50 protein-coding genes, 1 tRNA gene and 1 pseudogene (2 of these 52 cut by a window edge) are annotated in these 57,671 nt (G+C 55.9%); 35 read left to right on the forward strand and 17 right to left on the reverse strand.

Annotated elements, in window-relative coordinates:
• A protein-coding gene (gene allD, locus PGH32_RS01135) for an ureidoglycolate dehydrogenase (RefSeq protein ID WP_314418504.1) crosses the window boundary here: on the reverse strand, positions 1–134 show its 5' end (the start). It extends 916 nt beyond the left edge of the window; only the first 134 of its 1,050 coding nucleotides appear in the window; the start codon lies at positions 132–134; its stop codon lies beyond the left edge, outside the window.
• Positions 135–499: 365 nt separating this feature from the next.
• Here allD and PGH32_RS01140 point away from each other — a divergent pair, with 365 nt between their 5' ends.
• The 5 genes from PGH32_RS01140 (at position 500) to PGH32_RS01160 (ending at position 6,531) form a co-directional block, all read left to right on the forward strand.
• Positions 500–2,167 carry an acyl-CoA synthetase FdrA gene (locus PGH32_RS01140; RefSeq protein ID WP_337892958.1) on the forward strand — a complete coding sequence of 556 codons (1,668 nt, stop codon included), beginning with the start codon at positions 500–502 and terminating at the stop codon, positions 2,165–2,167.
• 9 nt (positions 2,168–2,176) lie between these two features.
• Positions 2,177–3,442, forward strand: a complete 1,266-nt coding sequence (locus tag PGH32_RS01145) for a DUF1116 domain-containing protein (protein WP_314418501.1) — start codon at positions 2,177–2,179, stop codon at positions 3,440–3,442.
• 18 nt (positions 3,443–3,460) lie between these two features.
• Positions 3,461–4,279, forward strand: a complete 819-nt coding sequence (locus tag PGH32_RS01150) for a DUF2877 domain-containing protein (RefSeq protein ID WP_337892959.1) — start codon at positions 3,461–3,463, stop codon at positions 4,277–4,279.
• Positions 4,280–4,356: 77 nt separating this feature from the next.
• Positions 4,357–5,259 carry a carbamate kinase gene (locus PGH32_RS01155; protein ID WP_314418496.1) on the forward strand — a complete coding sequence of 301 codons (903 nt, stop codon included), beginning with the start codon at positions 4,357–4,359 and terminating at the stop codon, positions 5,257–5,259.
• Between the two features lie 57 nt (positions 5,260–5,316).
• Entirely contained in the window at positions 5,317–6,531 is a 1,215-nt protein-coding gene (locus tag PGH32_RS01160) for an MFS transporter (protein WP_337892960.1), read from the forward strand.
• A gap of 58 nt (positions 6,532–6,589) precedes the next feature.
• Here the strand turns inward: PGH32_RS01160 and PGH32_RS01165 are convergent, their stop codons facing one another.
• From PGH32_RS01165 to tesA, 3 genes are all read right to left on the reverse strand, one after another.
• A complete protein-coding gene (locus tag PGH32_RS01165) occupies positions 6,590–7,447 on the reverse strand; it encodes a co-chaperone YbbN (protein ID WP_337892961.1) in 858 nt (285 codons plus the stop codon).
• A 69-nt stretch (positions 7,448–7,516) separates the two neighbouring features.
• A complete protein-coding gene (locus PGH32_RS01170; RefSeq protein WP_314418477.1) occupies positions 7,517–8,290 on the reverse strand; it encodes an SDR family oxidoreductase in 774 nt (257 codons plus the stop codon).
• A gap of 31 nt (positions 8,291–8,321) precedes the next feature.
• Positions 8,322–8,945, reverse strand: coding sequence for a multifunctional acyl-CoA thioesterase I/protease I/lysophospholipase L1 (gene tesA, locus PGH32_RS01175; RefSeq protein WP_314418475.1), 624 nt, complete (start codon positions 8,943–8,945; stop codon positions 8,322–8,324).
• Here tesA and ybbA point away from each other — a divergent pair.
• The 3 genes from ybbA to PGH32_RS01190 all read left to right on the forward strand — a co-directional run bounded on the left by ybbA (position 8,916) and on the right by PGH32_RS01190 (position 13,215).
• Positions 8,916–9,602 (forward strand): putative ABC transporter ATP-binding protein YbbA, encoded by a 687-nt coding sequence (ybbA, locus tag PGH32_RS01180; protein WP_337892962.1) that lies wholly within the window; start codon positions 8,916–8,918, stop codon positions 9,600–9,602. The genes tesA and ybbA overlap by 30 nt on opposite strands.
• Positions 9,599–12,016 carry a putative ABC transporter permease subunit YbbP gene (gene ybbP / locus PGH32_RS01185; RefSeq protein WP_337892963.1) on the forward strand — a complete coding sequence of 806 codons (2,418 nt, stop codon included), beginning with the start codon at positions 9,599–9,601 and terminating at the stop codon, positions 12,014–12,016. Before ybbA ends, ybbP begins: the two co-directional genes overlap by 4 nt.
• 467 nt (positions 12,017–12,483) lie before the next feature.
• Positions 12,484–13,215: an acyl-homoserine-lactone synthase gene (locus PGH32_RS01190; protein ID WP_337892964.1), complete on the forward strand. Its 732-nt coding sequence runs from the start codon at positions 12,484–12,486 to the stop codon at positions 13,213–13,215.
• On the opposite strand, the gene PGH32_RS01195 is transcribed toward PGH32_RS01190, so the two are convergent.
• From PGH32_RS01195 to ppiB, 5 genes are all read right to left on the reverse strand, one after another.
• Positions 13,177–13,920: a LuxR family transcriptional regulator gene (locus PGH32_RS01195; protein WP_337892965.1), complete on the reverse strand. Its 744-nt coding sequence runs from the start codon at positions 13,918–13,920 to the stop codon at positions 13,177–13,179. The two genes, PGH32_RS01190 and PGH32_RS01195, sit on opposite strands and share 39 nt — an antisense overlap.
• Positions 13,921–14,341: 421 nt before the next feature.
• Positions 14,342–15,409 (reverse strand): 5-(carboxyamino)imidazole ribonucleotide synthase, encoded by a 1,068-nt coding sequence (purK, locus tag PGH32_RS01200; RefSeq protein ID WP_337892966.1) that lies wholly within the window; start codon positions 15,407–15,409, stop codon positions 14,342–14,344.
• Positions 15,406–15,915: a 5-(carboxyamino)imidazole ribonucleotide mutase gene (gene purE, locus PGH32_RS01205; RefSeq protein ID WP_314418470.1), complete on the reverse strand. Its 510-nt coding sequence runs from the start codon at positions 15,913–15,915 to the stop codon at positions 15,406–15,408. The genes purK and purE overlap by 4 nt, the downstream gene beginning before the upstream one ends.
• A gap of 146 nt (positions 15,916–16,061) precedes the next feature.
• On the reverse strand, positions 16,062–16,778 hold the full coding sequence (gene lpxH / locus PGH32_RS01210; protein ID WP_337892967.1) for a UDP-2,3-diacylglucosamine diphosphatase: 717 nt from the start codon (positions 16,776–16,778) through the stop codon (positions 16,062–16,064).
• Between the two features lie 2 nt (positions 16,779–16,780).
• Entirely contained in the window at positions 16,781–17,275 is a 495-nt protein-coding gene (gene ppiB, locus PGH32_RS01215; RefSeq protein ID WP_123335842.1) for a peptidylprolyl isomerase B, read from the reverse strand.
• A gap of 238 nt (positions 17,276–17,513) precedes the next feature.
• Between ppiB and cysS the strand changes: the two genes are divergently transcribed.
• Positions 17,514–18,899 (forward strand): cysteine--tRNA ligase, encoded by a 1,386-nt coding sequence (gene cysS, locus PGH32_RS01220; RefSeq protein WP_337892968.1) that lies wholly within the window; start codon positions 17,514–17,516, stop codon positions 18,897–18,899.
• 53 nt (positions 18,900–18,952) lie between these two features.
• The gene (locus PGH32_RS01225; RefSeq protein ID WP_337892969.1) at positions 18,953–20,050 is read left to right on the forward strand and encodes an AAA family ATPase; all 1,098 of its coding nucleotides are present in this window, start codon (positions 18,953–18,955) and stop codon (positions 20,048–20,050) included.
• A gap of 15 nt (positions 20,051–20,065) precedes the next feature.
• On the opposite strand, the gene PGH32_RS01230 is transcribed toward PGH32_RS01225, so the two are convergent.
• A complete protein-coding gene (locus tag PGH32_RS01230; protein WP_337892970.1) occupies positions 20,066–21,466 on the reverse strand; it encodes an MFS transporter in 1,401 nt (466 codons plus the stop codon).
• Positions 21,467–21,579: 113 nt separating this feature from the next.
• On the opposite strand from PGH32_RS01230, the gene PGH32_RS01235 reads away from it, so the two are divergent.
• Positions 21,580–22,236, forward strand: coding sequence for a helix-turn-helix transcriptional regulator (locus tag PGH32_RS01235; RefSeq protein WP_443112730.1), 657 nt, complete (start codon positions 21,580–21,582; stop codon positions 22,234–22,236).
• Positions 22,237–22,274: 38 nt separating this feature from the next.
• Here the strand turns inward: PGH32_RS01235 and adhP are convergent, their stop codons facing one another.
• The 3 genes from adhP to folD form a co-directional block, all read right to left on the reverse strand.
• Positions 22,275–23,291 (reverse strand): alcohol dehydrogenase AdhP, encoded by a 1,017-nt coding sequence (gene adhP / locus PGH32_RS01240; RefSeq protein WP_337892971.1) that lies wholly within the window; start codon positions 23,289–23,291, stop codon positions 22,275–22,277.
• A gap of 249 nt (positions 23,292–23,540) precedes the next feature.
• Entirely contained in the window at positions 23,541–23,753 is a 213-nt protein-coding gene (ybcJ, locus tag PGH32_RS01245; protein ID WP_105590893.1) for a ribosome-associated protein YbcJ, read from the reverse strand.
• The gene (folD, locus tag PGH32_RS01250; protein WP_314418459.1) at positions 23,753–24,619 is read right to left on the reverse strand and encodes a bifunctional methylenetetrahydrofolate dehydrogenase/methenyltetrahydrofolate cyclohydrolase FolD; all 867 of its coding nucleotides are present in this window, start codon (positions 24,617–24,619) and stop codon (positions 23,753–23,755) included. Before folD ends, ybcJ begins: the two co-directional genes overlap by 1 nt.
• A gap of 181 nt (positions 24,620–24,800) precedes the next feature.
• Between folD and PGH32_RS01255 the strand changes: the two genes are divergently transcribed.
• The 5 genes from PGH32_RS01255 to PGH32_RS01275 all read left to right on the forward strand — a co-directional run bounded on the left by PGH32_RS01255 (position 24,801) and on the right by PGH32_RS01275 (position 30,535).
• Positions 24,801–24,877: transfer RNA gene (locus PGH32_RS01255), tRNA-Arg, on the forward strand.
• A 647-nt stretch (positions 24,878–25,524) separates the two neighbouring features.
• Positions 25,525–26,775 (forward strand): formyl-CoA transferase, encoded by a 1,251-nt coding sequence (gene frc, locus PGH32_RS01260; RefSeq protein ID WP_337892972.1) that lies wholly within the window; start codon positions 25,525–25,527, stop codon positions 26,773–26,775.
• A gap of 150 nt (positions 26,776–26,925) precedes the next feature.
• Positions 26,926–28,623, forward strand: a complete 1,698-nt coding sequence (gene oxc / locus PGH32_RS01265) for an oxalyl-CoA decarboxylase (RefSeq protein ID WP_337892973.1) — start codon at positions 26,926–26,928, stop codon at positions 28,621–28,623.
• Between the two features lie 56 nt (positions 28,624–28,679).
• Positions 28,680–29,852 (forward strand): CoA:oxalate CoA-transferase, encoded by a 1,173-nt coding sequence (yfdE, locus tag PGH32_RS01270; RefSeq protein WP_337892974.1) that lies wholly within the window; start codon positions 28,680–28,682, stop codon positions 29,850–29,852.
• A complete protein-coding gene (locus PGH32_RS01275) occupies positions 29,849–30,535 on the forward strand; it encodes a YoaK family protein (protein WP_337892975.1) in 687 nt (228 codons plus the stop codon). The genes yfdE and PGH32_RS01275 overlap by 4 nt, the downstream gene beginning before the upstream one ends.
• A gap of 164 nt (positions 30,536–30,699) precedes the next feature.
• Here PGH32_RS01275 and PGH32_RS01280 read toward each other — a convergent pair whose 3' ends face one another.
• Entirely contained in the window at positions 30,700–31,989 is a 1,290-nt protein-coding gene (locus PGH32_RS01280; RefSeq protein WP_337892976.1) for an MFS transporter, read from the reverse strand.
• Between the two features lie 619 nt (positions 31,990–32,608).
• On the opposite strand from PGH32_RS01280, the gene PGH32_RS01285 reads away from it, so the two are divergent.
• Positions 32,609–32,920, forward strand: coding sequence for a colicin V synthesis protein (locus PGH32_RS01285; RefSeq protein WP_337892977.1), 312 nt, complete (start codon positions 32,609–32,611; stop codon positions 32,918–32,920).
• Positions 32,921–33,049: 129 nt separating this feature from the next.
• On the opposite strand, the gene PGH32_RS01290 is transcribed toward PGH32_RS01285, so the two are convergent.
• Positions 33,050–33,400 carry a DUF1304 domain-containing protein gene (locus PGH32_RS01290; protein ID WP_337892978.1) on the reverse strand — a complete coding sequence of 117 codons (351 nt, stop codon included), beginning with the start codon at positions 33,398–33,400 and terminating at the stop codon, positions 33,050–33,052.
• 378 nt (positions 33,401–33,778) lie between these two features.
• On the opposite strand from PGH32_RS01290, the gene PGH32_RS01295 reads away from it, so the two are divergent.
• The 13 genes from PGH32_RS01295 (at position 33,779) to PGH32_RS01355 (ending at position 50,767) form a co-directional block, all read left to right on the forward strand.
• Positions 33,779–34,240 (forward strand): PTS sugar transporter subunit IIA, encoded by a 462-nt coding sequence (locus tag PGH32_RS01295; RefSeq protein WP_314418446.1) that lies wholly within the window; start codon positions 33,779–33,781, stop codon positions 34,238–34,240.
• Positions 34,237–34,560 carry a PTS fructose transporter subunit IIB gene (locus PGH32_RS01300; RefSeq protein ID WP_314418445.1) on the forward strand — a complete coding sequence of 108 codons (324 nt, stop codon included), beginning with the start codon at positions 34,237–34,239 and terminating at the stop codon, positions 34,558–34,560. Before PGH32_RS01295 ends, PGH32_RS01300 begins: the two co-directional genes overlap by 4 nt.
• Positions 34,561–34,573: 13 nt before the next feature.
• On the forward strand, positions 34,574–35,680 hold the full coding sequence (locus PGH32_RS01305; protein WP_314418444.1) for a PTS fructose transporter subunit IIC: 1,107 nt from the start codon (positions 34,574–34,576) through the stop codon (positions 35,678–35,680).
• Positions 35,681–35,707: 27 nt separating this feature from the next.
• The gene (gene mngB / locus PGH32_RS01310) at positions 35,708–38,341 is read left to right on the forward strand and encodes a mannosylglycerate hydrolase (protein ID WP_337892979.1); all 2,634 of its coding nucleotides are present in this window, start codon (positions 35,708–35,710) and stop codon (positions 38,339–38,341) included.
• 9 nt (positions 38,342–38,350) lie between these two features.
• Positions 38,351–40,261, forward strand: coding sequence for a BglG family transcription antiterminator (locus PGH32_RS01315; protein ID WP_337892980.1), 1,911 nt, complete (start codon positions 38,351–38,353; stop codon positions 40,259–40,261).
• 82 nt (positions 40,262–40,343) lie between these two features.
• Entirely contained in the window at positions 40,344–41,522 is a 1,179-nt protein-coding gene (locus PGH32_RS01320) for a carbohydrate porin (RefSeq protein WP_337892981.1), read from the forward strand.
• Positions 41,523–41,624: 102 nt separating this feature from the next.
• A complete protein-coding gene (locus tag PGH32_RS01325; RefSeq protein ID WP_337892982.1) occupies positions 41,625–42,569 on the forward strand; it encodes an ROK family protein in 945 nt (314 codons plus the stop codon).
• Between the two features lie 405 nt (positions 42,570–42,974).
• The gene (dgoR, locus tag PGH32_RS01330) at positions 42,975–43,664 is read left to right on the forward strand and encodes a D-galactonate utilization transcriptional regulator DgoR (RefSeq protein WP_314418436.1); all 690 of its coding nucleotides are present in this window, start codon (positions 42,975–42,977) and stop codon (positions 43,662–43,664) included.
• Positions 43,661–44,539 (forward strand): 2-dehydro-3-deoxygalactonokinase, encoded by an 879-nt coding sequence (locus tag PGH32_RS01335; RefSeq protein ID WP_314418434.1) that lies wholly within the window; start codon positions 43,661–43,663, stop codon positions 44,537–44,539. Before dgoR ends, PGH32_RS01335 begins: the two co-directional genes overlap by 4 nt.
• Positions 44,523–45,140 carry a 2-dehydro-3-deoxy-6-phosphogalactonate aldolase gene (locus PGH32_RS01340; RefSeq protein WP_337892983.1) on the forward strand — a complete coding sequence of 206 codons (618 nt, stop codon included), beginning with the start codon at positions 44,523–44,525 and terminating at the stop codon, positions 45,138–45,140. Before PGH32_RS01335 ends, PGH32_RS01340 begins: the two co-directional genes overlap by 17 nt.
• Positions 45,137–46,285 (forward strand): galactonate dehydratase, encoded by a 1,149-nt coding sequence (gene dgoD / locus PGH32_RS01345; protein WP_337892984.1) that lies wholly within the window; start codon positions 45,137–45,139, stop codon positions 46,283–46,285. Before PGH32_RS01340 ends, dgoD begins: the two co-directional genes overlap by 4 nt.
• 69 nt (positions 46,286–46,354) lie before the next feature.
• The gene (locus PGH32_RS01350; protein ID WP_443112731.1) at positions 46,355–49,456 is read left to right on the forward strand and encodes a beta-galactosidase; all 3,102 of its coding nucleotides are present in this window, start codon (positions 46,355–46,357) and stop codon (positions 49,454–49,456) included.
• Between the two features lie 24 nt (positions 49,457–49,480).
• On the forward strand, positions 49,481–50,767 hold the full coding sequence (locus tag PGH32_RS01355) for an MFS transporter (RefSeq protein ID WP_337892985.1): 1,287 nt from the start codon (positions 49,481–49,483) through the stop codon (positions 50,765–50,767).
• Positions 50,768–50,862: 95 nt separating this feature from the next.
• On the opposite strand, the gene clcA is transcribed toward PGH32_RS01355, so the two are convergent.
• On the reverse strand, positions 50,863–52,257 hold the full coding sequence (gene clcA, locus PGH32_RS01360) for a H(+)/Cl(-) exchange transporter ClcA (protein ID WP_337892986.1): 1,395 nt from the start codon (positions 52,255–52,257) through the stop codon (positions 50,863–50,865).
• A gap of 77 nt (positions 52,258–52,334) precedes the next feature.
• Positions 52,335–52,784 carry a bifunctional allose-6-phosphate isomerase/ribose-5-phosphate isomerase RpiB gene (gene rpiB / locus PGH32_RS01365; protein ID WP_337892987.1) on the reverse strand — a complete coding sequence of 150 codons (450 nt, stop codon included), beginning with the start codon at positions 52,782–52,784 and terminating at the stop codon, positions 52,335–52,337.
• Positions 52,785–53,132: 348 nt separating this feature from the next.
• On the opposite strand from rpiB, the gene PGH32_RS01370 reads away from it, so the two are divergent.
• The 5 genes and pseudogenes from PGH32_RS01370 to alsE all read left to right on the forward strand — a co-directional run.
• Positions 53,133–54,023 carry a MurR/RpiR family transcriptional regulator gene (locus PGH32_RS01370; RefSeq protein ID WP_337892988.1) on the forward strand — a complete coding sequence of 297 codons (891 nt, stop codon included), beginning with the start codon at positions 53,133–53,135 and terminating at the stop codon, positions 54,021–54,023.
• Between the two features lie 61 nt (positions 54,024–54,084).
• Complete coding sequence (gene alsB, locus PGH32_RS01375) at positions 54,085–55,020, forward strand: D-allose transporter substrate-binding protein (RefSeq protein WP_314418425.1); 936 nt, start codon at positions 54,085–54,087, stop codon at positions 55,018–55,020.
• A 26-nt stretch (positions 55,021–55,046) separates the two neighbouring features.
• On the forward strand, positions 55,047–56,579 hold the full coding sequence (gene alsA / locus PGH32_RS01380) for a D-allose ABC transporter ATP-binding protein AlsA (protein ID WP_337892989.1): 1,533 nt from the start codon (positions 55,047–55,049) through the stop codon (positions 56,577–56,579).
• Positions 56,558–57,538: pseudogene (gene alsC, locus PGH32_RS01385) on the forward strand (D-allose ABC transporter permease). Before alsA ends, alsC begins: the two are co-directional and overlap by 22 nt.
• A 10-nt stretch (positions 57,539–57,548) precedes the next feature.
• Positions 57,549–57,671 carry the 5' portion of a D-allulose 6-phosphate 3-epimerase gene (gene alsE, locus PGH32_RS01390; RefSeq protein ID WP_314418420.1) on the forward strand. Its footprint extends 573 nt past the window's final position, so the window shows 123 of its 696 coding nt (coding positions 1–123); its start codon is at positions 57,549–57,551; the stop codon falls past the right edge of the window.

The raw sequence follows: 57,671 nt of genomic DNA on the forward strand, positions 1-57,671 counted from the left end.
CCGTGAGAGTGGATGCCGCGTGCATCAGCGTGTACCAGAACATCCGCGACGATACCGGCATGTTCCTGGCTTAATCCGGCAGAATGTATTTTATTCCGAATAAGTTGATATAATTCCTGCTTAGAGACTTTCATAAATAGTCCTTTGGTTACTACGGTTTAATTAATCCACCTCTGATGCCTAATGTATAAAGCTGGAAGCGAAATAATGTGATCCAGCCGGGCATTATTCCATTGGTTCAAATTTTCTTTGAATGTTCATGCCATTGTTAGAATATTTCTAATAAACAAACCCTTCTTTTTTCAGTGATTTGATTAATCATGCATCCATTTAACGATTTTTTCTAACAATCGATAAAGTGTGATAACTCTCACCTTTATGAAGTCGTTTTATTTGTAATTTTCTGCTCAGTAATAATGGCTCAGAAATATACAGGATATGAAAATATTCAGTTGCCGTTAATGATTGTGATGTTCACAAGCTGTTTAAGGATATTACTATGGTCCATGCGTTTATTAAGAAAGGGAGTTTTCAGGATTCCGTCAGCCTGATGCTAATTTCCCGTAAGCTCAGCGAATCCCCACGGGTTGATGAAATATCGGTGATGATGGGGACGCCCGCCAACAAATCCCTGCTGGAAGCCACCGGTTTCTGGCATCCGCAGTTTAATGAAGCCACGCCGAACGACATTTGCGTCGCGATTAAAGCGGGATCCGACGACGAAACCATCACCGCGGAAATTGTGGAAGAGCTGGAAGCCGCCCTGAAGGCGATTGCTCAGGGCCAGCAGGGCGGTAAACGCCTGCTCAAGGCCCGCAGCTGGCGCACCGCGCGGCAAAAGCTGCCCGATGCTAACCTGGTGCTGATCTCAATTGCCGGGGAATATGCCGGACAGCTGGCCGATCAGGCGCTGGATGACGGCTGCAACGTGATGATGTTTTCCGACAACGTCAGCGTGGAGCAGGAACGCGCACTGAAAACCAAAGCCAGCGAGAAAGGGCTGATCGTGATGGGGCCGGACTGCGGCACCGCCAATATCGCCGGTGCGCCGCTGGCGTTTGCCAACGTCGCGCCGAAAGGCTGCATCGGGATTATTGGCGCATCGGGCACCGGTATCCAGGAACTGACATCACAAATCACCCTCGCGGGGCAGGGCGTGTCTCATGCTATCGGCCTCGGCGGCCGTGACTTAACTGCCGACGTGGGCGGCATTAGCGCCCTCAGCGCATTACGCATGCTGGCCGCCGATCCGCAAAGCAAGGTGCTGGCTTTCGTTTCCAAGCCCCCGGCGGACGCGGTGCGTGCGCGGGTGATTGCCGAAATGAAAACCCTTGGTAAGCCGGTCGTGGCGCTGTTCCTCGGGGCGAAAGCCGCACAGAAACAGGATGGCAATATTACCTTCGCCGCCACGCTGGACGAGGCCGCGCGCCTGGCCGCGATGCTGGGACACGTGCAGCAGATGGCCGAACAGCAGCCTGCGGTTTGCGGCGGCAAGATTTCCGGCCTGTACGCGGGCGGAACGCTGGCGGCAGAGTGCGCGATGCTGCTGGCCGAGCGTCTGGGCGTTGAAGCCGACAGCAGCCACCATCAGGGTTCGATGCTGAACGCCGATGGTCATCGCATCATTGATATGGGCGACGACTTCTACACCCAGGGCAAACCGCACCCGATGATCGATCCCTCAACCCGCAATCAGGAAATCGCCCGGCTGAGTCAGCAGACGCAGGTCGGCGTGCTGCTGCTGGACGTGGTGATCGGCTACGGCGCCCAGCAGGACCCGGCCGGATCGATGGCGGCGGAGGTTAAGCGCCTGCGCGAAAAACGCGGATCCGCCCATCCGCTGGCGGTGATCGCCACCGTGACCGGCACCGAGCAGGATCCGCAGCAGCGCTCCGCGCAGATTGCCACGCTGAATGAAGCGGGCATCGCGGTGATGAATTCGCTGCCGGAAGCGGTCGAGCTGGCCGGCTATCTGATCGCTCCGCAGCCTGCTCCATCATCCGAACCGGTTCCGGCGCTGCTGAAGGGGGTTTCCGTGATCAATGCGGGCCTGCGCAGCTTTGCCGAAGACCTGCAGACTAACGAAATTTCAGTGGTTCACTACCAGTGGGCTCCGGTTGCCGGCGGCAACCAACGTTTAGCTAACATACTGAAAAAATTAAAGTAAGGGATTGATATGTACGATTCTATTGAACAAGCCAACGCCGCGGTCATCGACCGTATTCGTGAAGCCCGTCCACACTGGATTGACGTTGATTTAGCGAAAAAACTCGTTCCTGAACTGAATCAGGGCAGGAAAGTGCTGCATGCCGGTCCTCCCGTGACCTGGCAGGAAATGAGCGGCCCGGTGCGCGGCGCCTGTATCGGAGCCTGCCTGTTTGAAGAGTGGGCCAGTGATGAACAGCAGGCGCTGGCGCTGCTGGAAAACGGCGAAATCGAATTTATCCCCTGCCACAACGTCAGTGCCGTGGGTCCAATGGGCGGCATCACCTCCGCCCACATGCCGATGGTGGTGGTGAAAAACCACACCCACGGCAACTTTGCTTACTGCAACCTGAACGAAGGCATCGGTAAAGTGATGCGCTTTGGTGCCTACGGGCCGGATGTGCAGGAGCGCCACCGCTGGATGCGCGACTCGCTGACTCCGGTACTGAAAGAAGTGCTGGCGACTTTTGCTGACGGTATCGATCTGACCGCCCTGATGGCCCAGGCGATCACTATGGGTGACGAGTTCCACCAGCGTAATATCGCCGCCTCCGCGCTGTTGATGCGCCAGCTGGCACCGAAAATCACCCTGCTGGATCGTGATAAAGCCGAGCTGGGCCGTGCCATGCACTTCCTCAGCATCACCGATCAGTTCTTCCTGAACCTGGCGATGGCCTACTGCAAGGCGGCGATGGATGCCGGTGCAGAGATCAAACAGGGCACCATCGTGACGGTGATGACCCGTAATGGCAAAAACTTCGGCGTGAAAATCAGCGGCATGGGCGATCGCTGGTTCACCGCCCCGGTGAATACCCCGGAAGGTCTGTTCTTCTCCGGCTACAGCCAGGCCGATGCGAACCCGGATATCGGCGACAGCGCCATTACCGAAACCTTTGGTATCGGCGGTGCGGCGATGGTTGCGGCTCCGGGCGTGACCCGCTTTGTCGGCGCGGCCGGCGGCATGACGGCGGCCACCGAAATCTCCGAAGAGATGGCGGAAATCTTCCTTGAGCGCAACATGATGCTGCAAATCCCGACCTGGGATTTCCAGGGTGCCTGTCTGGGCCTGGACGCGCGCCGCGTGGTCGAAACCGGCATCACGCCGCTGATCAACACCGGTATCGCCCACCGCGAAGCGGGCGTTGGCCAGATCGGCGCGGGTACGGTACGTGCGCCGCTGGGCTGCTTTGAAAAAGCGATTGAAGCGCTGGCTGAAGAGCTGGGCATCACCGGTTAATCCGGGCGGGGAGGAGAGATGGAAAGTAGTGCGCTGGCCGTCAGCCGCCATGCCACAGAGGACTTCGGTCCGCTGCGCTGCGTGGGGCATTTCCGCAGTGCGATCAATCTCCTCACCCCGGGCCAGCATCTGCTGACGCTGCACCGCGAAGGGCGTGGCTTAAGTCCGATGGGCTGGGAAATCGCCGATGATGACTTTGACGATTTCTCCGATGAGCTGGCTGAGTCCCCTGAGTGTGAACTGACGCCTGAGGGGATCCTGCTGGCGGATATCTGCCTTTGCCCGCCGGAAGATCGCACCGATCTGCATCTGTCTCTGACGGGGCAGATCGTCTTCGATCCGCTGGCGGCCGCGCTGTCGTCAACGGCGGCTGAAACCGGGCTGTTCGGTCGCCTCGATCGCATCGTCACTACGCCTTTATACGCGGAAGTCCTGCAAATACAGCAGCAGTTTCGCGCGTGGCTGCAGGGTGAACGCGTTGACTGGAGCACCGTGTTGGGCAAAGGCCCGGGCCTGACGCCGGGCAACGACGACACGGTGCTGGGGATGCTGCTGTGTGCCTGGTTTGACCGGCGTATTGACGTTCCCCGGCTGCCCGCCTTTTTTGCTGCCAGCCAGCCGCTGGACGAGCTCACCACGCTGGTCAGCCTCAACTATCTGCGGTTTGCCGCAGAGGGGATTTTCGCCACGCCGGTGCAGCAGTTTGCCCGCGCACTGTCCGGCACGAGCGATGTGAGCACCGCCGTTGGCGAACTGCTGGAGGTGGGCCACTCTTCCGGCGCGGATACCCTGCTCGGGATCTGGTCCGGGGCCAGAATCATCAGCGGTCTTTTTTAATTGTGCAGGAAAAATGCCGCCGGATCCGTTCCGGCAGGGCTTCCTGTTACCTGAATTCAGAGAAAACAGAGGTTGGAATGGAAACGTTAGTTATTGCTCTGGGGGGCAACGCCCTGCTGCAGCGTGGTGAAGTGCTGTCCGCTGAGAACCAGTACCGCAGTATTTCTCTCATCGCCGATGCGGTTGGCAAGCTGGCGAAAAAGTACCGCATCGCTATCGTACACGGTAACGGTCCACAGGTCGGGCTGCTGGCATTGCAGAACCTCGCCTATCGCGACGTTCCGCCTTATCCGCTGGACATTCTGGTGGCGGAAAGCCAGGGAATGATCGGCTATATGCTGGCGCAGCAGCTGTCGGCGTATCATCCTGCGCAGCCGGTCTCCACGCTGCTGACCCGCGTGCTGGTGGACAGCAACGACCCGGCTTATCAGCAGCCGAGCAAGTTTATCGGCCCGGTATATCAGCCGTCGCAGCAGCAGGAACTGGAGCAGAAATACGGCTGGAACATGAAGCTGGACGGTAGCTATCTGCGCCGCGTGGTTCCGTCGCCGGAACCGAAGAAAATCATTGATATTGAAGCGATTAACCTGCTGATGGCGAAAAATCATATCGTCATCTGCAACGGCGGTGGCGGCGTGCCGATGGTAGCAGAGGGTGACAGCCTGGTGGGCAGCGAAGCGGTGATCGACAAAGATCTGGCCTCGGCGCTGCTGGCGGAAGCGCTGGATGCCGATCATCTGGTGATCCTCACCGACGCGGATGCGGTCTACGAACACTGGGGAACCCCGAAGCAGCGCGCTATCCGCTCTGCCACCACGGATGAACTGGCACCGCTGGCGGTTAACGACGGCGCGATGGGGCCCAAAATCATGGCGGTCAGCCGCTTTGTGCAGCGCAGCGGTAAAGTCGCGCATATCGGCGCACTCAAGGACATTGACGCGGTGCTGGCTGGAACGGCCGGGACGTTAGTGACCCCATAAAGTTGTTATCAGGAATCAGGATGGGCCTTTGCGCCCGTCATACCAGGGAGTCTGGCCATGCAAACTAAAACTGAACGGGTACCTTACTGGATCAAAACCGTCATTATCTTCTTCCTCGGCTGGGTGGTGATTTACGCCGCGCGCTCGGTACTCAGCCCGGTGATGCCGCAGATTGAAACCGAATTCGGCCTGTCAAAAAGCCAGCTGGGCTTAATCAGCAGTCTGTTCTTCCTCGCTTACACGGTCCTGCAGGTACCCGCCGGAATGCTCGGCGACAGGCTGGGCAGAAAGCGTATTCTGGTCAGCGGCTTTATGCTGTTTACGCTGTTTATGGCTTCTATCAGTATCTCACCCAGCTTCCTGATTTTTATGCTGCTGTGGATGCTGACCGGGGCGTCTCAGGGGGTCTATTACGGCCCGCAGTATGCGCTCTCTTCAGAAGCGATTCCCAAAAAATGGATTACGCTGGGCAGCGCGGTGATCGGCAGCGGCATGTCGTTCGGCATCGCGCTCGGTTACTACCTTTCCAGCTTTATGATCGAACGCTTCCACACCACGTGGAAGATGCCGTTCGTAGTGATGGCGGTACCGGTACTGATTGTCGCGCTGCTGATGCTGGTGTTCATCCGTGAAAAAGCGCCGGGCGCAGCAGAAAAAATGCCGGCCGGTAGCGGCAATAAAAGCGAGTTTAAATTCAGCGATCTGTTTAAAAACCGTAACCTGCTGATGGCTTACATCACTATCTTCTGCTCGATTTACGGCTTCTTTGTCATCATCACCTGGCTGCCTTACTACCTGCAAAAAGAGCGCGGGATGGATATCGTTCACGCCGCCAGTATTGCCTCTATCGTGCCGTGGATCTCGGTGCTGGGCACGCTGATTTGCAGCTACGTATCCGACAAGCTGGGCCGCCGCAAGCCGGTCGTACTGTGCATGCTGCCGTTCTCGCTGTTGGCGATTTTTGGCATCGTTTACTCTTCCAGTGAGGCGGCGCTGATCGGCGTGCTGGTGTTGTACGACTTTATTGGCAAAATCAGCCTTAACCCGGTACTGATTGCGCTGGTGGCCGATAACGCCCCGCGCGCGGCGCTGAGCACCGCCTTTGGCCTGTACAACTTCTTTGGCATGGCGGCATCGATTTTTGCCCCGTACGTCACCGGATTTATCGCCGACAGTACCGGATCGCTGAATGCGGGCTTCTACTTTGCTGCGATGATCACCGTGGTGGGGTTTGTGGCTATGCTGTTTGTGAAGGAAGGCAAGCGGGTTTAATCAGTTGTACAGAGGCTCATCGCTGGATGAGCCTCTGAGTGCCGGAGGCGCTGAACGATCAATAAAGCAGAGAGTAAAGCTGGCGGCGGTACTTGCTGGCCAGCGCATCGCCGGTGCCGAGCGCCGCAAGGATTTCCTGCAGGATTTTACGCGCCTGGCCGTCCGCCGCGCCGAGATCTTTCTTCAGGTGAACGAACAGCAGCTCCAGCGCCTCTTCGTTGCGACCAACCTGATGCAGCTGGATCGCCAGCTGGGTTGCCAGCGATGCGTCTTCCGGATTCTCGGCGATCTGCTGCTGCAGCTGCTGAATTTCCGGGGTATCCGCCGCCTGCTTCAGCAGATCGATCTGCGCAATCAGCCCCTGATAGCGGCTGTCCTGATCCTGCAACGGCACCACTTTCAGTACCGCTTCCGCTTCGTCACTGCGGTTCAGACCAATCAGCACTTCAGCCAGCAGGAAACCGATTTCGCTGCGCTGATTGCTCAGCTGCCAGGCATCTTTCAGCAGCGGCAGGGCGTCGATAGCTTTCCCTTCGTCCATCAGCGCCATCGCCTGCTGCGCCTTCAACTCTTCTTCCTTCGGCAGCACTTTCTCCAGCAGCGCACGCACGGCCTCTTCCGGCTGCGGCCCCTGGAAGCCATCGACAGGCTGCCCGTCCTGGAACAGATAGACGGTGGGAATAGAACGCAGACCAAACTGCTGGGCTACGGCAGGCTCTGCATCACAGTCCAGCGTTGCCAGAATAAACTGACCGGCATACTCCTGCGCCAGTCGCTCCAGCAGCGGCGTGAGCTGCTGGCAGTGCTGGCTGCGCCCGGACCAGAAATAAAACAGAACGGGAACCTGCATCGACTGTTCCAGCGTCTGGTGCAGGTTAGTTTCATTAATTTCAATAATCGCAGCGTGTGGTGCCATGAATTCGTCTCTTTTCACGTGAGTTTCTTACTGTATTGGGGCAGACACGCGGGCTTCAAGCCCTGCGGGTTAATTCTGCCGTAAAAACCAGTCCAGTACCCGGCCCGGCAGCAGCCGTCGCAGCAGCGTCATGACCCAGGTCACCAGCGTGACCGGATAGCGCAAGCGCGGATGTCTGCTTTCCAGCGCGTGGTGCAGCTTCGGCAAAATTGCCTCCGGCGGCAGGGTAAAACGGGCGGCAATACCGGGGTTTTTCACCGGCTTATCCTGCTGCGCCTGGCTGACGTTATCGGTAAACCGCGTACTGATTGGCCCCGGTTCAATCAGGCTGATCCGCACGCCGCTGCTGTGCAGCTCCATACGCAGCGCATCCGACCAGGCCTCCAGCGCGTATTTACTGGCGGCGTAGGCACCGCGCCCCGGCGTGGAGATCAGCCCCAGTACCGAACTGGTATTGATAATTCGTCCGGCGCCGCTGGCGATCAGCGCGGGCAGCAGCAGCATCGTCAGCTGGTGGGTGCCGAACAGATTAGTGGAAAACTGCCGTTCCAGCTGGGCGCGGGTCACCGACTGCAGCGGACCGTACTGGCCAAAGCCGCCGTTGTTAAACAGCCCGAACAGTCTGCCCTCACAGAGCGTGAGGATCTCCGCCGCGCCGCGCTCCACGCTTTCCGCATCGTCCAGATCGAGCAGCACGCCGCTGAATCCCAGCGTGTTCATGCGCTCCACGTCCTGCGGTTTACGGCAGGCGGCAATCACGTGGTAGCCGCGCCGCAGCAGATCGCTGGCGGCCACCAGACCAATTCCGCTGGAGCTGCCGGTTATTACGATTGATTTTTGCATAACTTTACCTGTAACAGCGTTCCCAGCCGGGTTACTCATGGTTAACTAAAGGAGCCAGCTGTTTTGCCATTAAATCGGCAATAAACGACTGCGCGGCAGGGGCCGGATGAATCCCGTCATCCTGCATCCACTCCGGTTTCAGATACACCTGCTCCATAAAGAACGGCACCAGCGGAATGCTATTGCGTTCCGCCAGCTGCGGATAGATAGCAGCAAAGGATTCAGTATAGCGGCGACCATAGTTAGCGGGCAGGCGAACCTGCATCAGCAGCGGCTGCGCACCGGCGGCTTTAACCTGCTGAATTGCGCTGTCCAGCTCCTGCTTCAGCTGTGCAGGCGGAAAGCCGCGCAGGCCGTCATTGCCGCCCAGTTCAATCAGCACCCAGCGCGGCTGATGCTGTTTCAGCAGGGCGGGCAGGCGCGCCACGCCCTGGGCCGCGGTATCGCCGCTTATGCTACCGTTAACGATAGCGGGTGATTTTTGCCATTTATCATTGAGCAACGCAGGCCATGCGGCACTGGCGGACATGCGGTACCCGGCGCTGAGGCTGTCGCCCAGCACCAGCAGCGTATCCGCCGCCGTCGCGCGCAGCGTCATCAAAGCCAACAGCAACAGGAAAGGGTAATGCCAGCGGAAAACATTCTTGAAGTTCATCGTCTTAGTAAGTCCGTCGGTCAGGGTGAGCATCAGCTTTCCATCCTCACCGGAGTTGAGCTGGTTGTCAAACCGGCTGAAACTCTCGCCCTGATCGGCGAGTCGGGTTCAGGGAAATCAACGCTGCTCGGCATTCTTGCCGGACTGGACGACGGCAGCGAAGGGGAGGTGATGATGCTCGGCCAGCCGCTGCACGAGATGGATGAAGAGCAGCGGGCGGAGCTGAGGGCGAAAAACGTTGGCTTCGTTTTCCAGGCTTTTATGCTGGTGCCCACGCTGAACGCGCTGGAGAACGTGCAGCTTCCGGCGCTGCTGCGCGGTGAGAATGACCGTCAGAGCCGCGAGCAGGCGGCGCAGCTGCTCGGCCAGCTCGGCCTTGGACAACGCCTGAGCCATCTGCCCGCCCAGCTTTCCGGCGGGGAGCAGCAGCGGGTGGCGCTGGCGCGTGCTTTCAATGGCCGCCCGGCGCTGCTGTTTGCCGATGAGCCTACCGGCAACCTTGACCGTAAAACCGGCGACCGCATTGCCGATTTGCTGTTTTCCATGAACCGCGACCTGGGCACCACGCTGATTCTGGTGACGCACGATGAACAGCTGGCGGCGCGCTGCGATCGCCGCCTGCGGCTGCGCGACGGAAAACTGTGGGAGGAGGCATGATCTGGCGCTGGTTCTGGCGCGAGTGGAAATCCCCCTCGCTGCTGATTGTCTGGCTGGCGCTGACCCTGGCGGTGGCCTGCGTGCTGGCGCTGGGCTCGCTCAGTGACCGCATGGAAAAGGGATTAACCCAGCAGAGCCGTGATTTTATGGCGGGGGACCGCACGCTGCGCAGCTCGCGCGAGGTGCCCGCTGAATGGCTGGAGCAGGCCCGCAGCGACGGGCTTCAGGTTGCGCGCCAGCTGACCTTTATGACCATGACCTTTGCCGGAGATACCCCGCAGCTGGCCTCGGTGAAGGCGGTGGACGATGCCTACCCGATGTTCGGCCAGCTGGCCACCGAGCCGCCCGGATTAAAACCGGCGGCGGGAACCGTACTGGCCGCACCCCGGCTGCTGGCGTTGCTCGATCGTAAAAGCGGCGAAAATATTGACGTTGGCGATACCACGTTACGCATTGCGGGCGAGGTGATTCAGGAGCCGGATGCCGGATTCAACCCGTTCCAGACCGCGCCGCGCCTGTTAATGAACCTGGCCGACGTGGAGAAAACCGGCGCGGTGCAGCCGGGCAGCCGACTGAGCTGGCACTATAAATTTGCCGGCAATCCGCAGCAGCTGGCGCGCTTTGATGACTGGATAGCCTCGCGCCTGACGCCGGACCAGCGCTGGATTAGTGTGGAAAATTCGGATGATGCGCTGGGTAAATCCATGCAGCGCGCCCAGCAGTTCCTCCTGCTGTCGGCACTGCTGACGCTGATGCTGGCGATTGCCGCCGTGGCGGTGGCGATGAGCCACTACTGCCGCAGCCGCTACGATCTGGTGGCGGTGCTGAAAACGCTGGGCGCAAACCGTAAAGCGTTGCGTAAGCTAATCGTTGGGCAGTGGCTGGCGGTGCTGTTTTTGGCGGCGGTGTGCGGTGGGGCGATCGGCATGGGGTTTGAGGCGCTGCTGTTGCGCATGCTGCGCCCGGTGCTGCCCGGTGAACTTCCTGCCGCCAGCGGCTGGCCGTGGCTGTGGGCGGTGGGCTCGCTGTTTGTGATTTCGCTGCTGGTTGGCCTGCGGCCCTATCGTCTGCTGCTGGCAACCCAGCCGCTGCGCGTGCTGCGACGTGATGCGGTAGCGAATATCTGGCCGTTGAAAATCTATCTGCCGCTGATGGCGCTGGTGGTGGTGGGGCTGCTGGCCCTGCTGGTGGGCGGCAGCACCCTGCTGTGGGCGCTGGTGGCGGGTATTGTGCTGCTGTCGCTGCTGCTGGGCGCGGTGGGCTGGGGCGGACTGCTGCTGCTCAGGCGCCTGACCCTGCGCAATCTGGCGTTTCGCCTGGCGGTAAACCGCCTGCTGCGGCAGCCGTGGACCACCCTGAGCCAGCTGGCCGCATTTTCGCTGTCGTTTATGCTGCTGGCACTGCTGCTGGTGATGCGAGGCGATCTGCTGGATCGCTGGCAGCAGCAGCTGCCGCCGGGTAGTCCCAACTATTTCCTGCTGAATCTGACCGCACAGCAGGTGCCGCAGGTGAAAACCTTCCTTGAACAGCATCAGGTGAAGCCGGAAACGTTCTATCCGGTGGCCCGCGTGCGGCTGACCGGGATCAATCAGCAGGCGGTCGATCCGAAGCTGGACGAGTCGCTGAACCGCGAGCTGAATCTGACGTGGCAAAGCGATCTTCCCGATCACAATCCGCTGACCGCAGGCAGCTGGCCGCCGAAGGTCGGGGAAACCTCGATGGAGGAGGAACTGGCGGGAAGGCTGGGCGTGAAGCTGGGGGATACGCTGACCTTTACCGGCGATACCCAGGACTTTACGGCGAAAATCTCCAGCCTGCGTAAGGTGGACTGGGAAAGCCTGAAGCCGAACTTCTTCTTCATCTTCCCGCCGGGGGCGCTGGATGCGCAGCCGCAGACCTGGCTGACCAGCTTCCGTCTGGAGAATAATAACGCCCTGCTGGTACAGCTTAACCGCGAGTTTCCTACGCTGAGCCTGCTGGATATCGGCAGTATTTTACGGCAGATAGGGCAGGTGCTGGCGCAGGTGAGCCAGGCGCTGGAAATTATGGTGGTGCTGGTTACCGCCTGCGGCGTGCTGCTGCTGCTGGCACAGATCCAGGTGGGGATGCGTCAGCGACGGCAGGAGCTGGTGGTCTACCGCACGCTGGGGGCCAGTAAAAAGCTGCTGCGCGGCACGCTGTGGTGTGAATTCGCGCTGCTTGGCGTGGTATCCGGCGCGGCGGCGGCAATCGGTGCGGAAGCCGCCCTGTGGGGATTACAGCGGAAAGTCTTCGACTTCCCGTGGCAGCCGGATTTCGTGCTGTGGCTGGTGCTGCCGCTGAGCGGTGCGCTGCTGCTTTCCCTTTGCGGCGGCTGGCTGGGCGTGCGGTTGCTGAAGGGCAGGGCGCTGTTCCGGGGATATGAGGCTGGGTAATTGCGGTGAAGCTGTAGTTTGGTGAGAGTGGTACTGGCAGATCGCCGGGTCGCCGTAAATACATCCCTGTAGGCTTGGCTGCCGCATCCTTGCGGCAGACACCCGGCTAACCTGTCCAGTACCGCTCTCCCTTTTAGGTTACCGTGTTGCTGCCAGAAGCGTTGGATCTTCCTCACTGTAATGTGTTTATTGCAGAGGATTGATACAAGATGAGTCTTCATAAAGCCTGGTTTTCAGTCAGTAATACTCAAAAACGGCAGCTTTAACGATCGGCAGCGTCTGAATTGCAGGCGATAGGTTTAGCTGTCTTATAAGAACATCCGACTTCGTCAGATCAATTAAGAAAAAACGGATGTAAAAAAAATGAGTTTATTCTTAATATTGAAATAAAATGTCAATCGGTTTTTTTTAAAATTTAAAGTAATAGTGCTGCCTGGCTACCAGATAGTTTAATGTTGTTATTTTACATGAAGCATGTCATTTTATATGGTCTGATTTATCGGGTTATTCATGCCAGAATTTACTATGGATGGTTTTCTATGCTGGATTTTTTTGATGTTGGTTACAACTCTCTTGATGGTTTAAGGTCTGATGATCTTTTTTCTTTAAGAAAATCAGTTTTTAAAGATAGATTAAATTGGATGGTAAGTTGTAATGAAGGTATGGAATCGGATAAATATGATAGTCATCAAACTGTTTATCTGCTAGGTAAAGCCAGTGGGCATCTTATTTGTGGTGTGCGGTTTATTGAAACAAAATATCCAAATATGATTACCGATGTTTTCAATAAATATTTCAATAAAATTGAAATTCCCAGTGGAAATTTTATTGAGGCCAGTCGTTTATTTATTGATAAGAACCGTTCAGAAACAATCAGGGGTAAAGGTTTTCCTATCAGCGCAACTTTGTTTTTGTCAATGGTAAATTATGCAAGGCATTATCGCTATGATGGGATATATGCAATAGTCAGTCATTCTATGTATATTATTTTCAAACGTTCTGGTTGGCCTGTTTCTATTGTTGAGAGAGGGGTTTCGGAAAAAAATGAAAATATATACCTCATCTTCATGCCTGTAGACGAGGGAAGCCAGAAAGTTTTAACCTCATTGGTGAAAAATAGTATTGGTGGGTGTCGTTACTCTTTAAATCAGTGGCCTTTGTCATTTTTCGTCAGGGAGAAGCGGTCTGATGATTTGTAATTCAACCCCCATTCTAATCGCATGTTTTGCATTAGTGACACCGAGTTTTTTTACCGTATTACCAATGTGATATTTTACAGTGGTAGTTTTTATATCCAATATGAGTGCTATTTCTTGATAGGATTTTCCAACGCTAGCCCAGTAAATAACTTCGTTTTCGCGTTTTGATAATAAATCTTTAGCGTTCATTCCTTCAAATTCTGATTTGCTTTCCTGCTCTTTATAAAGTGAAGTTAATTTTTCATGGGTGGATATTAAAATCATCTGGAGATTATTTTTATTATAAATTATAAACTCATCAATATTGTCATCACATTTTTCATCCATCATCATTGATAGAACAACAAGATTATTATATTGATCGTGCAATACAAAAGTATATCCATTTATGATATTGTGATTTTTTGCTATGTCAAAAATTTTGGGGACCTTTATTCCCTGGTTGAGCATAATGTTTTCGTCCCACGCAAAGGGAGTGATCCTGTTTAATGCTGTCATTAATACTGGATCAATAAATTGGAAGTTATTTTCCAGATATACATTGAACCATTCTTGTCTATTAGAGATTATGCTAAAATTTGATGGATTATTTTTACTCATGATAGCATAGGCATAATTAAAATTTTTATACTTCGCCAGCCTTTTTTCAAGGTGCATTTTAATGGATGAGTTAATTGCTATGTTGTTAAAAAATAGATTTCGCATAATGACCCATCCTTGTAAATGGTCCTTTCCTTGGTGGCTGCGATCAACATGATCATAATCATTGGTTTAATTACAGTGTTGTGCTATATCTTATAGATACTGTAAGTATGATTTGATGGTGACGATATATATTACTGGTTTTTATAGAGGTTAATATGCCGGGTGACAGAAATTGAAGCATTTCATACCTGGCTTCAGTATGATTGATAAAATCCCCTGGTGCTGGATAATAAAAAGACTGGCAATTTATTGATATATTGTATTTTTAGTGCTGCAACAATACGCTGTTAAAATGAAAATTGTTAGCCGTACTAAAGTATAGTTCAGGACTATTCTTTTCCTTTCTACATCTAAAACGTGTAAATAATTGAAGAACGCATATCGCGTTCTTCAATATATATCCAAAAAACTGAGGCGGGGATCAGCCCAGCTTCTCAACCGCCCAGGCAATCCCGCTGGTGTACTCCTCCGGCAGCATCGGCACCAGCGCGTTCAGCGCGTCGCGTAACGCTGCGGTGCTGACGTCTGACAGGTTGAGGTGACCGACCTTACGGCCCGGGCGCACTTCTTTATCGTACCAGTGCAGGTGCACCAGCGGCTGCTGCAGCCAGTCCAGATTCACGTCGGTGCCGATCAGATTCACCATCACCGCCGGACTGCTGACGACCGGCTTCGGCAGCGGCAGATCGAGGATCGCCCGCAGGTGCAGCTCAAACTGGCTAATCGATGCGCCGTTCTGCGTCCAGTGGCCGCTGTTGTGCACGCGTGGGGCCAGCTCGTTAATCAGCAGACCTTCCGGCACCACGAAGCACTCCATCGCCATCACGCCGACGTAGTTCAGCTCGTTCATAATTGCCGACAGCATCTGCTCGGCCTGCTGCTGATGGGCAGCGTTCACCACGGGCAGCATCACGCTGGTGCGCAGAATACCGTCCTGATGCAGGTTATGAGTCAGCGGATAGAATACCGTATGGCCATCGTGGCCGCGTGCGCCCACCAGCGACACTTCGCCGGAGAAGTTAATGCCGCGCTCAACGATGCATTCGCCGTAGCACTCTTCCGGCAGCGAGCCGGTCTCGTTTGCGCGCAGACGCCACTGGCCGCGCCCGTCGTAGCCACCGGTGCGGCGCTTAACGATCGCCAGCTCGCCGAGGGTGGTGAACACCTGCGGCCACTGGTCGGCAGAGGAGAGCAGCTGCCACGGCGCGGTGGCCAGGCCAAGCCGGTCCAGCAGTTGCTTCTGCGTCAGGCGGTCGGCCAGCAGTGGGAAGATATCGCGGTTAACGAAAGCGTTATGGCCTGCCAGTTCACGGGTCAGTGCGGTTTCCGGCCAGCGCTCAATTTCCGCGGTAATCACGCTGGCGGCAATCGGCAGCGCTTCCGGTTCCGCATCCAGGCCCACGGGATACACCGCGATGCCCAGCGGCTCGCCCGCCTGGCGCAGCATGCGCCCCAGCTGGCCGTTGCCTAATACGCAAACCGGTTTCATGCATCACCCCGTGGATCCGGGTTGTTCAGCACTTCATCGGTCTGGGACTGACGCCATGCCGCCAGGCGCGTTGCCAGCCCGGCATCGTGGAGGGCAACGATCTGCGCCGCCAGCAGGGCGGAGTTTGCCGCTCCGGCTTTACCAATCGCCAGCGTGCCAACCGGAATACCGCGCGGCATCTGTACGATGGAGTAAAGGCTGTCAACGCCGCTCAGTGCCGCGCTCTGCACCGGTACGCCCAGCACCGGAACCAGCGTTTTCGCCGCCAGCATACCCGGCAGGTGGGCCGCGCCGCCTGCGCCAGCAATGATCACCTGATAGCCGTTATCCGCAGCCTGTTCGGCAAAGCTGAACAGCTTGTCCGGGGTACGGTGGGCAGAAACCACTTCACAGTGGAAGGGAACGTCCAGACTGGTGAGGATTTCCGCTGCAAACTGCATGGTTGCCCAGTCACTTTTGGAACCCATAACAATAGCAATGCGGGCCGGTGCGGCGTTAGATGACATGCGGGGCTGACTCCTGTGATGTTAAATCGTCACCGTAGTAACCCTGTGGCTACCCGATGGGAAGGGCAGAGAGAATACCATGAGTCAGCGGCAAGGAAAACGGTTGCGTAGCGGATTATCGCGCCATCTCAGAGCAAAATTTTGATTCAGAACGGGAAGGAAATCAGCGTTGTCTCGTCTGCACTGACTTTAATCATCGATCCCTGCTCGTGCCAGGCACCCAGAACGACTCTTTCAGCCGGGCTGCCGTCAACCCTCAGCTGATGGACCGCCGGGCGATGGGTGTGGCCGTGGATCAAAACCGGCGCATGATGGCGCTGCATTGCTGCCACAACCGCCTGCGGGTTCACGTCCATAATGGCGATGTCTTTGCTGCTGTTGGCCTGCTGACTTCCAGCGCGCATCTTTACCGCAATACGCTGACGAACAAACAGGGGCAGGGCCAGGAACAGCTTTTGCAGCCATGGCTGATGCACTTTGGCGCGGAAACGCAGATAGCCCACGTCATCGGTACAAAGCGTGTCGCCGTGCATAATCAGCACGCGCTTACCGTACAGTTCCAGCAGCTGCTCTTCCGGCAGCAGGGTCATGCCTGCGGCGCGGGCGAAGCGTTTTCCCAGCAGGAAATCACGGTTGCCGTGGATAAAGAAACAGGGGATGTTGAGCTGGCGCAGAGCCTGAGCGATTTCCGCATGCAGCGGATTCGGGTCGTCGTCGCCGATCCAGGCTTCAAACAGGTCGCCGAGGATATAGAGGGCATCAGCGTGCTGAGCTTCACGGCGTAAAAAATGAAGAAAACCGGCAGTGATTGCCGGTTCCTCAACGCACAGGTGGATATCTGCGATAAACAGCGTGTGCGACATTATTACTCGCTGACGGTGACTTTCTGGATAATCACGTCGTCTTTTGGCACATCCTGGTGCATACCGCTGCGGCCGGTGGAAACGGCTTTGATCTTCTCGACCACATCCATACCCTCAACCACTTCAGCGAACACGCAGTAACCCCAGCCCTGCAGGCTTTCGTCACGGAAGTTCAGGAAGTCGTTGTCGGCAACGTTGATAAAGAACTGAGCGGTGGCTGAGTGAGGAGCCTGAGTACGCGCCATCGCCAGAGTACCTTTGGTGTTCTTCAGACCGTTGTTCGCTTCGTTGCGGATCTCGTCTTTGGTGTTTTTCTGCTTCATGCCGGGTTCAAAACCACCGCCCTGAACCATGAAACCGTTGATTACGCGGTGAAAAATGGTGTTGTCGTAGAAACCTTCACGGCAATACTCCAGGAAGTTTTTTACGGTAGCCGGCGCTTTGTCATCAAAAGTTTTGATTACGATATCGCCGTGGTTAGTCTGGAAAGTGACCATATTCTCATCCTGTCAGGGTTAGAGTTTTTAAGAATGCGCGTCGAAAGCATGGACGAATGTCCGCTCCGTGCGGCAGACGGCTCTTATATCACAAAATGTGATGGCGAGTCAGCCCTGCTGCATAACAACATCCGCGCTATCGCGATACCTGGCGTAGCGCTGGCATGAAAAATGCGTCAGAATACCGGATTATCATTTTTATCATTAACCCCGCACACGCCTAAAACGGAATGTCTCAATGCTAAAGATTTTCAACACCCTGAGTCGTCAAAAAGAGGAATTTAAACCAATCCATGCCGGTCAGATTGGCATGTACGTGTGCGGCATTACCGTTTATGACCTCTGTCACATTGGTCACGGCAGGACCTTCGTGGCGTTTGACGTGGTGGCCCGCTACCTGCGTTACCTCGGCTACTCCCTTAAGTACGTGCGTAACATCACCGATATTGATGACAAGATTATCAAACGCGCTAATGAAAACGGCGAAACGATTGGTGAACTGACCGACCGCATGATTGCTGAAATGCACACGGATTTTGCCGCGCTGAACATTCTGCCGCCGGACCAGGAGCCGCGTGCCACCCGCCATATTGATGAAATCATCGAGCTGGTCAGCACGCTGATTGCCCGTGAGCACGCGTATGTCGCCAGCAACGGCGACGTCATGTTCTCCGTAGACAGCGATCCGACCTACGGTTCGCTGTCACGCCAGGATCTGGAGCAGCTGCAGGCCGGTGCGCGCGTGGAAGTGGCGGATGTGAAACGCAATCCGATGGATTTCGTGCTGTGGAAAATGTCCAAGTCCGACGAGCCGGGCTGGGCGTCGCCGTGGGGCAACGGTCGTCCGGGCTGGCACATTGAGTGCTCGGCGATGAACTGCAAGCAGCTTGGCCACCACTTTGATATTCACGGTGGCGGCTCCGATCTGATGTTCCCGCATCATGAAAACGAAATCGCTCAGTCCACCTGCGCCCATGACGGCCCATACGTGAACTACTGGATGCACTCCGGCATGGTGATGGTTGACCGCGAGAAGATGTCGAAATCGCTAAACAACTTCTTTACCGTGCGCGACGTGCTTGCCCATTATGATGCGGAAACCGTGCGTTACTTCCTGATGTCCGGCCACTATCGCAGCCAGCTGAACTACGGTGAAGATAACCTGAACCAGGCGCGCGCCGCGCTTGAGCGCCTTTATACCGCGCTGCGTAATACCGATGCGTCGGCAGCGCCTGCCGGCGGCGAAGCATTTGAAGCCCGCTTCCGTGAAGCGATGGATGACGACTTCAACACCCCGGAAGCCTACTCGGCGCTGTTCGACCTGGCGCGTGAAGTTAACCGCCTGAAGTCAGAAGATAAAGCTGCAGCCGATGCGCTGGCTGCCCGCCTGCGCCAGCTGGCCGGCGTGCTTGGCCTGCTGGAGCAGGACCCGGAACTGTTCCTGCAGAGCGGTGCGCAGAGCAATGATGATGAAGTAGCGGAAATCGAAGCGCTGATCAAAATGCGCAACGATGCGCGTAAAGAGAAAAACTGGGCGCAGGCCGACGTGGCCCGCGACAAGCTGAACGAGCTGGGTATTATCCTTGAGGATGGCCCTGCCGGCACCAGCTGGCGTCGTAAGTAACTCCTCACTCCGGGCCAGCAATCGCTGGCCCGTTTCATTAGGGATGCGTGAATATGATCCGTCAGTTTGCCCTCACTAACTATCGCTCCATCCGCCATTTAGAGTTCGAACTCGGCCAGCTTAATGTCATCAGCGGCCCCAACGGCTGCGGCAAATCCAACCTCTATAAAGCGGTTCGCCTGCTGCACGAAGCCGCGTGCGAACGCCTGTCGCAGGGGCTGGCGCAGGACGGCGGCATTCAGAAGGCAATGTGGGCCGGTGGGAAGCGGCCCGGTGAACGCAACAGCGAACTCAAACGCATGGTGCTGGCGGTTGAGATGAGCGACTTCGACTACCAGCTGGAAATCGGTTTTCCCGAGCCGCTGATCAGCCTGTTTAACCTCGACCCGCTGGTAAAAAAAGAACAGCTGTGGCTGAGCGGTCAGCGACGCCGCCGATCGGCGCAGCTGCTGGAGCGCAATAACCAGACCGCTTTTCTGCAGAATATTGAGGGGGAAAGAGTGGCCTATCCGGCCGCGCTGCATGCGGAGGAGTCGGTATTTGCCCAACTGGCGGAGCCGCATCTTTACCCGGAAGTGTCGCAGGTGCGCGAGAGCCTGCGCGGCTGGCGTTTCTACCACGAATTTGCCGTGTGGCCGGGCAGTGCGCTGCGTGCGCCGCAGGTGGGCATTCGCTCACCGGTGCTGGCCCACGACGGCAGTAACCTCGCCGCCGCCTTTGAAACCATTCGCGAACGCGGGCACAGCGAGCTGCTGTTCTCAATTCTTGAGCGTGCTTTTCCCGACAGCCGTTTTGAAGTGGACGCGCAGGGCGGGCGCTTTCAGCTGTTGATGCATCGCCAGGGTATTCTGCGGCCGCTGGAGTCCGCCGAGCTATCCGACGGCACGCTGCGCTTTCTCTGCCTGGTTGTGGCGCTGCTCAGCCCGCGTCCGCCCGCTTTTATGGCGCTTAACGAGCCGGAAAACAGCCTGCATCCCGATCTGCTGCCCGCGCTCGCCGAACTGATTGCCGAAGCCAGCCGCTACAGTCAGCTGTGGGTGACCAGCCATTCGCCGCTGCTGGCGCAGCAGATTGCCGAGCACGCCGAGGTGCGGCACTACCAGCTGGGGCAGGTGGATGGCGCAACGGTGATTAGCGATGCCGCTGTCTGAGCGGCATCATCCCCGTTACTGTGTTTTAGCCGCCCGGCTGGCCGTGTAAATTGCCAGCAGCGGTGCCAGCGCCAGCACGCCAAACAGCACCCGCGAGGCGCTGACTGCCCCCTCGCTGCCGCCCGGCACGTTCAGCCCGCCCATATTCGCCAGCATGCCGGAGAGCGCCGCGCCCAGTGCGGTAGCGAACAGCTGCACGGTTGAGATTGAGGTCGCGGCAGCGTCCTGATCTTCTGCGGGCGTTACCTCCAGCACCCGGGTCAGCAGATGCGGCCAGCCGATACCAATCCCGAATCCTACCAGCAGCAGAGCCAGTGAGATCGCCACCAGCAGCATTATGCCCCCGGCGCTCTGTACCGGCGTCGCTAACGCCAGCATAACCATCCCGGCCAGTACCAGCACCGGGCCGATAACAATCGCCAGCGTAATACGCTTGCCCTGCCAGCCGGAGCTCCACACCTCGGCCAGCGTCCAGCCCGCCGCCATCAGCGCCGCCAGGTAGCCCGACATCAGCGGAGACTGGCCGTGCAGGTGCTGCAGAAAGTAGGGGACAAACGTTTCACTGGTCATACCGATAACCAGCAGGCCGATGGTCAGGTACAGCATCAGCAGCGGTGAGTGAAGGCGTAGCGCATTTCGCGGCAGCAGGCCCGCGCCCCCTTGCCGTTCACGGCCTACCAGTATCGCCACCAGAATCACCGCCACGCCAACCCCGAGCAGGTTATAGCTTAGCTCCGCTTTGGTACTGCCGAGGCTGATAGCCAGCACCGCCGCCGTCAGCAGCAGCAGCTGGATACCCGGCAGCGGCGCGGCCGGCGCGCGTTCGTGGCCGTCGGCGGGCAGCGCGCGCCAGATAAGCCAGGCGTACAGCAGCGATACCGGCACCAGGAAGCCAAACGCCATTCGCCAGGCGTTGATATCGGCAAAGATGCCGCCAATCGCCGGGCCGACCAGCGTGGCAACGCCCCACATGCCCGACACCAGCGCGAAAGCGCGTGGCCACAGCGACTTCTCAAAAACCTCATAGATCATCGCGTAGCCCAGCGCGAAGAGAAAACCGCCGCCCAGCCCCTGTACGGTCCGGCCCAGCAGCATCACCAGCATTGACGGCGCGAGAGCGCACAGCAGGCTGCCCGCCAGGAATAACATAATCGCAATCATGTAGGCACCGCGCGAACCGGTGCGGTTCAGGGTTCGGCTGGTCAGTGCCGAACCGAGTATTGAGGCGACCACAAACAGCGTGGTGTTCCACGCATACAGATTCAGCCCGCCGATCTCCTGAACCACCGAGGGCAGGACGGTAGTGGCGATGTAGATATTGATAGCGTGCAGCGCAACGCCGCCGGACAGCGCAGCCGAGCGTGCGGCATTCTTACCGGAGAGCAGATCTCCCCAGTTTCCTTCATGCGATGACATAGTGACTCCCAGAAAATGCAATGTTATTCGCTCAGACGTTGTCGGCCGCACAGCTCTGAGGTAAATTAATAAAACAAGAAAACACTTGGAATATTAGTGGGGGGATAAAAATCTTGTCAACGGAACCGTTGCATGGAGAGCACTTATCGACATCACAGCGCCTGCTTCACCTGCTGAAAACCCGTGGGCCACAGCAGGCTGCGGAGGCGGGAAAGGCGCTGGGAATGACCGCAGAAGCTGCCCGCCAGCAGTTCGGCAAGCTGGCGTCGGACGGCCTGGTTGCCGCTTTCTCGACGTCGCGCGGCGTGGGCCGCCCTTCACAGTTCTGGCAGCTGACCCCGAAAGGGCAAAAGCAGTTCCCGGATACCCATCCCGAACTGACCATACAGCTGCTGGAAATCGTCAGAGAATCATTCGGTGAGCAGGGGATCGATCTGCTGATTGAAAAGCGCGAGAAGAAAACCCGCGAGTTTTACCGGCACGAGCTGGCCGCGCTGAATAGCTTAACCGAGCGGGTAGCGCGGCTGGCCGAGATCCGCTCTGCGGAAGGCTACATGGCGGAATATGAGGTGCTGGATGACGGCAGCCTGCTGCTGATTGAAAATCATTGCCCCATCTGCGCGGCGGCAACGGTCTGTCAGGGGTTCTGCCGGGCGGAGCAGGCCATCTTCAGTGAGGTGCTGGAAGCCGACGTGGTGCGTGTTGAACATATTCTCAGCCAGGCGCGACGCTGCGCCTACCGGGTGCAGCACGGGGATGAATCACGCTGAGAATGCTGGCCTGCGGGAGCAGGCCAGAGGATGCGGGCTTATTTCGCCCCGGTAAAATCAATCACCATACGGCCAACGATAGTGCCGCTTTCCATTTCGTGGAAGATGGTGTTGATATCCTCCAGAGGACGGCGGGTGACCTTCGGCAGCACTTTGCCTTCGGCTGCAAACTGGAAGGCTTCGGCGAGATCTTCGCGGGTGCCGACCAGCGAACCCACGACCTGAATACCGTCCAGCACCAGGCGCGGGATGTTCAGACTCATGGACTCCGGCGGCAGGCCAACCGCCACGATGCGGCCACCGGCGCGCATGGCATCCACCGCGGAGTTAAAGGCGGCTTTGGCAACGGCCGTGACCACTGCCGCGTGAGCGCCGCCAACGCGTTCCTGAATCAGCTTCGCCGCGTCTTCAGTGCGCGAGTTAATCACCATATCCGCGCCCATATCTTTCGCGAACTGCAGCTGCGAATCGTTGACGTCAACGGCAATCACCTTGGCGTTAAAGACGTTTTTTGCATACTGCAGCGCCAGGTTGCCCAGGCCGCCAAGGCCGTAGATCACCAGCCATTTACCCGGCGCAATACCGGAGACTTTCACCGCTTTATAGGTAGTCACCCCGGCGCAGGTCACGCTGCTTGCCGCAGCGGAGTCCAGACCGTCCGGCACTTTTACCGCGTAGTCCGCCACCACGATGCACTCTTCCGCCATGCCGCCGTCGGCGGTGTAGCCCGCGTTGATGACTTCACGGCACAGGGTTTCGTTACCGCTGTTACAGTATTCACAGTGCCCACAGCCCTTGAAGAACCAGGCCACGCTGGCGCGGTCGCCGGGTTTCAGGGAGGTGACGCCCGGGCCGATTTCCTTCACCACGCCAACGCCTTCATGCCCAAGAATAACCCCGGTTTTATCACCGAAATCACCGTTTTTCACATGCAGGTCGGTATGGCAAACGCCACAGCAATCCATTTTCAGCAGCGCTTCGCCGTGCTTGAGCGGGCGGAGGGTCTTTTCGACAACGTTCACTTTATGATCGTGAGTCACTACAGCAGCTTTCATGCTTAACCTCTTCCGTTTAACAGGGGGGATAAGGCAGGGTAACGCCTGCTGCCGGTAATTTATTGATATGAATCAAGTCTCAACGGAGTAATCATTTATGGGTAGGGGAATGGCGGGATCTTGAGCGGGTTGCCGGAAAAAAGGAGATCGGCGGTTGACATCGGCATAAAAAAGCCGCATTCCCGAAGGGTAGCGGCTCAGCGTGGTAAACAGGCGAAGTTCACGCCTGTTTGATGCATTTGTCGGGCATCAGGCGGTAACGGTAACCTGATTGCCATCGAATTCGACGGTCTGACCGGCAACGATTTTGCAACGCTTGCGGGTTTCCACCGCGCCGTTGACGGTGACGTAACCGTCGGCAATCAGGGATTTAGCCATCGCGCCGCTTTCAACCCAGCCTTCCAGCTTCAGCAGGTCGCAGAGATCCACATGTGGGTGATCGCCAAGGGAAAAGGTTGCCATTATTCTACTGCTCCATCATCGCTGCCTTCACAGGCCTGCAGGGTATTCTGAATCAGGGTGGCCACGGTCATGGGACCGACGCCGCCCGGAACCGGGGTGATATAGGAAGCACGCTCGGACGCGGCTTCAAACTCCACGTCGCCGACCACTTTGCCGCTTTCCAGGCGGTTGATGCCAACATCGATTACGATCGCGCCTGGCTTAATCCATTCGCCGGGAATAAAGCCGGGTTTGCCAACGGCAACCACCAGCAGGTCGGCGTGCTCTACGTGGTGGCGCAGGTTTTTGGTGAAGCGGTGGGTCACTGTGGTGGTGCAACCGGCCAGCAGCAGCTCCATGCTCATCGGGCGGCCGACGATATTCGAGGCACCGACGACCACGGCATTCAGGCCGAAGGTATCGATATTGTAGCGCTCCAGCAGCGTCACAATGCCGCGCGGCGTGCACGGGCGCAGCTTTGGCGCACGCTGGCACAGGCGACCCACGTTATAAGGGTGGAAGCCGTCCACATCCTTCGCCGGAGAGATATGCTCCAGCACCTTCACGTTGTCAATGCCGGCCGGCAGCGGCAGCTGCACCAGAATACCGTCAATGGCCGGATCGTTATTCAGCTCGGTAATCAGGTCCAGCAGTTCGGCTTCGCTGGTCGTTGCGGGCAGATCGTAAGAGCGGGAGAGGAAGCCCACCTCTTCACAGGCACGACGTTTGCTGCCGACATAGATTTGCGACGCCGGGTTCTCACCAACCAGAACTACGGCCAGGCCAGGCGCACGTTTACCGGCCGCCAGACGCTGCTGTACTTTTTCCGCAACCTCTTGTCGCACCTGCTGCGCAATCGTTTTACCGTCAATAATTTTTGCTACCATCAGAGAGGGGATCCATCTGTGTTGAGTTAAATCGGGGATTGGCTCTATTTTGGCAGAAGCGGGCGCTGCTGTCAGGCAGAGATTGGCAGGATATCGTTCATTACTTCGTCATCGGGTGGCGAAAGGCGGTAAAATCGTTGACTAAGCGGATGTTGACCGTATAATCCGACCCACTCACCGTGCGCCCTTAGCTCAGCTGGATAGAGCACCGGCCTTCTAAGCCGTAGGTCACAGGTTCGAATCCTGTAGGGCGTACCATTAAATATCAATGCTTTAACCATTCTCAATCCTGCCTGATTTTCTCCCTGTGTCGTATTTGTGTTGTTGTCACTCAAAAGTGCGTCAATTTTGCGAGCATATTCGGTCAGACGAATTGGTGCCGGGTGTGCATATCGCTGTACCATGTCGATGCTTTCCCATCCGCCCATTATTCTGCAACGCCGACAGAGGCACTCCGGCCTGAACCAGCCAGCCCATGTATGCCACAGGGCATGGAGGAAAAAGTTTTCAATACCGACACGTTTTAACGCTAATCTCCAGGCAGTTTTAGGGCCAGCCTGCATTTTTATTACCGCTGTGGTTGCCGCTCCGTCACTTTATTGCTCGATGAGAGTAGCTGTTATAAATAAATCAGTTTTTCCCTGATAAATAACATTAAAAATTACACTTAAAATTACTTTTTCACGCATCGATTTAATTGGATTTAATAATTCATATTAAATAAATGCGCATTGTCGTTAGCACGAATAATTAATAAATCCAGGCAAAGCCAATCATAATGTTTCGTGTGGGTAAATTTTTAGAATGCGTATCATTGCAAGTCATTTTTATTGATATTAATCAATCTCAGTTGTTGCACGCTGAGATTATGGCTGACTGATAATGATTATAAACAGGATGCAAAAATGAAACTTCCCTTAGAAGGCATAAAAGTTATTGATTTTACTGGTGTGCAGGCGGGTCCATCATGCACACAAATGCTGGCCTGGTTAGGTGCTGATGTACTAAAGATTGAAATGCCGGGTAAAGGAGATGTCACCCGTCAGCAATTACGCGATATACCAGGAAAGGATGGGCTTTACTTTACCATGCTAAATTCTAATAAACGATCGTTAGAATTAAATACTAAAACGCCGGAAGGAAAGGAAATCCTTACAAAATTATTAAGTAAAGCAGATGTTTTTGTAGAAAATTTCGCTCCCGGTTCTCTGGAAAGAATGGGGTTTGGCTGGGAATCTTTACAAGAAATTAATGCAAGATTGATTTATGGCACCATTAAGGGATTTCCAGAGAACTCTCCCTATGGCGATCTAAAAACCTATGAGGATATAGCACAGGCTGCGGGCGGGGCTGCATCCGTCACCGGGCTTATTGAGGGAACTCCGCTAATGTCAGGAGCTGCCGTAGGAGATTCCAATACTGGGATGCACCTTCTCATTGGAATTTTAACGGCGATCATTCATCGAGAAAAAACCGGGAAAGGGCAGAAGGTTTACATGTCAATGCAGGATGCAGTGATGAACCTGTGCCGTGTAAAATTTCGCGATCAGCAGCGCCTTGAACGAAATGGTGAATTAACAGAGTACCCACAATATCCCCATAAGCCTTTTGGCGATACGGTTCCTCGTGGTGAGAACGCTTCAGGATCGGGCGTACCTGGCTGGATGCTTAAATGCAAAAACTGGAAAACAGATCCCAACGATTATGTTTATGTCATCTTCCAACCGTGGGGATGGAAAGACGTCTGTAACGTAATCGGAAAACCTGAATGGATTACAGACCCTGAATTTGCAACACCAGAGGCAAGAATTCCTCATCTTTTTGACGTTTATAATGCAGTCGAATCATGGACAATCGATAAAGATAAACATGAAGTTGTTGAAATTATGCGTAAGTCTGAAATTCCCTGTGGTCCCGTTTTAACGACAAAAGAGCTTATGTATGATAAATCACTCCGGAAAAACGGTTCAGTGGTTGAGGTCGAACATAAGGAACGAGGTTCATATTTTACTATTGGATGCCCACAAAAATTTTCAGCATTCACTCCAAAAATCACAGGATCACCGTTGCTTGGAGAACACAATGTAGAGGTGCTCACCGATTTGGGATATACAGAACAACAGATAAAAACGCTTAAAGAGAAAGGTGTAATTTGAATGTTCATAATTCATTCTCTGTGAATGAATTTATCCTGTCTTTATATTTTTATAAAATATCCATGATCTTTTTTTAATGTGAATTGCAACGCCAGATGATTAATCTATCAATCACCACCTAACTGTATCGCGAGTCAAAGGGGAATAGAAATGTCAGAGTTGCAGCAGGAAAAAGTAATAGATGGTTTTAATCTTGTTGTTAAGGCAATGAAGATCAATAAAATAACGGAGATATATGGTGTTGCCGGAATACCTGTAACTGATTTAATGCGGCTGGCGCAAGAGAATGGAATTAAATACTATGGTTTCCGTCATGAAACCTCTGCCGGATTTGCCGCGGCAAGTAGTGGATATTTACAACAGTGGCCAGGTGTCTGTATGACAGTCTCTGCGCCGGGATTTCTGAATGGTATGGTCGCGCTGGCAAATGCGACCACCAATGGTTTTCCGATGATCTTAATTTCAGGCTCTTCCAATCGCGCAATTGTTGATTTGAAGCAAGGTGACTATGAAGAGCTGGACCAAATGAATTCAGCAACGCCCTATGCTAAGGCCGCATATCGTATCAACAGAGTAGAAGATATCGGTATAGGCATTGCTCGAGCTATTCGCACCTCGCTATCTGGCCGCCCTGGCGGTGTTTATTTGGATTTACCTGCCGCGCTACTCCCTGCCGTTATGCCATATGAAAGTGGACTTGCCTCGCTTATTACAGTGACCGATCCTGCCCCTGCTCAGTTTCCCTCTGAACACGCGGTAAAGCAGGCGATTGATCTACTCCGCACGGCCAAAAGACCCATCGTGGTCATAGGAAAAGGGGCTGCCTACGCCCGGGTAGAGCATGATTTGAAAACGTTTATTGAGGACGCATCGCTTCCCTTCCTGCCAATGTCCATGGCTAAAGGACTGCTGCCAGATTTGCATCCTCTGTCCGCTGCAACTGCAAGATCTCTTGTTTTGGGCAAAGCAGATGTCGTTCTGCTAATAGGAGCAAGATTAAACTGGTTATTAAGTCATGGTAAACCGCCTCTGTGGGCTGAAACGGCAAAAATAATTCAGTTAGAGATTGACTCTGTTGAAATTGATTCTAATCGTCGAATTGATGTTCCTGTTGTTGGCGATGTGGCTTCTACCATGAAGCTAATACTGAAAGAGTTCGCGAAGGGGACATTTAAAGCACCTAAAGAATGGCTGGACGTGATAAGCATCAAGAAAAAAGAAAACGCAGAAAAAATGGCGAGCCGTTTAGAAAATCGCACTGTTCCAATGAATTTCTTCACCGCTTTATCAACGGTAAATAAAGTTATGCAGACCTTCCCTGATGCCTGTCTTGTTTCTGAAGGTGCGAATACTCTGGACGTTGGACGCAATTTAATTGATATAAAAAAACCCCGGCACCGTCTGGACAGTGGGACGTGGGGAACCATGGGGATCGGCATGGGCTATGCCATTGCGGCAGCTGTCACACAACAATCACCGGTTGTTGCTTTAGAAGGCGACAGCGCATTTGGCTTTTCGGGTATGGACGTTGAGACGATTTGTCGTTATGAATTGCCGGTTACGATAATCGTTATGAATAATGGGGGGATTTATCGTGGAGATGATATTAACCGTTTCAATAAAGGCGATCCCGGGGTGACCACTTTGATGGCTTCAGCACGATACGATGTGATGATGGAAGCATTTGGAGGTGCGGGTTATAACGCAACAACTCCCGATGAGCTTGAAACACAACTTAATAAAGCAATAACTTCTGGCAAACCATCCCTTATCAACGTACTTATCGATATTCATGCTGGTACTGAGAGTGGTCATCTTAAAAAACTCAATACAACACAGGGTAAATAATATAACAAAGCCAGAGTGGTAAGAATTTGGATAACCATTTTAAAAAGGATATTGAAATGCAAAGACAAAAAGACCACATCGCAGGAAACATTAATCCGAAACGAAAAGGGCCACTGTCCAATATTACAGTGGTTGATTTAACTCATGTGATTAATGGTCCTTTTGCAACATCGATCCTGGCTGACTTAGGCGCCCGGGTTATTAAAGTTGAACCCCCGCAAGGGGATGATACTCGTAAAAATGGACCTTATATCGGAAATAAATCCCTATATTTTTCATGCGTTAACCGTGGAAAAGAAAGCGTTGTTTTAAATCTGAAAGAAGATAAAGACAAAAAAATATTCATCAACATGGTTTCGAAAGCAGATGTCGTTGTTGAAAACTTCCGGCCTGGCGTGATGGACAGGTTAGGATTTTCTTTCGATGAGCTGAAGAAAATTAATCCACAAATTATTTACGCTGCATCTTCGGGGTTTGGCCATTCCGGGCCTATGGCTAATTATCCCGCGTATGACACCATTATTCAGGGAATAAGTGGGTTAATGGATGCAACAGGATTCCCCGACGGCCCCCCAACAAGAGTGGGCACATCAGTCTCTGATATTGCTGCCGGTCTTTATCTTTACGCAGGTATAGTGACGGCATTGTTAGACCGCGAGCATACGGGAAAAGGCATGCAGGTCGATATTGCCATGCTGGATGCTACCATCGCTTTTCTTGAACATCCGTTCATGGCCTATGCTGCAACCGGTAAAGGGCCTGAGCGAATCGGTAATCGACATCCCTCAATGGCACCGTTTGATACCTTCCAGGCTAGCGATAAATCTTTTGTAATATGCTGCGGCAATGATCATCTTTTTAGCTTACTTTGCACAAATCTGGCCATTCCTGAACTTATCGATCATCCTCATTATAAGACGAATGTTTTACGAACCCAAAACCAGTCTTCCTTAAAATCCGCGCTAGAGGCCGTTCTGATTACAAGAACGGCGCAGGAGTGGATAGATTATCTTGATGCTGCGGGTGTACCTGTCGGCCCTATCCTGGATGTTGCTGAAGCGGTGGAGCATCCCCAATCGCAGGCGCGAAATATGGTAGTGACGGCAGGAGGATTGAAAATGCCCGGCAATCCGATAAAGCTGTCTGCCTATGATGATCCCACCATACGTGGCGCGGCACCGGAGCTTGATGAACATGGACAACGTATACGAGAAGAGTTCAAATCATGATCCCATCAAAGGACGCGGTGGAGTTTAAAGAGTACCTTCGCCTTATTGCCGTAACCGCCTCAGGGGCAATGACGGAAGTTGTCTGCTATGCGGATGCGGGGCATATGTATGCCGGGATTATGACCGGAAATACAGTGCAGTTAGGATGGCTTTTTTGGGCCGGAGAGTGGGCCAAAGTTATACCTCTGCTACTGGTTATTATGTGTTTCGCTATGGGATGTGTAATCAGTCAGATATTACGCTGCAAGCATGTATCAATAACCTCTATCTATGGATTGATGCTAATACTTTTGCTTGCCGCCAGTTTTTTAAGACTGCACTCTTCTCTGAGAGTATGGCTGGAAATGCCTGTCCTTTCATTTACGGTTGCAATTCAGGCCGTCGCTTTCCCCAGATTTGATAGTGTCGGTCTGCAAACAGTGGTTACCACCAATAACATTGTTAAATTCACTACTGGCTTAGTAAGTTATTATATTTATCCATCCATTGATAAGGAAAAAAGGCCGCTGGCAGCTGATGTGTGGATACCCGGCGTGTGCTGGTTTACGTTTATTATCTCGGCAGGGATGGGAGGATGGCTGGTTAAAAACACTAACAGTCCGTTAATTGGATCGATTTTAATTATTTCCATATTTTTTGGCCTGAGTGTTTGTTTGAGGCGGCGGCGAGATTCATTCTTATGAAAATCGGCAGTACTGAGGAATCGACGGTCGATAAGCGATGCTGATGCAGCGTTTTCAGCATCGCAATACCCATCTTCGTAAAGCTCTTTGAACCTCGAATTCAAAAAAACCACCCCTGAAGGTGGTTTTTCCGCGTAATGAGAATCAAGGTAACCCTCAAATCCTCACGCCTTGGCCCCGACCGCAGTCACCGCTTTACCATCCTGTTTACTCTGCGGCCGCACCGAATACATGATCGCCACCGAGATAAACAGCGATACCGCCATCAGCACAAACGACAGGCTGGGGTTGCCGGTCAGGCCGTTCAGTAAGCCCACCAGCCACGCGCCGGTGAAGGCGCCCAGCGCACCGAAGCTGTTGATCAGGCCCATTGAGATACCGGCCACGCTTTTCGGCAGCAGCTCGGGGATCAACGCAAAGAACGGACCGTACGGCGCGTACATACAGGCGGCGGCAAGAATGAGCAGCCCGTAGGAGATCCAGAAGGAATCGCTGCCCAGGAGCCAGGAGCCGGTGAAAGCCAGGCCCGCGATCAGCAGCAGCGGCCAGACAAACAGTTTACGGTTCTGAACTTTGTCAGACAGCGTTGAGACGATCAGCATCAGCACAATTGCCGCCAGGTAAGGCACGGCGGCCAGCCAGCCAACGGAGACGATATCGCGATTGGCCCCCGCCTTAATAATGGACGGCATCCACATCATAAAACCGTATACGCCAATGCTCCAGAATACGTGCACCAGGCACAGGCAGATCACGTTACGTGAGGTGAAGGCTTCCCGGTAATTTTTTACCGGCTTAATGTCCTGCTGCTCGGCGGCCATCGCCTGTTCTAAATCGCGTTTCTCACTCGCTGACAGCCAGGTCACCTCCGATGGCTTATCGCGCACCGCCCACCACCAGAAAAAGGCCCAGGCCACCGCCGGGATACCTTCAATGATGAACATCTCGCGCCAGCCCCAGGCCTGGATCAGGTAACCGGAAAGAATCGACATCCACAGTACGGTCACCGGATTGCCGAGAATCAGGAACGTATTGGCCCGCGAGCGCTCGCCCTTGGTGAACCAGTTGCTGATAAAGATCAGCATTGCCGGCATCACCGCCGCTTCCACCACGCCGAGCGTAAAGCGGATAATCATCAGCATCGGGATATTCGCCACCAGGCCGGTTGCGGCAGCAAGGACCCCCCAAAGCAGCAGGCTGACAAACACCAGCTTGCGGACGCTGCGTTTTACGGCATAAACCGCGCCGGGAACCTGGAAAAAGAAGTAGCCGAGGAAGAACAGGGCGCCTATCAGCGATGAAATATTCTTGGTAATCCCTAGGTCGCGATCGATACCTGCCGCGGCGGCAAAACCATAGTTGGCGCGGTCAAGATAGGCGAGGCTGTAGGTAATGAATATCACCGGCATTAAATAGAGCCAACGTTTCTGAGATAGTTTAACGTTTTTATTCATTTGGCATCCTGATATCAAATAACGTGTATTTTGCGACGATGGATTGCTTTCCACTGATAAGTCACCCTCAGGCATTCCACGGTCTTTTCAGCAACAGACCATAGCGAACTGTTACCGATAACAGTGATTAAGATTACACAACGGATGCGCGACAAACAGCACGCGCGATGGATTTACAACAGAGTTGTGATAGCGCTTAAAAAGTTTGGAACATTGTTAAGTAACATGCGGAAAGTGGGATTACGGAGAGGTTCGCATTGATGAGGGCACTCTGCGCTTAGCCGCTAAGCCCAACACGCCTCCTGCAGCGCCTGCTTATACCCAATCTCAGGCTCGCCTGTTTACAGGTTTCCAATATAACCGGATGAAAAAACGCTGCTGGGGCAGGGGGATTATTAAACGGTGATGGTTTTTTTATGGAAACATCTTCAGAAATAACCATGAATAATAGGTGGGTGGGTGTTTTTATTTAAATAAAATAATATGAATCCATGTAAGCGAGAATTTCGTTTATTTTACTATATATAAAAAGAGTGAAATATAAAACAATCAAATTCATCCACATGGAAGTGTGGTGTAAGTTTAACAAAACCTCTTTTATAATTAAAAGGAAAGAAGAATGCGTGAATTAACAACTGTTGAGGTTGATGATGTTTCTGGTGCAGGTTTAATGGATGCGCTGTATTCAGGGATACTGCTTGGTGCGACGGCGGGTGCTGCTGGCGCGATTATCGGTGGAAAACACGGTGGTGATGGTGGTGGCCTGCTGGGCGTGGGTTCAATTGGTCAGGGCGTCGGTATGATTGTTGCTGGTGCGATCGGTGTTGCTGCAGGGAGCGTTGCAGGGGGACTTTACGGTTTTAACCATCGCGATCAGGTTGAAAAAATTTCAATGGACTTTTACAAGAGCGTGGTTAACGGGACTTTCTAAGATTAACAGTCTATTAATGGTAATGCTCACCCGTTTTCAGAATGATGGGGTGCGTTAAATAAAGCCCTGGCGATCGGCCGGGGCTTATATTTTGTATTTAATGGCGCTCATTGTCAGCGGATTAGAACATCAGCCATAAAGCAGTGCCCCCAGCGCAATCAACGCGGGAATCGACTGTACGTAAAGGATTTTACGGCTGGCCGTCGCCGCGCCGTAGATCCCGGCAATCATCACGCAGCTGAGGAAAAACAGCTTAAACTGGAATCCGCTTTCGCCAAGCCACAGCCCCCACAGCAGGCCGGCGGCCAGAAAGCCGTTATACAGCCCCTGATTCGCCGCCAGCACGCGGGTGCTGCGGGCAAACTCTTCGCTCAGGTTAAACGCCCGGCGGCCGGTTGCGGTGTCCCACAGAAACATCTCCAGGATCAAAATATAGATATGTATTGCCGCCACGAGGGCGATCAGCGTATTGGCTAGCATGGCGAGTCCCGATCGGTGCGAAGTCATCAAAGTATAGGCAAACCTCGTGAGCCGCTGCACAACAATGCTCTTTTTCCGGGCGCTACGGCGAAATTTTCACCGGTAATCATAATTAGCCGAGTGGAACCGAACCGTTGAAACCGGCAGAAATATCACCCACATCACAAATCTCATTATTTCCCTCCCTCGCATAACCCCCATCAAAAATAAGCGCCACGTCACAGTTATTCCCTCTTTTGAGAAGTAAATCCCATTTTAATCTGCGCAATAACAACCGGTTTCCCCCTGGCGGAGGAAACCGGTTCTCTTTTCGCCCAGGCTAATCCGCTTATTATGTTGCCAGGACATGCTGAAGACAAAAGTGGAGACGTCGCAATTATGTTGATCGCCAGAGAGAACATTTTTCTGAATAAGAATTTCAGTAGTAAGGGGGAGATATTTCAGTTTCTGTCGCAGCAGGCGGTTGAGCAGGGCTGGGCGGCGGATGCAGAAAAAATAGAGGCGGATCTGTGGACCCGTGAAAACCAGTATTCCACCGGCTTTGAAGGCCAGATTGCCATCCCGCATGCCAAAACGGTCAACGTGACCGAGGCCGGGGTGATCTTTATCCGCCTGCAGCAGGCGCTGGACTGGGAAAGTCTGGACGACAGCCCGATAAAAATCGTCTTCGGCCTGTTCGTGCCGGAATCCGGTGCGCAGCTGCTGCATTTAAAAATCATCAACAGCCTGGCCAGCCAGATCGTCGAAGACGATTTCCGCCAGCAACTGTTTGATGCCAAAAGCGAAGATGAACTGTACAACTACATGCAGTCGCGTGTGGTCATTGAGGAAGACGCATGAATATTGTCGGAGTTACGTCCTGTATCGCCGGGCTGGCGCATACGCCCATGGCGGCCAAGTCGCTGGAAAAAGAGGGCGCGAAGCTGGGCCACAGCGTCAAAGTGGAGCAGCAGGGCGCGATGGGAATGATGAACAAGCTTTCCCCGGCGGAGATTAGCGCGGCCGATTTCGTGCTGATCGCCGCCGACCGATCCATAGAAGAAGAGGAGCGTTTTGAAGGAAAAATAATAATCCGGGTGAAAATTGGACAGTGCGTCAGCCACGCCGCTGAAGTGATAAAGAAATGCGTCGCCGCCGTTGAAGAACGTAAAAATAAATAACTCTGGTGATCCTATGAAAAAAATAATGGTGGATATAAAGAACCATCTGATGACGGGTATTTCCTTTGCCCTGCCGGTCATTATTGCCGGCTCACTGATGGTGGCCGTAGCAAAAATTATCGGTATTGCTTTTGGTGCCTCCGACCTTAATCAGTTTGCCGACGTGCAGGGAATTAAAAACTGGCTGTACCAGACTCAGGAAATCGGCTTCAAAATAATCGGACTGATGAATTATATCCTCGGTGCGTATGTGGCCTATTCCATCGCCGGGAAAAAAGGGCTGGCGGCCGGTTTTGCCGCCGGGCTGATTGCCTCCATTACCGGGTCCGGCTTCCTCGGCGCGGCGCTCGGCGGCCTGCTGGCGGGCTACTCCTCCGACTGGGTGGCGCGCAGGGTGCGCATCACCGGCTCGGCGGCCACCTCGGTGCCGTTGATTATCCTGCCGTTTATCACCGTCGGCCTGCAGGTGCTGGTCATGCTGCTGCTGCTGGGCGATGCCCTGAGCTGGCTGAACAGCTCGCTGATGTCCTGGGTACAGGAAATGACCAAAGACGGCACCAGTACCGTGGTGCTGGCGGCGGTGCTCGGCGGCATGATCTGCTTTGACCTCGGCGGCCCGGTAAATAAAGCGGCGTGGGGCACGGCAAACGTACTGTTTCTCAGCGGCGTTTATCTGCCCGCCATCCTGGTCAACGTGGCGATTATCATCCCGCCGCTGGGCTATGCCGCCGCGCGTTTCCTGCGCCCGGCCAACTACAGCCAGACGCTGAAAGAGGCCGGTAACGGTTCGGTGATTATGGGCATCCTCGGCATCTCCGAAGGAGCGATCCCCTTCACGCTGAAAAACCCGGCGCGCCTGATCCCGCTTAACGTTTTTGCCGGTATCGCCGGTGCCATGACCGTCGCCTTACTGAAAGCCTATCCGATTATGCCGCCGCTGGGCGGGCTGTACGGTGGCTTTACCGTCGGCAATGCCTGGGCCTATTTCGCCGGGGCGCTGGTTGGCACGCTGGTTATCGCCTTCGGTGCCAACCTGCTGGTGAACTTTAACGACGAACCGACGGGCAGCGCGCAGGCCGATGACTTTGCAGCAGACAATATCGAAATCAAATTTGATTAATAACCCGAGTGGTTTAGGGACGACGTAATGACCAAGAAAACCGTACATGTTTATACCCATACGCACTGGGACCAGGAGTGGTATTTCACCACCTCGCGCTCGCGTATTTACCTGTTCAGCCATATTAAAAACGTGCTGCGCGTGCTGGAAGATAACCCGGATTTCCCCAGCTACCTGCTGGATGCGCAAAGCTCGCTGATTGAAAGCTACCTGCAGTGGGCACCAGAGGATCGTGACCGCCTGTATCACCTGATTGCTGAACAGCGCCTGATTACCGGCCCGTGGTACACCCAGACCGACCAGTTGGTCATCCATCAGGAATCCGTGGTGCGCAACCTGTATTACGGTCAGCGCATTGCCGCCGAGGCCGGTCACAGCCTGCCGCTCGGCTACGTGCCGGACTGCTTCGGCCAGGGCGGAAATATGCCGCAGATCTATCGCCAGTTCGGCATCCGTCACGCGCTGTTCTGGCGCGGCATTGCCGATAACACCCTGCATGAAACTGAGTTTCTCTGGCAGGGGGATAACGGCGATAAGGTCTTTGCCGTGCAGATGCCGTGGGGCTACCACTACGGCGGCCTGATCGACGAAACGCCGGCCACCATGAAAGCGTTTCTCGACGAGAAAATGGCGCCGATCGAAGCCCGCAGCGCGCGCCAGCATCTGCTCTATCCGCACGGCTTTGACCAGGCCCCGGTGCGGGAAAACCTGCCGGAGCTGGTGCGCTCGTTTAACGAATGTGACGACGCCCGCCACTACCAGATAAGCAGCCCGCTGGAATTCGTGCAGGCGGTGGAGAATGAATCTGCCGGGGACGTTCGCGTGCTGCAGGGGGAGCTGACCGAGGGCAAACACTCCCGCGTGCACAAAACCATCTTCTCCTGCCGCGCCGACCTCAAGCTGCTGAACAACGAGGTTGAAGCGCTGCTGGTCAACACCCTGGAACCGGTGCTGGCGATCGGTCGCGGCCTGGGGCATGACTACCCGGCGCGCATCGTGGCGGATATCTGGAAGCTGATGTTCTACAACGCCGCCCACGACAGCATCGGCGGCTGCAACAGCGACGACACCAATCGTGATATCGCCTTCCGCTACAAGCAGGCGCGCGATCTGGCAAACAACCTGCTGGAGTCGACCACCCGGCAGATCGGCATCCGCATTCCGCGCGAGCACGACTACAGCTTTACCGTTTTCAACCCTCTGCCAAACCCGGTCACGCAGCAGATCACCTTTGAGGCGTGGCTGCCCGGCCTGCCGTTCACCCTGCGGGATGCCGACGGTAACGCGCTGCCGTGCGTGATTGAAGAGCAGGAAGATCTGACCCAGTACGTGCTGAATCAGACCATCCGCCTGAACCCGGGCAAACCGTACCACCGCCCGGAGAAGGTGTTCCGCACCCGGCTGACGGTGGCCGCCCGCGATCTTCCGGCGCTGGGCTATACCCGCTGGCATCTGGACTTCTCCGCCGACGGCATCAGCCCGCGCCGGGAAGATGCAGAGACGGTGATTGAAAACGCGGCCTACCGTATTGAGGTGGAAAGCAACGGCCTGCTGGCCATTACCCACAAGGCCAGCGGCAGGCGCTATCAGCGGCAGATGCTGCTGGTGGAAAACGGCGACGACGGCGACTCCTACAACTACTCGCCGCCGCGTCAGGATATGTTTATCACCTCGGAAAATGCGCTGGTTCAGGCCAGCCGCCAGCGGGACGATCTGCGCCAGACGCTGCATCTGGAATATCTGCTCTCGGTGCCTGCCAGCCTGGAAGAACGGGCGCAGGGTATCGCCAGTTCACCGATGAAGGTGGCGGCGACCGTCACGCTGCAGGATGACGATCTGATCCGCTTCCGGGTTGACGTGGAAAATGATGTGCTGAGCCATCGCCTGTGCGTACACTTCGCCACGGATATTCTGGCCAACGTTTCCTGCGCCGATCAGCTGTTTGGCGTGGTGACCCGCCCGGTACAGCTCAGCAACGCGCTGGCGGTATGGGAAGAGGAAAAATGGCACGAGAAGCCGATCGCCATCGAACCGATGCAGAGCTACGTCAATCTGCACGACGAACATCACGGTTTCACCCTGCATACCAACGGCGTGCGGGAGTATGAAATCGTCGGCGACGGCTTTAATACCATCGCCGTGACCCTGTTCCGCACCTTCGGCTATATGGGCAAAGAAAACCTGCTGTACCGCCCGGGCCGCGCCTCCGGCGAGTCGGTGATTGCCACGCCGGATGCCCAACTGCTGGGATCGCTCTCCTTCACCTTCGGCTGGCGCATTCACAGCGGCAGCTTCAATCAGGGGCAGCACGCGCGGGTGTCGAAGCAGCTGCTGACCACCTTCCCGGTGTATCAGGACAGCGATTTCCTCAACGGCCGCCTGCGCTTCTGCCTGAACGACGAAGTGCGCGACTACCCGGAAACGCTCAGCCTGTTTACCCTGCCGCACGGCGCGGACGATGCGCTGGTCAGTACGGTGAAATGCGCCGAGCAGGAAGCGGGCTATATCGTCAGGCTCTATAACCCGAACCTGGAGCAGGCGGTCGCTCTGCCGGCGCTGGCGAATGCCCGCCCGGTGATGCTGGATGAGCGTACGCCAATGCCGGTCCGCCAGCAGCTGCAACAGAACGATGTCCAGACGCTGTATATCACCAGGGATTAAGAGAGAACTATGAGACTGTTCACCAATAAACGGGTCAGAGATATTTTCGTACAGATTGCCAAAGGTCCGGCGACGCAGGCGTTTCTTGCCAAAGAAATGAACGTGTCAACGCGCACCATCCGCAGCGATCTGAAAGAGTTAAGCGATATCATCCCCCGCTACGGCATCAGTCTCCTCTACGATCGCAAAACGGGGTTCGAGGTGAAATGCGACGACCCCGCCAGCTATCACGCTCTGCTGGAAGAGTCCGACAGGCCGGTTAACCAGACGCGATCCGCGGCGGACCGCAGAAAGCAGCTGATGGCGCTGCTGCTGCGTCAGCAGGGATATGTCGCGCTGGAAGCGCTGGAGTCGGACTGGTTTATCAGCATCTACAGCCTGAAAAACGACGTGGCGCTGCTGAAACGCCACTTCGCCTTCTACCAGATTGCGATTAACCCGGTGGGTAACGAACGGCTGAGGATCGCCGGGGATGAGGTCAATATCCGCCGCTGCATCTACGATCATCTGCTGCGCTCAACGGAAACGGAGAGTGATTACCGCGAACTGTTTGCTGCCGACAGCGGGTTCTCCGAAATCAAAAACGCACTCAGCCAGCTGCTGGTCAATAATCAGCTGCGCTTCAGCGACGTGAATCTGCGCTCCTTTACGCTCTGCTGCGGCATTGCGCTGGAGAGAATGCGCGGCGGCAACTGGCTGCAGGATTACGATTTCAGCCAGTGCGAAACCCTGTGGAGGCCCGTTGCCCTTCAGGTTCTGCAGCTGCTGCTGGCGGATCAATCCGGCAGCGCAACGCCGGGTGAAGTTAACTATATGGCCATGAACCTGTCGGCATTCTGCTCGGTCAACGGCGACAGCGATCTGCCGGATCGCTGCTACGACGCCGAACTGACGGTGATGAACCATTTTTTAAGCTACGTCAGTTCCGTCTGGTACTGCGACGTCAGCTACGACGAGCAGTCGAAAAAGAACCTGCTGAATCACATTAAGGCGATGCGCACCCGGGTGAATCACGGCATCACCATTATCAATCCGCTGCTGGACCAGATTAAGCGCCACTATCCGCTGATGTACGAAATGACCCTGACCGCCTTCAGCGAGCTGGATAACTTTTTCACCGGCAGGCTGAGCGACGATGAGATCGGTTATCTGGTGATGCACATCGGTGCGGTGCTGGAAGATACCCTTTATCAGCACCAGGGCAGCGCGGTCAGCGCGCTGATCGTCAGCGATCAGGGCATGGCCTCCACGCGGATCGTCTGCCAGCGGATTGTGCGTATGTACCCCAATATGGCGATTGGCGAGCCGATTTCCGTTCAGCAGTACAAAGCGATGGAACACATCGCCGAGGACGTGGTGATCAGCATGGTGCCGGTGGTGGAAAAAAACCGGAAGGTGATTAATCTGCCCGCGCTGCCGGAACGCTGGCAGCTGGAGAACATCAAATACTACCTGACCAATCATCGCTCCCCGGCGGATACGGTGATGAACTATTTCTCACCGGCGCATTTCTTTATCTTCGGCCCGTCCGAGCATAACAAGGACTCGCTGATTACCTTCCTTGCCCGGCGGCTGGAGTCCACCGGTAAAGTGGACGCCCGCTATTTACCGTCTGTGGTGGAGCGTGAAGCGCACGCCTCCACGCTGCTGGCGGATAAAATCGCCATTCCTCACCCGATGGGGCTGGTCGCCTCCACCACTCAGGTCACCGTGGCGGTATTCCCGCAGGGTATCGAATGGGATGCGGGAAAAGTGGTGAAACTGGTTTTCATGCTGGCAATCAGTGAAGACGCCTTTGTCGACAGTATGATTATTTACGACTATCTGACCAATATTCTTGATGATGACATCATCGACAAATTAAGCGCGTCCGGCACCTTTGCCGATTTCATGTGTTTATCCGGGAGGTATTTCATTTAAAAAAGAAAGGCAGAATTATAAATATTGATGGCAAATTAAATAATAAAAACCCAATCCGATTAAAATAAGAAAGGAACTAATAATGAAATTTAATCATTATCTCTGTAGTCTATTCCTGTTTTCCGTTCCGGCTATTTCTGCAGTCACCGTGGATACGCCGGAAGGCAGCCTGAAATTCTATGGCGACGTGGAGTTTAACGTGGATGCCGCGAGTAAAACCGGCCAGTTAACGTCGCTGCGCACTAATTCAGGCAATAACTGGAATGCCGGCAATACCGAACGCTGGGACGTCAACGGCCGTATTTTACTCGGCGTGGACGGCTATCGCAGCGTGGCGAATAATAAATTTGCCGGATTCACCGTGCAGCCGCTGGCCGATCTTTCCGGCAATATGAATCTTGACGATGCCGCCTTCTTCTTCGGCCAGGAGAAAGACTGGAAAGTGAAAGTGGGGCGCTACGAAGCCTTCGATATGTTCCCGCTTAACCAGGATACGCTGATTGAGTACTCCGGCAACACGGCAAACAACCTCTATGATGACGGCTTTGGCTACATCTATATGATGAAAGAGGGCCGTGGCCGCAGCAGCGCCGGCGGCGCGATCCAGCTGAGTAAAATGAGCGGGCCGTTCTACTTTGAACTGAACACCTTCGCCAGCGACGGCACCAAACTGTTCCAGGATCAGGCCTATCACGGCAACGCGCTGGAGAATAAAAAGAACGTTATCTATCTGCGCCCGATCGTTGCCTATACGGTGAATGACGTGACAGCGGCGATCGCCATGGAAACCAACGTGGTCAGCAATGCCTACGGCTACAACGACGCCAACGGCAACTTTAACGACCAGTCAAAACGTAACGGCTACGGCGCCACCTTCAGCTGGAACGGGCAGAAAACGAACCCGGACGACGGCGTGGTATTTAACCTCAGTACCGCTTATCTGGATGCCACCGACGAGAAAGACTTCAGCGCCGGAACCAACGCCCTGTGGCATGATTTTGAGCTGGGCTATATTTACGCGAAAAACGACGTACAGAAATTTAATTTTGCCAACACCGATATCGTTAATGCCGACGAGGTGATTCTGGGGAAATATGATATTCACACCGTCCACGCCTCGTATCGTATTCGCAGCGTGATGGAAATGGATAACTTTGACGTTTATTTAGGTGCCTACTGGTCCAGGCTCAGCATGGACAATGAACAGGGTGATGATAAAGATCGCTATGGCGCGCGCGTAAGATTTAAATACCACTTCTGATTTAAATTAAATCGCTTTCCCGTGCGCGACAGTTATCCGCGCAGGCCGCTGGCTGCCTGAATAACGGCGGCGCACGGGAATAACCTTCACTGGGGAGAAACTATGCATTATCTCGGTCTGGATATTGGCGGCACCAAAATGGCGGCGGTAGTGATGAATGCCGCCGGCGAGGAAACAGCCCGCTACCGGCGAACAACGGTAAAAAGCGACTATCCGGCATTTATTAATGAGCTGTGCGATTTTGTGGCGAAAATACGGCTGCAGAGCCAGCGACCGTTAGCCATCGGCATGGCGCTGCCCGGCGGTATTTCACCCGCCAGTGGGAAAATAAAAAATTCGAATATCCTGGTGCTTAACGGCCAGGATCTGAAAACCGATCTGGAACAGCGGCTGGGCACCACGGTGGTCATCGCCAACGACGCCAACTGCTTTGCGCTGTCGGAAGCCTGCGATGGCGCCGCGAAGGGCGCAGAGGTGGTGTTCGGCGTCACCCTGGGCACCGGCTGCGGCGGCGGGATGGCGATAAAACAGCAGGTGTTTGCCGGAGCGTGGGGCAATGCGGCGGAATGCGGCCACATCACGCTGCCAGGCTACGATGAACGGCAGGACGGCCCGCTGGCTGTCTGCTACTGCGGCAGGCAGAACTGCGCGGAGTCGTTTGTCTCCGGCACCGGGCTGGCGGAACGCTATTTCCGGCTGACCGGTGAGCAGCGCACGGCACCGGAGATCATCGGGCTGGCGCAGCAGGGCGATCCCCACGCGCTGATGCAGATTGTCCGTTTCAAAAGTCAGCTGGCGCGCCTGCTGGCGACCCTCGTCAATATCGTCGACCCGAACGTGATTGTGCTCGGCGGCGGGCTGTCGAATGAACCGCTGCTGCTGGAAGGGCTGGCGGACGCCACCGGCGAGCGGGTATTTACCGATCGCTTCCTCACCCCGATCGTGGTGGCGCAGCACGGCGACAGCAGCGGCATGCGCGGCGCGGCCTGGCTGGCTATTCGATCGCAGACCGATGCGCCCAGGCTCACTGCGGCTAACACCGAGTAACCTCAATTCACTGAGGTCGCTGCGGTGGCACACCGCGTTCCGCCGGGCAGCTATGGCACGTTGCTGCTGGTGGACAGGGAGTAACACGCCAAAGGCCGGACCTCAGGATCCGGCTGACAGCTCATGCCTTGCCGCTTCAGCCAGGAAGTGGCTGCGATCGCGGTAATCTCCTCATTTTTCTTAAGCCTTATCTCTCCTCCCGTTACAGCATTCCTCCATCAGTCGTCTGTGAATTTTCAACAGGAATTGCTCTTTTTGTGATCCATATTGTAGTACAACTTAATTAGTTCGTACTACAATCCGTCGCATCGTAAGGCGAACCCGATCGCATTTGTACTGCAATCGTGTGGGGAAAACGGGCATTCAGGGTAAAGTACCTCAGGACAATGACGCAAAGGACACACCATGACCCTGAACAAAACCGACCGACTGATAGTAGAACTGGGCCGACAGATCGTTGGCGGAAAGTATGTGCCCGGGGCATCGCTTCCGGCAGAGGCCGAGCTGTGCGAAGAGTTTGAAACCTCACGCAATATCATTCGTGAAGTGTTTCGTTCGCTGATGGCGAAGCGGCTGATTGAAGTGAAGCGCTATCGCGGCGCGTATGTTGCGCCGCGCAACCAGTGGAACTACCTCGATACCGACGTACTGCAGTGGGTGCTGGAGCAGGACTATGACCCGCGCCTGATTGGCGCAATGAGCGAAGTGCGAAACCTGGTGGAGCCGTCGATTGCCCGCTGGGCCGCCGAGAGAGCCACCTCCAGCGACCTGGCGCAAATCGAATCGGCGCTCAACGAGATGATCGCCAACAACCAGGATCGGGATGCGTTTAACGAAGCCGATATCCGCTATCACGAAGCGGTACTCGCCGCAGTGCATAACCCGGTGCTCCAGCAGCTGGGCGTGGCGATCAGTTCGCTACAGCGGGCGGTATTTGAACGCACCTGGATGGGCGATGAGGCCAATATGCCAAAAACGCTCCAGGAACATAAAACGCTGTTTGATGCCATTCGCCATCAGGACAGCGATGCGGCAGAACAGGCGGCGCTGACGATGATCGCCAGCTCTACACGAAGGCTAAAGGAAATTACATGACATCTCGCTACATCGCCATTGACTGGGGTTCGACCAACCTGCGCGCCTGGCTCTGCCTGAACGGCACCGCAACGCAAAGCAGGCACTCACAACAGGGCATTACGCGCCTGAATGGTCAAACCCCGCAGGCGGTGTTAGCGGAGATGACCCACGGCTGGTGCGACAGCGACACGCCGATCGTCATGGCGGGCATGGTGGGGAGCAACGTCGGCTGGAAAGAGGCACCGTACCTGCCTGTGCCGGTGTCGCTGAACGGCATCGCCGACCGGCTGACCCACGTTACCGGCCCGGTGTGGATCGTCCCCGGTCTGAGCGTGAATCGCGGCGACAACCACAACGTCATGCGCGGAGAAGAAACGCAGCTTCTTGGCGCGCATCAGCTGGCCCCTTCCTCTCTTTACGTCCTGCCGGGCACCCACAGTAAATGGGTACAGGCCGACGGCGACCGCATCACCGATTTTCGTACCCTGATGACCGGTGAACTGCACGATGTCCTGCTGCGCCACACGCTGGTGGGTGCGGGGCTGCCGCCGCAGATCATCGCTCCACAGACCTTTACCGTCGGGCTGGAACGCGGCCTGAACGACCCTGCCGTGCTGCCGTCGTTGTTCGAAGTTCGCGCGGCGCACGTGCTCGGCGCACTGCCGCGTGAACAGGTCAGCGAGTTTTTATCCGGTGTGCTGATCGGCGCCGAAGTGGCCGCGATGGCGGAAGCCTTCCCCGGCCAGCAGGCCATCACGCTGGTGGCCGGGGACAGCCTGGCCGCGCGCTACCGGCAGGCGCTGGGCACCCTCGGGCGAAAGGTCACGGTGGTGGAGGGCGACACGGCATTTCAGGCAGGAATAAGGAGCATCGCTTATGCAGTGGCAATCTGAACTACCCCTTATCGCCATCCTGCGCGGTATCACGCCGGAAGAGGCGCTGGCGCACGTTGAGGCGGTGATTGAGGCCGGTTTCGACATGGTTGAAATCCCGCTGAACTCGCCGCGCTGGCAGCAAAGCCTCCCCGCCATCGTGAAGGCGTTTGGCAGCAGAGCGCGGGTGGGGGCGGGCACGGTTCTTCAGCCGGAGCAGGTCGACGCGCTGGCGGCGATGGGCTGCCGCCTGGTCGTTACGCCGAATACCCACCCCGGGGTGATCCGCCGCGCGGTGGACCACGGCATGACGGTCTACCCCGGCTGTGCCACCGCCACCGAGGCGTTCACCGCCCTGGAGGCGGGCGCGCACGGGCTGAAAATTTTTCCGTCATCGGCGTTCGGGCCGGACTACATCAGGGCGCTGAAGGCCGTCCTCCCGGCCGGGGTGCCCGTATTTGCCGTGGGGGGCGTCACGCCGGAGAACCTGGCGCAGTGGATCGGTGCGGGCTGCACCGGTGCCGGGCTGGGTAGCGATCTGTATCGCGCCGGTCAGCCGGTGGCGCAGACCGCGCGGCAGGCTGCCGCATTTGTTAACGCGTATAGAGAGGCTGTGCAATGAAGATTACCAAAATCACCACCTGGCGTTTGCCCCCGCGATGGATGTTCCTGAAGATCGAAACGGATGAGGGCGTGGTGGGCTGGGGCGAACCGGTTATTGAAGGGCGCGCCCGCACGGTGGAAGCGGCCGTACACGAGCTGGGCGATTATCTGATTGGTCAGGATCCGGCACGCATTAACGATCTGTGGCAGGTGATGTATCGCGCGGGGTTTTATCGCGGCGGCCCGATCCTGATGAGCGCCATCGCCGGGATCGACCAGGCGCTGTGGGACATCAAAGGCAAGGTGCTGAATGCTCCGGTCTGGCAGCTGCTGGGCGGGCAGGTGCGCGACAAAATGAAGGCCTACAGCTGGGTGGGCGGCGATCGCCCGGCGGACGTCATTGACGGCATCAACCGGCTGCGCGCGATCGGCTTTGACACCTTCAAGCTCAACGGCTGCGAAGAGATGGGTATGATCGACAGCTCCCGCGCGGTGGATGCGGCGGTGAACACCGTGGCGCAAATCCGTGAAGCCTTCGGCAATCAGATTGAGTTCGGGCTGGACTTCCACGGACGGGTGAGCGCGCCGATGGCGAAAGTGCTGATTAAAGAGCTGGAGCCGTATCGCCCGCTGTTTATTGAAGAGCCGGTGCTGGCCGAGCAGGCGGAATACTATCCGCGGCTGGCGGCGCAGACCGCCATTCCGCTTGCCGCCGGTGAGCGCATGTATTCCCGCTTTGAGTTTAAGCGCGTGCTGGAAGCCGGCGGCCTGGCTATTTTACAGCCCGATCTCTCCCACGCGGGCGGCATTACCGAGTGCGTCAAAATTGCCGCGATGGCCGAAGCCTATGACGTCTCGCTGGCTCCGCACTGCCCGCTGGGGCCGATTGCCCTTGCCGCCTGTCTGCACGTTGACTTCGTTTCCTATAACGCCGTCTTCCAGGAGCAGAGCATGGGCATTCACTACAACCGGGGCGCGGAGCTTCTCGACTTTGTGAAAAACAAAGAGGACTTCGCCATGCAGAGCGGATTCTTTAAACCGTTAATGAAGCCGGGCCTGGGTGTGGAAATTGATGAAGCCAAAGTGATTGAAATGAGTAAAACCGCACCCGACTGGCGAAATCCGCTGTGGCGTTTACAGGATGGCGTGGTTGCCGAGTGGTAATCAAATAAATATCCCTCCCTTTTTGTTTAATTAAGCACTCTCACCGTCCGCAATATAACGGGAATAAAAATGAGCGAATATAGCAGCGCTTTTGCAGAAATAATAAAGCGTCAGGACTGGCAGAATCTGGTTATTACCCATCTGAATCGGTTACCCGCCCATGCGCGGATGAACAGCTGGCGCAGCGAGCGGGAGGCCCGTGATAATCGCGCCTCGCCTAACCGCCGCTGCCTCAACGGCCAGTGGGAATTTACCCTGTATGATAATCCGGAGCAGGTTCCGGCCCGCTGGCTGGAATATAGCGATGAAGCGGAAAATAAAACCCCGGTGCCGTCTAACTGGCAGGTACAGGGCTACGATATTCCCATCTATACCAATGTCACCTATCCCATTAACTCCACGCCGCCGCAGGTTCCGCAAAATAACCCGACGGGCTGCTATGCCACCACCGTAGAAATAGACGAAAGCTGGCTGGCTGAGGGTGACGTCAATATTATTTTTGACGGCGTGAACTCGGCGTTTCATTTATGGTGCAACGGCAACTGGGTCGGCTATTCACAGGACAGCCGGCTGCCGGCGGAGTTCTCGCTGAGCCGGTGGGCGAAGCCGGGGAAAAACCGCCTCTGCGTGATGGTGATGCGCTGGAGCGTGGGCACCTGGCTGGAAGACCAGGATATGTGGCGAATGAGCGGGATTTTCCGCCCGGTCTGGCTACAGCACCGGCCCGCCGCGCATCTGGCCGATGTGATTATCAGCCCGTACCTTAACGACGATTTCGATACCGGACATCTGCACATTCAGGCCACGCTGGGCGGGGAAATTAGCGAACCGGAAGCCTGGGCGATGAAGCTGACGCTCTGGCAGGGCGAACGGATCTGCGTGCAAAAAACCGTCACCTTCGGCACGCAAAAAATTGATGCCCGCGGCACGTGGCGCGAGCGGCTGGACACCCGCCTGCGGCTTAACAACCCGCGGCTGTGGAGCGCGGAGCAGCCGCACCTCTATCGGCTGACCGCCACGCTGCTGGACCCGAACGGTCAGGTCGTGGAGAGCGAAGCGTGGAATACCGGCTTTCGCCGCGTGGAGATTGCTGACGGCCTGCTGAAAATCAACGGTAAGCCGCTGCTGGTTCGTGGCGTTAACCGCCATGAGCATGACCCGGCGCTGGGGCAGGCGGTGGATGAGGCCGCCATGCTGCAGGACATCCTGCTGCTGAAGCAGAACAACTTTAACGCCGTGCGCTGCTCGCACTATCCCAACCAGTCCCGCTGGTACGAACTCTGTGATGAATACGGCCTGTACGTGGTGGATGAAGCGAACATTGAAACCCAGGGGATGATCCCGATGCGGCGTCTGGCGGAGGATTCGGAGTGGCTCCACGCCTTCTCCGCCCGGGTTACGCGGATGGTACACAGCAACCGCAACCACCCCGCGATTATTATCTGGTCGCTGGGTAACGAATCCGGCATCGGCAGCTCGCACGAGGCGCTCTATCACTGGGTGAAGAAAAACGATCCGACGCGGCCCGTACAGTACGAAGGCGGCGGCGCGGCAACCTCGTCGACCGATATCGTCTGCCCGATGTATGCCCGGGTTGATGAGGACCAGCCGTTCCCGGCGGTGCCGAAATGGGCGATCAAAAAATGGATTGGCCTGCCCGGCGAACAGCGGCCGCTGATCCTCTGCGAATACACCCACGGCATGGGCAACAGCCTGGGCGGCATTGAAAAATACTGGCAGGCCTTCCGCCAGTATCCGCGCCTGCAGGGCGGCTTCCTCTGGGACTGGATGGATCAGGCGCTGATCCGCAAAGATGACAACGGCGTGCCGCACTACGCCTACGGCGGCGATTTTGGCGATACGCCGAACGATAAGCAGTTCTGCCTCAACGGGCTGCTGTTCCCGGACCGCACTCCGCATCCGGCGCTGTATGAAGTGAAGTACCTTCAGCAGTATTTCCACTGCGGCCTGGTGAGCAGCCAGCCGCTGGAAATTGAGGTGGTCAGCGAATATCAGTTCCGCACAACGGACAACGAAACGCTGTACTGGTCGCTACAAAGCCGGGGCGTGGAGGTGGCGCAGGGGGAAATCGCGCTGGATATCGCCCCGGAAGGCCGCGTCCGGCTGGCGCTGCCCTGCGATCTCTCCGCCTTCCGTCAGTTACCCGAGCTGAGTTTACTGCTGGAGGTCCGCCAGCCGAACGCCACGCCGTGGAGCGAGGCGGGGCACGTGGCAGCATGGCAGCAGGTAGCGCTGCCGTCCGACTGGCTGGCGCTGCCGCCGCGGGTGAGCGGTGATGTTCAGCTTAGCGAAGCGGGCGAGTGCTATTACGTCACCGCCGGCAGCCGCCGCTGGGCGTTTAACCGCGTACAGGGGCAGCTGACGCAGTGCTGGCTGGACGGCGAGCCGCAGCTGCTGACGCCGTTCCGCGATCAGTTTGTGCGCGCACCGCTGGATAACGACATCGGCACCAGCGAACTGGGCCAGGAACAGCCGGATGCCTGGGCCGTGCGCTGGCGCCGCGCCGGTCTGTACGACATGGAAAGCGAGTGCGTGAGCTGCTCGGCACAGCAGCTGGATGACAGCGTGCAGATCGTCGCCGATCTGCACTGGTGGGCTAACGGCAGGCCGGTGATTGCCAGCCGCTGGCACCTGCGCTTCGACGGAGAAGGTCAGCTGCACCTGACGGTGGAGGGCAGCCGTGCCGCCTCGCTGCCGCCGCTGGCGCGAATTGGCATTACCGCCCAGCTTGCCGACCGCCAGGCCCCGGTATCCTGGCTCGGCAACGGCCCGTGGGAAAACTATCCCGACCGCGCCGCCTCCGCACGCTACTCGCGCTGGACCCTGCCGCTGGAAGCGATGTCCACGCCGTACATCTTCCCCTGCGAAAACGGCCTGCGTACCCGCACCCGCGAGCTGAGCTGGGGCGAGTTTCACCTGCGCGGCGAGTTTCATTTCTCCCTGCAGCGCTACGGTACCCGCCAGCTGAAGGAGGTCAGTCACCGGCATTTACTGCGCGAGGAACCCGGCGTCTGGGTCAATATCGACGCGCGCCATATGGGGATCGGCGGCGATGACTCCTGGACCACCAACATCGTGCCGGAAGCGGATCAACTCACGGAAAACCACTGGCGCTACAGCGTCACTATCGCCTTCTCACAACAACAATAATGATCCGATCGTAAAGGTGAACCTATGAACATCGGTACTCTGAACCCCGCTGAGAAAAAGAACTTTATTTCGTTTTTCCTCTTCTTTTTCTTTTACTACTTTATTATGTCCGCCTACTTTCCGTTCTTTCCGGTCTGGCTGGCGGACGTCAATCATCTGACCAAAACCGAAACCGGCATCGTGTTCTCCTGCGTGGCGTTTTTCGGCATTCTGTTCCAGTTTCTCTTCGGCTACATCACCGACAGGCTGGGTCTGCGCAAGCACCTGCTGTGGGTGATTGTCGCCGGTCTGGTCTGCTTTGCGCCGTTTTTCCTGCTGGTGTTTAAACCGCTGCTGGCGGAGAGCATTTATCTCGGCGGCGTGGTGGGCGGGATCTATCTGGGGTTCGTTTTTTCCGGCGGGTCCGGCGCGGTGGATGCCTATATTGAAAAGGTCAGCCGCGCCAATAACTTCGAATACGGTAAGGTGCGCACCTCCGGCTGCATTGGCTGGGCGGTGTGCGCCTCGCTGACCGGCATGCTGATGGGGGTTAACCCGGACATCATCTTCTGGATCTCCTCCGGCTTTGCGCTGATCCTGGCGGTGCTGCTGGTCATTACCCGCCCCGAGCCGGAATCGAAAGAGAAAATTATCGAGGTCATCGGTAAAAAAGGGGATATCTCCATTCCGGTTGCTCTCAGCCTGTTTAAGCTGCCGAGCTTCTGGGCCTTTTTAATCTACGTGCTGGGCGTGGCCAGTATCTATGACGTCTTCGACCAGCAGTTCGCTAACTTCTTTAAAAGCTTCTTTGCCGATCCGCAGCGGGGCAACCAGGTGTTCGGTTTTGTCACCACCGGCGGCGAACTGCTGAACGCCTGCATTATGTTTATCGCGCCGTTTGTAGTGTGGAAGGTGGGGGCGAAAAAGGTGCTGCTGCTGGCCGGGGCGATAATGACGGTCCGCATCCTCGGATCCTCCATCGCCACCACGCCGGTCGAAGTGGTGCTGCTGAAAACCCTGCATATGTTCGAGATGCCGTTCCTGTACATCGGCACCTTTAAATACATCAACAAGGTCTTCGATCCGCGCCTGTCGGCCACCATCTATCTGGTCGGCTTCAACGTGGCAAAACACGTGTCGGCGATTTTTCTCTCCTCTTACGTCGGCCAGATGTACGACACGATGGGCTTCCATAAGGCCTACCTGTTCCTCGGCTGCATCACCCTGTGCTTTACCGTGCTCTCCTTCTTCCTGCTGCAGGGCACCCCGCCGGAAGCGAAAACGGCAAAAGCGGAGCCGGACACCCGCGATCCGCAGCATTCTTCGCCTTAACGCGGGTAAAAAAAATAACACCGGGGGCATTCTGCCGCCGGTGTTATTAATCCTGTCGATGCAACATGACGACAGATCCAATGCTGAACCGGGCGTTACTTTACGTCCGCTGACTGCTCGCTCTGCCGGGCCAGCGTCCGCGCCAGGATTGAGGAATAAAGCGGTTTTCCGCCGAGGAACTGTGCCATCAGCGTGGCGCCGAGGCAGGTGATAATCATCGGCAGAATCAGCTGGTAGTTGTCGGTCATCTCCAGCACTAACACTATCCCGGTCAGCGGTGCACGGACCGACGCGGCGAACAGCGCGCCCATACCGGCGATGGCAAAGGTGGCGGGCTGTAGCGCATACAGAGGAAACAGCTGCGACATGGCCATGCCAAACGCGGTGCCCAGCACCGTTCCCAGCGCCAGCATCGGGGCGAAAATCCCGCCGGGCGCGCCGGAAGCAAAGCACAGCAGGGTGGTCAGCAGGCGCAGAATAAAGATCAACAGCAGCATCTGTAGCGAAAACGCGCCGGAGGCGACTTCTGGGATCAGCAGATTGCCGCCGCCCACGATCGCCGGGAACAGTAGCGTCATCACGCCGCAGCCGCCGCCGAGAACGGCTCCCACCAGCACCACGCGCCAGACCCGACGTTGATAAACCCGCGCCCAGGCGTCCTGCATGATGAAAATCAGCTTATTGAACAACACGCCGACCGCACCAAACAGCACCCCGAGCAGCAGATAAAGCCACAGCGTGTTCACCGGCGCATCCGCCAGCCTGCCGACATTAATCAGCGCCTGCTGGCCGTTAAACAGCTGAAAAACGACGCTGGCCATAATCACGCCGATAAACACCGCTTTAATCGAGATCAGGTTATAGCGGAACTGGGGACGCATCTCCTCCAGGATAAACAGAATACCGGCCAGCGGCGCATTGAAGGCGGCGGACAACCCGGCGGCGGCACCGGTGGCTAACAGCGAGTGCCGCGCCTCGTCGCTCCTCAGCCGGAACAGGTCAAACACCATGCGGCCCAGATTGCCGCCGAGCTGCACGGTTGGCCCCTCACGACCCAGCACCATCCCGGCACCCAGGGTGCCCAGACCGCCGAAAAACTTCACCGGGATAACCCGCCACCAGCGAACCGGGCGCAGCTCATCCAGCGCGCCTTCAATTTCCGGAATGCCCGACCCGCCCGCCTCCGGCGCAAACCGCCGGACCAGCCAGTACCCCAGCGCCGCCAGCGCTGCCGAAACGACAAAGGCACAGAGGTAAAGCGGCCAGCCCGGCAGCGTTTCGGCGGTCAGGCTGACGGCGCGCCAGTGCTGAATCGCCTCCACCATTTTGGCAAAAATCACCCCGACCAGGCCCGCCAGCGTGCCGACCACGGCGGCGCAGATCAGCACCGCGACCGGCGTTTTATCCCGATTAAGTAATGCCCGAAACATCCGGTAGCGGGCAGGAAGCGATTGCGGCACGTTGACAGCGGCTGGGGATTCCTGGTTCATGATTTCCGAAGCGTTGCGGGAAGATGCCCGGAAGTCTAGACCGACTGACCACGTGATTCAAAGGTTACTCCCCGAACTTAATCAATCTGCTGCTCCAGCGCGGCAATCGCCTCTACCCGCATCTGGTGGCGGCCGCCTTCAAATTCCGCATCCAGCCAGGCGTCGACAATCATTTTTGCCAGCTCCCCGCCGACCACCCGCGAACCGAACGCCAGCACGTTGGTATTGTTATGCTGGCGGGACAGACGCGCGGAGTAGGGTTCGCTGCACACCACCGCCCGGATGCCGGGAAACTTGTTGGCGGCGATCGAAATCCCCACGCCGGTTCCGCATATCAGCAGCCCGCCCTCCGCCTCGCCCCCGATAACCGCCTGCGCGACGCTCCGGGCAAAGTGGGGATAGTCGGTACGCTCCGTGCTCCAGGTGCCTTTGTCGATCGCCTCCACGCCCCGGTTGCGAAGATGGGCGAGGATCTCCTCTTTGAGGATAAAGCCAACGTGATCGCAGCCAAATGCTATTTTTTTCACAGGATCGTCCTTTTCAGTAAACTTCACGGATTAATGGTTTTCGTGATTAACTGCGGATTAAAGCGCAAAAATTCAGCAATAAAATCCCGACCTGGCTCTGTTCTACACCGGTGATTCCCCCATTTCAACCGTGAAGTAGTGAGCTGATGGCGTAAGTTTTTCGAGTAATAATAAGGGGGTGTGAGATAAGTTGTTGAAATTAACTGGTTAGCTGAAATGAGGCGAACGCGTTACTTCACAAAAATTAAAACTTTATGAATTTAAAATTATTGTGAAGTTGATAGCATATTTCACGCCGCGAGTGTGGTGTTATAGTGTCGTCATCATTCATCAGAACAGAAGAGCGCGATGAGCCATTCTGAATTTGAAAAAGAGCTTCCCCAGGGGATTGGCCTTGCCCCCTGGCTGCGCATGAAGCAGGAAGGCATGACCGACAATGAAAGCCGCATCGTTGACTGGCTGCTGAAGCCGGGCAACCTGAGCGATGCGCCGGCGATTAAGGACGTGGCGGAGGCGCTGACGGTGTCGGAGGCGATGATCGTCAAAGTGGCGAAGCTGCTGGGCTTCAGCGGTTTTCGCAACCTCCGCGCGGCGCTGATTGACTATTTTTCGCAGTCGGAGCAGGTGCTTCCCGCCGAGCTGGCGTTTGATGAAGCGCCGCAGGATGTGGTCAACAAGGTGTTTAACATTACCCTGCGCACCATTATGGAAGGGCAGTCGATTGTTAACGTGGATGAAATCCACCGCGCGGCGCGCTTTTTCTATCAGGCGAAACAGCGCGATCTGTACGGCGTCGGCGGGTCGAACGCCATCTGCGCCGATATCCAGCACAAGTTTTTACGCATCGGCGTGCGCTGCCAGGCCTATCAGGACGCGCACATCATGATGATGTCCGCCTCGCTGCTGAAAGAGGGCGACGTGGTGCTGGTGGTTTCCCACTCCGGTCGCACCAACGATCTGAAATCTGCCGTAGAGCTGGCGAAAAAGAACGGGGCGAAAATCATCTGTATCACCCACAGCTATCATTCTCCCATCGCCAGGCTTGCAGATTATATTATTTGTTCCCCCGCGCCGGAAACGCCGCTATTAGGGCGCAACGCCTCCGCGCGAATATTACAGCTTACTTTACTGGACGCGTTATTTGTTTCCGTAGCGCAGCAGAATATTGAACAGGCCACACTGAATATGCAAAAAACCGGCGCAATAGTGGATTTCTTTTCCCCCGGCGCGCTGAAGTAATGAAATAAGCCCGTCCCGCAACGGGACGGGTAACCCGTACCACTACAATGAGACTCTTTTCATGAATAAATATCTGAAATTGTTCAGCGGCTGCGCTATGGGCTTAATGTTATCCGCCAACGTCTTTGCCGCCGCGGACTATGCGGTCATATTAAAAACCTTATCCAATCCGTTCTGGGTGGATATGAAAAAGGGCATTGAGGAGGAAGCAAAAACGCTGGGCGTCAGCGTGGATATTTTCGCATCGGCCTCGGAAGGCGATTTTCAGTCGCAGCTCCAGCTGTTTGAAGATCTCAGTAATAAAAAATATAAGGGCATTGCCTTTGCGCCGCTCTCCTCGGTGAATCTGGTGATGCCCGTGGCCCGCGCCTGGCAGAAAGGGATTTATCTGGTGAACATCGACGAAAAGATCGATATGGATAACCTGAAGAAGGCGGGCGGCAACGTGGAAGCCTTTGTCACCACCGATAATACCGCAGTGGGGGCCAAAGGGGCGGCGTTTATTATTGAGAAGCTCGGTGCGGCAGGCGGTGAGGTGGCGATAATCGAAGGCAAAGCGGGGAATGCGTCAGGCGAGTCGCGCCGCAGCGGGGCCACAGACGCGTTTAAACAGGCCGCGCAGATCAAGCTGGTTGCCAGCCAGCCCGCCGACTGGGACCGTATTAAGGCGCTGGATGTGGCGACCAACGTACTGCAGCGTAACCCCAACCTGAAGGCCTTCTACTGCGCTAACGATACCATGGCGATGGGCGTGGCCCAGGCGGTGGCGAACGCGGGAAAAACCGGCAAGGTACTGGTGGTGGGCACCGACGGCATCCCGGAAGCGCGCAAAATGGTGGAGGCCGGGCTGATGACGGCAACCGTGGCGCAGAACCCGGCGGATATTGGCGCAACCGGACTGAAGCTGATGGTAAACGCCGCCAAATCCGGCAAGGTGATTGCGCTGGATAAAACCCCGGAATTTACGCTGGTGGATTCCATCCTGGTCACGAAATAACCGCTAGTTAATAAAAGGTCAGTGCGATGGTTACGCCATATATATCAATGGCGGGGATCGGCAAATCCTTTGGTCCGGTTCACGCTTTAAAGTCCGTTGATTTAGCGATATTCCCCTATGAAATTCATGCGCTGTTAGGGGAAAACGGAGCAGGTAAATCCACGTTAATGAAGGTGCTGTCGGGAATACACGCGCCGACAAAAGGCACGATTACGATTAATGGAACGAGTTACGACAAGCTCGACCATAAAATGGCGGCAAAGTTGGGTATCGGTATTATTTACCAGGAGCTGAGCGTCATTGATGAATTAACGGTGCTGGAAAATTTATATATTGGCCGTCACCTGACAAAAAAAGTGTGCGGCGTAAATATTGTCGACTGGAAAGAGATGCGCGTTCGGGCCGCGATGATGCTGCTGCGCATTGGCTTAAAAGTGGATTTAGAAGAGAAGGTGGCAAACCTGTCCATCAGCCACAAGCAGATGCTGGAAATCGCCAAAACCCTCATGCTCGACGCCAAAGCGATCATCATGGACGAACCCACCTCGTCGCTGACCAACAAAGAGGTCGACTACCTGTTCCTGATTATGAATCAGCTGCGTAAAGAGGGCACGGCGATCGTCTATATCTCCCACAAGCTGGCGGAGATCCGGCGGATTTGCGACCGCTACACGGTGATGAAAGACGGCAGCAGCGTCTGCTCCGGCCGGGTCAGCGAGGTCAGTAACGACGACATTGTGCATCTGATGGTCGGGCGCGAGCTGCAAAACCGCTTTAACCACATGGAAGAGAGCACCGGCAACGTGGAGCGGGACACGGTGTTTGAAGTGAAAAACGTCACCAGCCGCGACCGTAAGAAAGTGCGGGATATCTCCTTCAGCGTCAGCCGTGGCGAAATCCTGGGCTTTGCCGGACTGGTGGGGTCCGGGCGCACCGAGCTGATGGACTGCCTGTTCGGCGTAGACAAGCGCAGCAGTGGGGAAATCCGCCTGAACGGCAAAGATATTTCACCGCGATCGCCGCTCGACGCGGTGAAAAAGGGCATGGCCTACATCACCGAAAGCCGCCGGGATAACGGCTTTTTCCCCAACTTCTCCATCGCGCAGAACATGGCCATCAGCCACAGCCTGAAATCCGGCGGCTATAAAGGCGCGATGGGGCTGTTTCGCGAAAACGAAGAGCGGGACGTGGCGGAAGCGCAGCGCCAGCTGCTGGCGCTCAAGTGCCACTCGGTGGCGCAGAACATCACCGAACTCTCCGGCGGCAATCAGCAGAAGGTGCTTATCTCGAAATGGCTGTGCTGCAACCCGCAGGCGATCATTTTTGACGAACCCACGCGCGGCATTGACGTCGGTGCCAAGGCGGAAATCTACAGGGTGATGCGCGGGCTGGCCGACGAGGGCAGGGTCATTCTGATGGTGTCTTCCGAACTTCCTGAAATTATCGCCGTCTGCGACCGCATCGCCGTGTTCTGCGAAGGGCGGCTGACGCAAATTCTGACCAATCGCGACAACCTGAGCGAAGAGGAGATTATGGCATGGGCACTACCACAAGAGTGAAGGGCGATCTGGCAGAGAAAAGGCCGTTCAACTTCGCGCAGTTCTGGGACAAATACGGCACCTTCTTTATCCTGGCGATAATCGTCGCCATCTTCGGCACGCTGTCGTCGGAGTATTTCCTCACCGCCAGTAACATCACGCAGATCTTCGTGCAGAGTTCGGTGACGGTGCTGATCGGCATGGGCGAGTTCTTTGCCATCCTGGTGGCGGGGATTGATCTCTCGGTCGGGGCGATCCTCGCGCTTTCCGGTATGGTCACCGCCAAACTGATGCTGGCGGGCGTCGATCCGGTGCTGGCGGCGCTGATCGGCGGCGTGCTGGTGGGCGGTGCGCTGGGGGCGATTAACGGCTGCCTGGTCAACTGGACGGGGCTGCATCCGTTTATCATCACCCTCGGCACCAACGCCATCTTCCGCGGCATCACCCTGGTGATTTCCGACGCCAACTCGGTTTACGGCTTCTCCTTCGACTTCGTCAACTTCTTTGCCGCGAGCGTGCTGGGTATTCCCGTACCGGTGATCTTCTCGCTGATTATCGCCGTGCTGCTGTGATTCCTGACCACGAGGATGCGGCTGGGGCGCAATATCTATGCCCTCGGCGGCAACAAGAACTCGGCGTTCTACTCCGGCATCGACGTGAAGTTTCACATGCTGGTGGTGTTCATTATCTCCGGCGTCTGCGCCGGTCTGGCGGGCGTGGTGTCTACCGCCCGTCTGGGTGCCGCCGAACCGCTGGCCGGCATGGGGTTTGAAACCTACGCCATCGCCAGCGCCATTATCGGCGGCACCAGCTTCTTCGGCGGCAAGGGGCGCATTTTCTCCGTGGTGATCGGCGGCCTGATCATCGGCACCATCAACAACGGGCTCAACATCCTGCAGGTACAAACCTATTACCAACTGGTGGTGATGGGCGGATTGATCATCGCCGCCGTCGCCCTCGACAGACTGATTAGCAAGTAAGGATTACACAATGAAAATCTCTCCCTCCCTGATGTGTATGGACCTGCTGAAATTCAAAGAGCAGATCGAGTTTATTGACCAGCATGCCGACTACTTCCATATCGACATCATGGACGGCCACTTTGTGCCCAAT

Source organism: Erwinia sp. SLM-02 (genome assembly GCF_037450285.1).
Classification (GTDB): Bacteria; Pseudomonadota; Gammaproteobacteria; order Enterobacterales; family Enterobacteriaceae; genus Erwinia.

What these genes read in the sequence shown, in the direction of transcription:
- PGH32_RS01140 (WP_337892958.1), top strand. Translation starts at nt 500, where the DNA reads ATGGTCCATGCGTTTATTAAGAAAGGGAGTTTTCAGGATTCCGTCAGC.
- PGH32_RS01145 (WP_314418501.1), top strand. Translation starts at nt 2,177, where the DNA reads ATGTACGATTCTATTGAACAAGCCAACGCCGCGGTCATCGACCGTATT.
- PGH32_RS01150 (WP_337892959.1), top strand. Translation starts at nt 3,461, where the DNA reads ATGGAAAGTAGTGCGCTGGCCGTCAGCCGCCATGCCACAGAGGACTTC.
- PGH32_RS01155 (WP_314418496.1), top strand. Translation starts at nt 4,357, where the DNA reads ATGGAAACGTTAGTTATTGCTCTGGGGGGCAACGCCCTGCTGCAGCGT.
- PGH32_RS01160 (WP_337892960.1), top strand. Translation starts at nt 5,317, where the DNA reads ATGCAAACTAAAACTGAACGGGTACCTTACTGGATCAAAACCGTCATT.
- PGH32_RS01165 (WP_337892961.1), bottom strand. Translation starts at nt 7,447, where the DNA reads ATGGCACCACACGCTGCGATTATTGAAATTAATGAAACTAACCTGCAC.
- PGH32_RS01170 (WP_314418477.1), bottom strand. Translation starts at nt 8,290, where the DNA reads ATGCAAAAATCAATCGTAATAACCGGCAGCTCCAGCGGAATTGGTCTG.
- ybbA (WP_337892962.1), top strand. Translation starts at nt 8,916, where the DNA reads ATGCCAGCGGAAAACATTCTTGAAGTTCATCGTCTTAGTAAGTCCGTC.
- tesA (WP_314418475.1), bottom strand. Translation starts at nt 8,945, where the DNA reads ATGAACTTCAAGAATGTTTTCCGCTGGCATTACCCTTTCCTGTTGCTG.
- ybbP (WP_337892963.1), top strand. Translation starts at nt 9,599, where the DNA reads ATGATCTGGCGCTGGTTCTGGCGCGAGTGGAAATCCCCCTCGCTGCTG.
- PGH32_RS01190 (WP_337892964.1), top strand. Translation starts at nt 12,484, where the DNA reads ATGAAGCATGTCATTTTATATGGTCTGATTTATCGGGTTATTCATGCC.
- PGH32_RS01195 (WP_337892965.1), bottom strand. Translation starts at nt 13,920, where the DNA reads ATGCGAAATCTATTTTTTAACAACATAGCAATTAACTCATCCATTAAA.
- purK (WP_337892966.1), bottom strand. Translation starts at nt 15,409, where the DNA reads ATGAAACCGGTTTGCGTATTAGGCAACGGCCAGCTGGGGCGCATGCTG.
- purE (WP_314418470.1), bottom strand. Translation starts at nt 15,915, where the DNA reads ATGTCATCTAACGCCGCACCGGCCCGCATTGCTATTGTTATGGGTTCC.
- lpxH (WP_337892967.1), bottom strand. Translation starts at nt 16,778, where the DNA reads ATGTCGCACACGCTGTTTATCGCAGATATCCACCTGTGCGTTGAGGAA.
- ppiB (WP_123335842.1), bottom strand. Translation starts at nt 17,275, where the DNA reads ATGGTCACTTTCCAGACTAACCACGGCGATATCGTAATCAAAACTTTT.
- cysS (WP_337892968.1), top strand. Translation starts at nt 17,514, where the DNA reads ATGCTAAAGATTTTCAACACCCTGAGTCGTCAAAAAGAGGAATTTAAA.
- PGH32_RS01225 (WP_337892969.1), top strand. Translation starts at nt 18,953, where the DNA reads ATGATCCGTCAGTTTGCCCTCACTAACTATCGCTCCATCCGCCATTTA.
- PGH32_RS01230 (WP_337892970.1), bottom strand. Translation starts at nt 21,466, where the DNA reads ATGTCATCGCATGAAGGAAACTGGGGAGATCTGCTCTCCGGTAAGAAT.
- adhP (WP_337892971.1), bottom strand. Translation starts at nt 23,291, where the DNA reads ATGAAAGCTGCTGTAGTGACTCACGATCATAAAGTGAACGTTGTCGAA.
- ybcJ (WP_105590893.1), bottom strand. Translation starts at nt 23,753, where the DNA reads ATGGCAACCTTTTCCCTTGGCGATCACCCACATGTGGATCTCTGCGAC.
- folD (WP_314418459.1), bottom strand. Translation starts at nt 24,619, where the DNA reads ATGGTAGCAAAAATTATTGACGGTAAAACGATTGCGCAGCAGGTGCGA.
- frc (WP_337892972.1), top strand. Translation starts at nt 25,525, where the DNA reads ATGAAACTTCCCTTAGAAGGCATAAAAGTTATTGATTTTACTGGTGTG.
- oxc (WP_337892973.1), top strand. Translation starts at nt 26,926, where the DNA reads ATGTCAGAGTTGCAGCAGGAAAAAGTAATAGATGGTTTTAATCTTGTT.
- yfdE (WP_337892974.1), top strand. Translation starts at nt 28,680, where the DNA reads ATGCAAAGACAAAAAGACCACATCGCAGGAAACATTAATCCGAAACGA.
- PGH32_RS01275 (WP_337892975.1), top strand. Translation starts at nt 29,849, where the DNA reads ATGATCCCATCAAAGGACGCGGTGGAGTTTAAAGAGTACCTTCGCCTT.
- PGH32_RS01280 (WP_337892976.1), bottom strand. Translation starts at nt 31,989, where the DNA reads ATGAATAAAAACGTTAAACTATCTCAGAAACGTTGGCTCTATTTAATG.
- PGH32_RS01285 (WP_337892977.1), top strand. Translation starts at nt 32,609, where the DNA reads ATGCGTGAATTAACAACTGTTGAGGTTGATGATGTTTCTGGTGCAGGT.
- PGH32_RS01290 (WP_337892978.1), bottom strand. Translation starts at nt 33,400, where the DNA reads ATGCTAGCCAATACGCTGATCGCCCTCGTGGCGGCAATACATATCTAT.
- PGH32_RS01295 (WP_314418446.1), top strand. Translation starts at nt 33,779, where the DNA reads ATGTTGATCGCCAGAGAGAACATTTTTCTGAATAAGAATTTCAGTAGT.
- PGH32_RS01300 (WP_314418445.1), top strand. Translation starts at nt 34,237, where the DNA reads ATGAATATTGTCGGAGTTACGTCCTGTATCGCCGGGCTGGCGCATACG.
- PGH32_RS01305 (WP_314418444.1), top strand. Translation starts at nt 34,574, where the DNA reads ATGAAAAAAATAATGGTGGATATAAAGAACCATCTGATGACGGGTATT.
- mngB (WP_337892979.1), top strand. Translation starts at nt 35,708, where the DNA reads ATGACCAAGAAAACCGTACATGTTTATACCCATACGCACTGGGACCAG.
- PGH32_RS01315 (WP_337892980.1), top strand. Translation starts at nt 38,351, where the DNA reads ATGAGACTGTTCACCAATAAACGGGTCAGAGATATTTTCGTACAGATT.
- PGH32_RS01320 (WP_337892981.1), top strand. Translation starts at nt 40,344, where the DNA reads ATGAAATTTAATCATTATCTCTGTAGTCTATTCCTGTTTTCCGTTCCG.
- PGH32_RS01325 (WP_337892982.1), top strand. Translation starts at nt 41,625, where the DNA reads ATGCATTATCTCGGTCTGGATATTGGCGGCACCAAAATGGCGGCGGTA.
- dgoR (WP_314418436.1), top strand. Translation starts at nt 42,975, where the DNA reads ATGACCCTGAACAAAACCGACCGACTGATAGTAGAACTGGGCCGACAG.
- PGH32_RS01335 (WP_314418434.1), top strand. Translation starts at nt 43,661, where the DNA reads ATGACATCTCGCTACATCGCCATTGACTGGGGTTCGACCAACCTGCGC.
- PGH32_RS01340 (WP_337892983.1), top strand. Translation starts at nt 44,523, where the DNA reads ATGCAGTGGCAATCTGAACTACCCCTTATCGCCATCCTGCGCGGTATC.
- dgoD (WP_337892984.1), top strand. Translation starts at nt 45,137, where the DNA reads ATGAAGATTACCAAAATCACCACCTGGCGTTTGCCCCCGCGATGGATG.
- PGH32_RS01350 (WP_443112731.1), top strand. Translation starts at nt 46,355, where the DNA reads ATGAGCGAATATAGCAGCGCTTTTGCAGAAATAATAAAGCGTCAGGAC.
- PGH32_RS01355 (WP_337892985.1), top strand. Translation starts at nt 49,481, where the DNA reads ATGAACATCGGTACTCTGAACCCCGCTGAGAAAAAGAACTTTATTTCG.
- clcA (WP_337892986.1), bottom strand. Translation starts at nt 52,257, where the DNA reads ATGAACCAGGAATCCCCAGCCGCTGTCAACGTGCCGCAATCGCTTCCT.
- PGH32_RS01370 (WP_337892988.1), top strand. Translation starts at nt 53,133, where the DNA reads ATGAGCCATTCTGAATTTGAAAAAGAGCTTCCCCAGGGGATTGGCCTT.
- alsB (WP_314418425.1), top strand. Translation starts at nt 54,085, where the DNA reads ATGAATAAATATCTGAAATTGTTCAGCGGCTGCGCTATGGGCTTAATG.
- alsA (WP_337892989.1), top strand. Translation starts at nt 55,047, where the DNA reads ATGGTTACGCCATATATATCAATGGCGGGGATCGGCAAATCCTTTGGT.